The organism is Variovorax sp. PAMC26660 (assembly GCF_014302995.1).
Taxonomy (GTDB): domain Bacteria; phylum Pseudomonadota; class Gammaproteobacteria; order Burkholderiales; family Burkholderiaceae_C; genus Variovorax.
In genome coordinates this window covers 1,740,612-1,798,282 of the sequence record NZ_CP060295.1, presented here as the reverse complement: position 1 = coordinate 1,798,282, position 57,671 = coordinate 1,740,612, and the positions used below count along the sequence as shown (strand labels likewise).

41 protein-coding genes, 2 tRNA genes and 3 rRNA genes (2 of these 46 cut by a window edge) are annotated in these 57,671 nt (G+C 65.3%); 27 read left to right on the top strand and 19 right to left on the bottom strand.

Annotated features, from left to right (window positions below; all coding sequences use genetic code 11):
* The 3 genes from H7F35_RS08585 to H7F35_RS08575 form a co-directional block, all read right to left on the bottom strand.
* Positions 1-1,261, bottom strand: the 5' portion of a protein-coding gene (locus H7F35_RS08585; protein ID WP_187112487.1) for a bifunctional cytochrome P450/NADPH--P450 reductase. 1,961 nt of this gene lie to the left of the window's left edge; 1,261 of the gene's 3,222 nt are visible here — the first part of the coding sequence; it begins with the start codon at positions 1,259-1,261; the stop codon falls past the left edge of the window.
* 450 nt (positions 1,262-1,711) lie between these two features.
* Positions 1,712-2,968 carry a branched-chain amino acid ABC transporter substrate-binding protein gene (locus tag H7F35_RS08580; protein WP_187112486.1) on the bottom strand — a complete coding sequence of 419 codons (1,257 nt, stop codon included), beginning with the start codon at positions 2,966-2,968 and terminating at the stop codon, positions 1,712-1,714.
* A 26-nt stretch (positions 2,969-2,994) separates the two neighbouring features.
* On the bottom strand, positions 2,995-3,684 hold the full coding sequence (locus H7F35_RS08575; protein ID WP_187112485.1) for a TetR/AcrR family transcriptional regulator: 690 nt from the start codon (positions 3,682-3,684) through the stop codon (positions 2,995-2,997).
* A gap of 85 nt (positions 3,685-3,769) precedes the next feature.
* Here H7F35_RS08575 and H7F35_RS08570 point away from each other — a divergent pair, with 85 nt between their 5' ends.
* From H7F35_RS08570 to H7F35_RS08555, 4 genes are all read left to right on the top strand, one after another.
* Positions 3,770-5,395, top strand: a complete 1,626-nt coding sequence (locus tag H7F35_RS08570; protein WP_187112484.1) for an AMP-binding protein — start codon at positions 3,770-3,772, stop codon at positions 5,393-5,395.
* Positions 5,396-5,408: 13 nt separating this feature from the next.
* Positions 5,409-8,708: a carboxyl transferase domain-containing protein gene (locus tag H7F35_RS08565; protein ID WP_187114196.1), complete on the top strand. Its 3,300-nt coding sequence runs from the start codon at positions 5,409-5,411 to the stop codon at positions 8,706-8,708.
* A gap of 104 nt (positions 8,709-8,812) precedes the next feature.
* Positions 8,813-10,096, top strand: a complete 1,284-nt coding sequence (locus H7F35_RS08560) for a GDSL-type esterase/lipase family protein (RefSeq protein ID WP_261803570.1) — start codon at positions 8,813-8,815, stop codon at positions 10,094-10,096.
* Positions 10,097-10,241: 145 nt separating this feature from the next.
* A complete protein-coding gene (locus H7F35_RS08555) occupies positions 10,242-10,616 on the top strand; it encodes a YXWGXW repeat-containing protein (RefSeq protein ID WP_187112482.1) in 375 nt (124 codons plus the stop codon).
* Between the two features lie 6 nt (positions 10,617-10,622).
* Here H7F35_RS08555 and purU read toward each other — a convergent pair whose 3' ends face one another.
* Positions 10,623-11,498 carry a formyltetrahydrofolate deformylase gene (gene purU / locus H7F35_RS08550; protein ID WP_187112481.1) on the bottom strand — a complete coding sequence of 292 codons (876 nt, stop codon included), beginning with the start codon at positions 11,496-11,498 and terminating at the stop codon, positions 10,623-10,625.
* 79 nt (positions 11,499-11,577) lie between these two features.
* Here purU and H7F35_RS08545 point away from each other — a divergent pair, with 79 nt between their 5' ends.
* From H7F35_RS08545 to H7F35_RS08530, 4 genes are all read left to right on the top strand, one after another.
* A complete protein-coding gene (locus tag H7F35_RS08545; RefSeq protein WP_187112480.1) occupies positions 11,578-12,912 on the top strand; it encodes an aminotransferase class III-fold pyridoxal phosphate-dependent enzyme in 1,335 nt (444 codons plus the stop codon).
* A gap of 206 nt (positions 12,913-13,118) precedes the next feature.
* Positions 13,119-13,694 carry a hypothetical protein gene (locus tag H7F35_RS08540; protein ID WP_261803569.1) on the top strand — a complete coding sequence of 192 codons (576 nt, stop codon included), beginning with the start codon at positions 13,119-13,121 and terminating at the stop codon, positions 13,692-13,694.
* 14 nt (positions 13,695-13,708) lie between these two features.
* The gene (locus tag H7F35_RS08535; protein WP_187112479.1) at positions 13,709-15,097 is read left to right on the top strand and encodes a CsgG/HfaB family protein; all 1,389 of its coding nucleotides are present in this window, start codon (positions 13,709-13,711) and stop codon (positions 15,095-15,097) included.
* Positions 15,098-15,199: 102 nt separating this feature from the next.
* Positions 15,200-20,545 (top strand): beta strand repeat-containing protein, encoded by a 5,346-nt coding sequence (locus tag H7F35_RS08530; protein WP_187112478.1) that lies wholly within the window; start codon positions 15,200-15,202, stop codon positions 20,543-20,545.
* 63 nt (positions 20,546-20,608) lie between these two features.
* On the opposite strand, the gene H7F35_RS08525 is transcribed toward H7F35_RS08530, so the two are convergent.
* Positions 20,609-21,424 (bottom strand): ChaN family lipoprotein, encoded by an 816-nt coding sequence (locus H7F35_RS08525; protein WP_261803568.1) that lies wholly within the window; start codon positions 21,422-21,424, stop codon positions 20,609-20,611.
* 113 nt (positions 21,425-21,537) lie between these two features.
* Between H7F35_RS08525 and H7F35_RS08520 the strand changes: the two genes are divergently transcribed.
* On the top strand, positions 21,538-22,593 hold the full coding sequence (locus tag H7F35_RS08520) for an AbrB family transcriptional regulator (protein ID WP_187112476.1): 1,056 nt from the start codon (positions 21,538-21,540) through the stop codon (positions 22,591-22,593).
* 72 nt (positions 22,594-22,665) lie between these two features.
* Here the strand turns inward: H7F35_RS08520 and H7F35_RS08515 are convergent, their stop codons facing one another.
* Positions 22,666-22,944, bottom strand: a complete 279-nt coding sequence (locus tag H7F35_RS08515) for a DUF3567 domain-containing protein (protein ID WP_187114194.1) — start codon at positions 22,942-22,944, stop codon at positions 22,666-22,668.
* A 118-nt stretch (positions 22,945-23,062) separates the two neighbouring features.
* On the bottom strand, positions 23,063-24,250 hold the full coding sequence (locus H7F35_RS08510) for a DUF3108 domain-containing protein (protein WP_187112475.1): 1,188 nt from the start codon (positions 24,248-24,250) through the stop codon (positions 23,063-23,065).
* A gap of 133 nt (positions 24,251-24,383) precedes the next feature.
* On the opposite strand from H7F35_RS08510, the gene H7F35_RS08505 reads away from it, so the two are divergent.
* Together H7F35_RS08505 and H7F35_RS08500 are read left to right on the top strand one after the other, a co-directional pair.
* Positions 24,384-25,457, top strand: coding sequence for a fumarylacetoacetate hydrolase family protein (locus H7F35_RS08505; RefSeq protein WP_187112474.1), 1,074 nt, complete (start codon positions 24,384-24,386; stop codon positions 25,455-25,457).
* Positions 25,458-25,617: 160 nt separating this feature from the next.
* Complete coding sequence (locus H7F35_RS08500; protein WP_187112473.1) at positions 25,618-26,382, top strand: M48 family metalloprotease; 765 nt, start codon at positions 25,618-25,620, stop codon at positions 26,380-26,382.
* A gap of 8 nt (positions 26,383-26,390) precedes the next feature.
* Here H7F35_RS08500 and H7F35_RS08495 read toward each other — a convergent pair whose 3' ends face one another.
* On the bottom strand, positions 26,391-27,176 hold the full coding sequence (locus tag H7F35_RS08495; protein ID WP_187112472.1) for a helix-turn-helix transcriptional regulator: 786 nt from the start codon (positions 27,174-27,176) through the stop codon (positions 26,391-26,393).
* Positions 27,177-27,259: 83 nt separating this feature from the next.
* Between H7F35_RS08495 and H7F35_RS08490 the strand changes: the two genes are divergently transcribed.
* From H7F35_RS08490 to H7F35_RS08480, 3 genes are read left to right on the top strand one after another with little or no spacing between them, the layout of a single operon-like run.
* Positions 27,260-29,017 (top strand): FAD-dependent monooxygenase, encoded by a 1,758-nt coding sequence (locus tag H7F35_RS08490; RefSeq protein ID WP_187112471.1) that lies wholly within the window; start codon positions 27,260-27,262, stop codon positions 29,015-29,017.
* Complete coding sequence (locus tag H7F35_RS08485; protein ID WP_187112470.1) at positions 29,014-29,229, top strand: hypothetical protein; 216 nt, start codon at positions 29,014-29,016, stop codon at positions 29,227-29,229. Before H7F35_RS08490 ends, H7F35_RS08485 begins: the two co-directional genes overlap by 4 nt.
* A gap of 34 nt (positions 29,230-29,263) precedes the next feature.
* Positions 29,264-30,238 carry a Bug family tripartite tricarboxylate transporter substrate binding protein gene (locus H7F35_RS08480; RefSeq protein ID WP_187112469.1) on the top strand — a complete coding sequence of 325 codons (975 nt, stop codon included), beginning with the start codon at positions 29,264-29,266 and terminating at the stop codon, positions 30,236-30,238.
* A gap of 22 nt (positions 30,239-30,260) precedes the next feature.
* Here H7F35_RS08480 and H7F35_RS08475 read toward each other — a convergent pair whose 3' ends face one another.
* From H7F35_RS08475 to H7F35_RS08465, 3 genes are all read right to left on the bottom strand, one after another.
* A complete protein-coding gene (locus tag H7F35_RS08475) occupies positions 30,261-31,439 on the bottom strand; it encodes a toxin-antitoxin system YwqK family antitoxin (protein ID WP_187112468.1) in 1,179 nt (392 codons plus the stop codon).
* An 8-nt stretch (positions 31,440-31,447) separates the two neighbouring features.
* Positions 31,448-32,053, bottom strand: coding sequence for a MarC family protein (locus tag H7F35_RS08470; protein ID WP_187112467.1), 606 nt, complete (start codon positions 32,051-32,053; stop codon positions 31,448-31,450).
* Positions 32,054-32,135: 82 nt separating this feature from the next.
* A complete protein-coding gene (locus H7F35_RS08465; RefSeq protein ID WP_187112466.1) occupies positions 32,136-32,549 on the bottom strand; it encodes a VOC family protein in 414 nt (137 codons plus the stop codon).
* 121 nt (positions 32,550-32,670) lie between these two features.
* Here H7F35_RS08465 and H7F35_RS08460 point away from each other — a divergent pair, with 121 nt between their 5' ends.
* The 4 genes from H7F35_RS08460 (at position 32,671) to H7F35_RS35030 (ending at position 37,615) form a co-directional block, all read left to right on the top strand.
* Complete coding sequence (locus tag H7F35_RS08460) at positions 32,671-33,879, top strand: TraB/GumN family protein (RefSeq protein WP_261803567.1); 1,209 nt, start codon at positions 32,671-32,673, stop codon at positions 33,877-33,879.
* 11 nt (positions 33,880-33,890) lie between these two features.
* On the top strand, positions 33,891-34,262 hold the full coding sequence (locus tag H7F35_RS08455; RefSeq protein WP_187112465.1) for a DUF2946 family protein: 372 nt from the start codon (positions 33,891-33,893) through the stop codon (positions 34,260-34,262).
* Positions 34,263-34,345: 83 nt separating this feature from the next.
* Positions 34,346-36,667, top strand: coding sequence for a TonB-dependent receptor (locus tag H7F35_RS08450; protein ID WP_187112464.1), 2,322 nt, complete (start codon positions 34,346-34,348; stop codon positions 36,665-36,667).
* 39 nt (positions 36,668-36,706) lie between these two features.
* Positions 36,707-37,615 (top strand): copper chaperone PCu(A)C, encoded by a 909-nt coding sequence (locus tag H7F35_RS35030; protein ID WP_187112463.1) that lies wholly within the window; start codon positions 36,707-36,709, stop codon positions 37,613-37,615.
* Between the two features lie 6 nt (positions 37,616-37,621).
* Here H7F35_RS35030 and H7F35_RS08440 read toward each other — a convergent pair whose 3' ends face one another.
* Positions 37,622-39,373, bottom strand: coding sequence for a phospholipase D family protein (locus H7F35_RS08440; RefSeq protein ID WP_187112462.1), 1,752 nt, complete (start codon positions 39,371-39,373; stop codon positions 37,622-37,624).
* 91 nt (positions 39,374-39,464) lie between these two features.
* The gene (locus tag H7F35_RS08435; protein WP_187112461.1) at positions 39,465-41,366 is read right to left on the bottom strand and encodes an ATP-binding cassette domain-containing protein; all 1,902 of its coding nucleotides are present in this window, start codon (positions 41,364-41,366) and stop codon (positions 39,465-39,467) included.
* A 707-nt stretch (positions 41,367-42,073) separates the two neighbouring features.
* Between H7F35_RS08435 and H7F35_RS08430 the strand changes: the two genes are divergently transcribed.
* The 5 genes from H7F35_RS08430 to rrf all read left to right on the top strand — a co-directional run bounded on the left by H7F35_RS08430 (position 42,074) and on the right by rrf (position 47,307).
* A 16S ribosomal RNA gene (locus tag H7F35_RS08430) occupies positions 42,074-43,608 on the top strand.
* Between the two features lie 79 nt (positions 43,609-43,687).
* Positions 43,688-43,764: transfer RNA gene (locus H7F35_RS08425), tRNA-Ile, on the top strand.
* Between the two features lie 29 nt (positions 43,765-43,793).
* Positions 43,794-43,869: transfer RNA gene (locus H7F35_RS08420), tRNA-Ala, on the top strand.
* Between the two features lie 324 nt (positions 43,870-44,193).
* Positions 44,194-47,067: ribosomal RNA gene (locus tag H7F35_RS08415) — 23S ribosomal RNA — on the top strand.
* 127 nt (positions 47,068-47,194) lie between these two features.
* Positions 47,195-47,307: ribosomal RNA gene (rrf, locus tag H7F35_RS08410) — 5S ribosomal RNA — on the top strand.
* Together the 16S, 23S and 5S rRNA genes with 2 tRNA genes alongside form the textbook arrangement of a ribosomal RNA operon.
* A gap of 128 nt (positions 47,308-47,435) precedes the next feature.
* Here the strand turns inward: rrf and H7F35_RS08405 are convergent.
* The 5 genes from H7F35_RS08405 to hppD all read right to left on the bottom strand — a co-directional run bounded on the left by H7F35_RS08405 (position 47,436) and on the right by hppD (position 53,057).
* Entirely contained in the window at positions 47,436-48,371 is a 936-nt protein-coding gene (locus H7F35_RS08405) for an MBL fold metallo-hydrolase (RefSeq protein WP_187112460.1), read from the bottom strand.
* Positions 48,372-50,063 (bottom strand): AMP-binding protein, encoded by a 1,692-nt coding sequence (locus H7F35_RS08400; RefSeq protein ID WP_187112459.1) that lies wholly within the window; start codon positions 50,061-50,063, stop codon positions 48,372-48,374.
* Between the two features lie 125 nt (positions 50,064-50,188).
* Positions 50,189-51,076: a phenylalanine 4-monooxygenase gene (gene phhA / locus H7F35_RS08395; RefSeq protein WP_187112458.1), complete on the bottom strand. Its 888-nt coding sequence runs from the start codon at positions 51,074-51,076 to the stop codon at positions 50,189-50,191.
* 14 nt (positions 51,077-51,090) lie between these two features.
* Positions 51,091-51,900, bottom strand: a complete 810-nt coding sequence (locus H7F35_RS08390; RefSeq protein ID WP_187112457.1) for a transporter substrate-binding domain-containing protein — start codon at positions 51,898-51,900, stop codon at positions 51,091-51,093.
* A gap of 29 nt (positions 51,901-51,929) precedes the next feature.
* Positions 51,930-53,057 (bottom strand): 4-hydroxyphenylpyruvate dioxygenase, encoded by a 1,128-nt coding sequence (gene hppD, locus H7F35_RS08385; RefSeq protein WP_187112456.1) that lies wholly within the window; start codon positions 53,055-53,057, stop codon positions 51,930-51,932.
* 146 nt (positions 53,058-53,203) lie between these two features.
* Between hppD and H7F35_RS08380 the strand changes: the two genes are divergently transcribed.
* From H7F35_RS08380 to lnt, 4 genes are all read left to right on the top strand, one after another.
* A complete protein-coding gene (locus H7F35_RS08380) occupies positions 53,204-53,677 on the top strand; it encodes an Lrp/AsnC family transcriptional regulator (RefSeq protein WP_187112455.1) in 474 nt (157 codons plus the stop codon).
* Positions 53,678-53,786: 109 nt separating this feature from the next.
* Positions 53,787-54,515: a GNAT family N-acetyltransferase gene (locus H7F35_RS08375; protein ID WP_187112454.1), complete on the top strand. Its 729-nt coding sequence runs from the start codon at positions 53,787-53,789 to the stop codon at positions 54,513-54,515.
* An 88-nt stretch (positions 54,516-54,603) separates the two neighbouring features.
* Positions 54,604-55,482 carry an HlyC/CorC family transporter gene (locus tag H7F35_RS08370; protein ID WP_187112453.1) on the top strand — a complete coding sequence of 293 codons (879 nt, stop codon included), beginning with the start codon at positions 54,604-54,606 and terminating at the stop codon, positions 55,480-55,482.
* Positions 55,482-57,077 carry an apolipoprotein N-acyltransferase gene (gene lnt / locus H7F35_RS08365; protein WP_187112452.1) on the top strand — a complete coding sequence of 532 codons (1,596 nt, stop codon included), beginning with the start codon at positions 55,482-55,484 and terminating at the stop codon, positions 57,075-57,077. Before H7F35_RS08370 ends, lnt begins: the two co-directional genes overlap by 1 nt.
* A 21-nt stretch (positions 57,078-57,098) precedes the next feature.
* On the opposite strand, the gene H7F35_RS08360 is transcribed toward lnt, so the two are convergent.
* On the bottom strand, positions 57,099-57,671 hold the 3' end of the coding sequence (locus tag H7F35_RS08360) for an FAD-binding oxidoreductase (protein WP_187112451.1). 801 nt of this gene lie beyond the right edge of the window; 573 of the gene's 1,374 nt are visible here — the last part of the coding sequence; its start codon lies beyond the right edge, outside the window; the stop codon is at positions 57,099-57,101.

Sequence of the window (57,671 nt, the reverse complement as noted above, 5' to 3'; positions counted from 1 at the left end):
CCTCTTGCAGTGCAAATTGCCGCCCGATGCACGCGCGCTGCCCGTTGCCGAAGGGCTTGAAGGCATTCATCGGCCGCTCGCGCTCGGCTTCGCGGCTGAAGTGGTCGGGGTTGAACTCGTCGGCGTCCTCGCCCCAGATGCTCTTGTCACGGTGCAGCGCCAGTGCATGCATGATGACCATGTTCTTCTTCTTGATCGTGTACTGGCCGCCGATGGTCGTGTCTTCCTTCGCGCGCATCGCGATGGCCGGTGCCGTCGGATACAGGCGCAGCGCCTCCTTCAGCACCTGCATCACGTACTGCAGGCGATTGACCTGCGCATAGGTCGGCTTCTGCGTGGTGTCGGGGCCGAACACGCTGTCGACCTCGGCCTGCGCCTTGGCCAGGGCCTCGGGGTTCTTCAGCAGGAAGTAGGTGGCAAAAGACAGCAGGCCGCTGGTGGTTTCGTGTCCTGCGATGAGAAATTCGATGCACTCGTCGCGGATCATCTTGTCGTCGAGCTTCTCGCCGCTTTTCTTGTCCACGCCCGCGATCATGTAGCTCAGCAGGTCGGGCTTGGTGGCGATGTCGGCGCCGCTCGCGCGCCGCTCCTCGATGATGTCTTCGACCATCTTGTGCATGAAGCGGATGTCCTTGCGCTGCTGCGCCAGCTCCTTCTTCAGCATCAGCTCTTCCAATGGCAGGCCGCGGCGGTTCTGCACCGTCTCCAGCGTGCGCACCATCGCATCGACGAAGGGATGGAAGCCCTCGCGGTAGAACGAGTTGAAGCGGTAGCCGAAGCCGCACAGGCCGATGGTGTCGAGCGTGAGCGCGGTCATGTCGCGCACCACGTCCACTTCTTCGTCGAAGTTCAGGCGCTCCCACTTGGTGACCAGCTGGCTCGCGATGTCCAGCATCATCGGGTGGTAGGCCTGCATCGCGCGCTGGCTGAAGTTGGCCAAGAGGATGTTGTGCGGCTTCGACCAGGTCTCTTCATGCGTGTCGGAGGTGAAGAGCCCGTGCGATGCCGCGCGCAGCCTTCGCAGTGCGCCGCGCGTGCTCTTGTCGAAGCGTGCTTCTTCGCAGAGTTCATCGACCAGCGCGGGCGACGACACCACGATCACCGGCATGCCCGGCATGTCGAGCCAGTAGATGCCACCGAGGTCTTGCGCGATCTTCCACATGTCGAGCACGGGAGATTCGGAGCCGATCGACAGCAGGTTCCCGACGAAGGGTTTCTTTGCCGGATGCGGGATCGGGTGGAGCGAGTTTTTGCCTGCCATGGGTTTTTGTGCCTTTGGGATGGACCCGCTTCGGATGTCCGGGGTAACACTCGGAGTATCCCGATGGCACAGGGGGTGGGCAGGACGGGGTTTCCCTTAGCTCCGCTGCTGTTGCTGCTGGTTTCGTTGCTGCTGCTGTTCAGGGCGACGCTCACGCCGACACGGTGCTCTTTTTCGCGAATGTCCCCCGCTTCGCTCCTCCTTTATTTCGCGAAAAAGAGCCCCGTATCGGCGCGAGCGCTCAGAGCACTTGTTGATCGGCGATTACCAGCAGCGTGCCCATGTGCGAATGACGCCGGGTGCTCCCCGCAGCGAAATAAAGGAGGAGCGAAGCGGGGGACATTCGCGGAGGGGAGCACCTGGTGTCATTCGCACCCGCCCTGAACAGCGGCGCACAAACCGCAGCGCCCCGAACGCACCCACGAGAACTTCAGTCCTCATCAAAGAGCCTCAAGGCCGGACCATCTTGCAATCCGTGCCCTGTGCCAGTTCGTTCCCCGTATAGACCGCATCGGTGCGAAAACCGTAGTTCGTCCCTTCCCAGCCCACCTTCACGGACTTGCCATCCACCGGCGCAATGGTGTTGACCACCTGCGGCAACAGCAACTGATGGTCTTCGGCCCGCATGCGCACCGGCCCGACCACCGAATCGAAACTCAGGTCTTCGAGCGCACGCGCCACCTTCACCGTATCGGTTGAACCAGCCTTGTTGATGGCAGCCGCCAGCAGACGCGGCGTCATGTCGATGCGCGGCGCAAGAAAATCCTTGCCTGTCTTGGCCTTGTAGGCCTTGGCCAGCGCATCGACCTTCGGCGTGTCGGCCTCGCCCGGATGCCATTCGGCCACCCAGGTGAGCTGCCCCGTCTTCGCCTGCGACACCGCAGTGACCGTGCCCGGCACCGACCCCGCGCTGTGGTTGAAGTAGCGCAGGTTGTAGCCCGCGTCGCCCGCCGCCTTCAGCAGCAGCGTCATGTCCTGCCCCCAGTTGCCGGTGATGACCGAATCGGCGCCGCTCTGCCTGACGTTGGCGATGTAGGGCGCGAAGTCCTTCACGCGGCCGATGGGGTGCAGCGCCTCGCCGACGAACTGGATGTCGGGCCGCGCAAGGCCGACCATTTGCCGGCCGTAGCTCGCCCACTGCTTGCCGTGCGCATAGTCCTGGTTCAGCAGATAGACCTTCTTCACATCCGGCGTCTTCTTGATGTAGTTGGCCAGCGCCTTCATCTTCATCGCCGTGTTGGCCTCGGTCTGGAAGTGCCAGAAGCTGCAGGCCTTGCCGGTCATCTCGGGGTCGATCGAAGAGTGGTTCAGCACGATCAACTCCTTGCCCGGGTTGCGCTGGTTCCAGCGTGCCACCGACTGCACGAGCGCGGTGACCACCGACGAGCCCGAGCCGCCGGTCACGATGGCCCTGGCGCCCTGGTCGATGGCCGCCTGCAATGCGCTCTGGCTTTCCTGCGCCGACAGCTTGCTGTCGAACTGCAGCAGTTGCAGCTTGGTGCCGCCGAGTACGCCGCCCTTGGCGTTGATGTCCTCGATGGCGTACTGCGTGTGCATCAGCATCAGCTCGCCGACATTGGCAAAAGGGCCGGAGAGCGGATCGATGTAGGCGATCTTGTAGGTCTGCTGCTGGGCCTGGGCCGAGCCCGCGGTGGCCAGCAGGCAGGCAAGGGCGATCCGCGCCAATGGCGCACGATTGAACTTCATGGTTTGTCTCCGGGGATGGTTGTCGGTCAGTTCTTCGCTTGCAGCCCGATCACGCGGCCAGCGAGCTTCGTCAGCTCGGCCACCACCTCGTCGGGCGAAAGGCGCCCGCCGGGGCGATACCAGCTGTACAGGAAGCCCGGCAGGCTGCAGGCCGCAAGCGCGGTGATCTTGGTTTCGGCAAAGTCCAGGTCGCCGTCGCGCCGTGCTTCTTCGAGCAACGGGCACAGCAGCTCGTAGAAATGGTGCGCCAGCTTCTTTTGCGCGGCGATGTACTCGGGGCGGTACACCTGCGGCTCGCGGTACGCAAAGAAGGCCACCGGGTGGTGGGCAATGGTCGCGCGAATCAACCGCCCGATGCCCTCGATCACCTTCTCGCTGGCGCGGCGCGGGTCGTCGGCCGCGAAGTCGAGCGCGGTGAAGCAGTCGACCGCCGGGCGCCAGGAGAGCGTCTCGAAGATTTCCTGCTTGTCGCGGAAGTAGTAGTACACGAAGGGCTTGGTCACGCCCAGTGCGCGCACGATCTGCGCCATCGTGGTGTTCGCGTAGCCCTGCGCGGCGAAGAGCTGCGCCGCCGCCTGCAGGATGCGCTCGCGCTGCAGGTCGGTGCCCTGCGTGGCCGCGCGCTGGCGCCCCGTGCCCTGGGGCAGGTGCGGCTGTGCCGTGGCTTCGTTGTGGTCCCCAGAGGGTTTGTGCCGTGTCGCGGAAGTTATACCCATGGGTAGGATTGTTCGTGCACCATGCCGCATTGGCAAGCGCCTGCCACGTGCAGGCGGCTATCGATAACCCTGAGAAAGTGACGCCATGGAGACATTGCCCGACCGCCCCCAGCAGCCCTTGCACGAGTACCTGCGCACCCATGCGCGCGAGCGGGGCGACAGCCCCGCCTGCATCTGGTACGGCCATGCGATGAGCTGGGCCCAGCTCGACCGCGCCAGCGACGCCTTCGCGGCCCGCCTGCAGGCCCTCGACGTGAAGAAGGGCGAGCCGGTGGTGCTCTTTCTCAACAACTGCCCGCAGTACCTGGTTGCGCACTTCGGCATCCAGAAGATCGGCGCCATCGTCTGCCCCAGCGGTCCGCTCAACAAAGAGCACGAGCTGGCCTACCAGGTCAACGACCTGAAGGCGCGTGTGATCGTCGCGGCGGCGCCGCTGCTGCCGGTGGTGCGCAAGGTGCAGGCCGGCAGCGCCCTGGCGCATGTGTTCGTGGTGCACTACGCCGACCTGTTGCCCACGCCGGCCGCGATCGATCTGCCGCCTGAACTGGCCGCCGAGCAGAAGGCCGAACGCAGCGTTCCTGAAGACTGCGAAGACTTCCTTGCCGTCATGCGCGCGGACACCAAGCCGCAGCCCGTGGCCATCGACCTCGACGACGTGGCGCTCATGACCTACACATCGGGCACCACCGGATTGCCCAAGGGCGCGATGCTGAGCTACGGCAATGCGCTCTTCAAGACACGCGCCGCCGCCGACTGCAATGGCGTGGGGCCCGGCGACGTGCTGCTGTCCATCGCGCCGCTGTATCACATCGCCGGCATGCTGATGGGGGTCAACGTGCCGGTGCTCAGCGGCGCCGCCTCGGTGCTGCTGCACCGCTTCGATCCGCACGCCGTGCTGCAGGCCATCGCGGGCTACAAGGTGAGCTGGTGGTACAGCATCGCGCCGATGAACGTGGCCTGCATGCAGGTGCCCGACATCGCGAGCTTCGATCTGGGCAGCCTGAAGATGAACCCGGTGACCAGCTTCGGCATCACCTTCACCGAGCCGCTGGCCGCGCAATGGCGCTCGCACGCCGGCAACTGCACTTCTTTCGAAGCCGCCTACGGCCTGAGCGAAACCCACACCTGCGACACCTACACGCCGCACCACGCGCCGCGCTGGGGCACGCAGGGCATTCCGGTGCCGGGCGTGACCATCCGCATCGTCAATCCCGACAAGGATGGCGACACGCAGGCCGACATGCCCACCGGCGAGGTCGGCGAGATCGTGCTCATCAGCCCGGGCACCTTCAAGGGCTACTGGAACAAGCCCGAAGCCACCGCAGCCACGCTGCGCAACGGCTGGGTGCACACCGGCGACATGGGCAAGCTCGACGCAGACGGGTATCTCACCTTCATCGGTCGCTTCAAGGAAATGATCAAGGTCTCGGGCTACAGCGTGTTCCCCGAAGAGGTCGAGACCATCCTCATCAAGCATCCCGCCGTGGCACAGGCCGCGGTGATCGCGCTGCCCGACGCCGAGAAGGGCGAAGTCGTGAAGGCCTTCATCGTGCGCAAGCCCGGTGCCACGCTCGACGCTGCGGCGCTCGTGGCCTGGGCGCGCGACAACATGGCCAGCTACAAGGCGCCGCGCGCCGTGAGCTTCATCGATGCATTGCCGACCACCGGCGCCGGCAAGGTGCTGCGCCGCCTGCTCAAAGACCCAACCTGAGAGGTTCCGCTTGCTGTTCTCCAAAGTTCTGATTGCCAACCGCGGCGAGATCGCTGTGCGGCTGGTGCGCGCGTTGCGCGACCTCGGCATCGCCAGCGTGGCGGTGCACGCGCGCGACGATGCTTCTGCACTGCATGTGCAATTGGCCGACGTGGCCGTGGCGCTCGATGCGACCGGGCCTTCCGCCTACCTCGACATCGCCGCGCTGATCGCCATTGCACGGGCGCAGGGCTGCGATGCGGTGCATCCCGGCTACGGCTTCCTGAGCGAGCGCGCCGATTTCGCGCAGGCCTGCGCGGACGCGGGACTGGTCTTCATCGGCCCGACGCCCGAGCAACTCGGCTTGTTCGGCGACAAGGCCCGTGCACGCGCACTGGCCGCGCAATGCGATGTGCCGGTGATGCCCGGCAGCACGGGCGCGGTCACGCTGGCACAGGCGCAGGCCTTCTTTGCCCAGCAGCATGCGCAGGGCGCGGGCGTGATGGTGAAGGCCATCGGCGGCGGCGGTGGGCGCGGCATGCGCGCGGTGCTGAAGGCCGAGGAATTGCCCGAGGCGCATGCGCGCTGCATGTCCGAAGCCAAGGCCGCCTTCGGCATTGAGGGCGTGTATGTCGAACGCCTGATGCGCAATGCGCGGCACATCGAGGTGCAGGTGCTGGGCGATGGCCAGGCCGTCGCCAGCCTCGGCGAGCGCGAATGCACCTTGCAGCGGCGCTTCCAGAAGCTGGTGGAGATCGCGCCCAGTCCGTCGTTGCCCGAGGCCTTGCGCGCGCAGGTCACACAGGCCGCGTTGCGCATGGCAAAGACGGTGGACTATCGCAGTCTGGGCACGTTCGAGTTTCTGGTGGATGCGGAATCGTCGACGCTCCCCTTCGTCTTCATCGAGGCCAACCCGCGCCTGCAGGTGGAGCACACGGTGACCGAAGCGGTCACGGGGCTGGATCTGGTGCAACTGCAGATTGCGGTGGCGGCGGGCGAGTCATTGAATGCGTTGGGTGTGGAGGCCGATCGCACGGCGCCGCAACGGGGCTTTGCGATCCAGTGGCGCATCAACGCCGAGACGCTCGATGCACAGGGCAACGCACGGCCGTCGGGCGGAACGCTCTCCCGCTTCGACTTGCCTGCGGGGCCGGGCGTGCGTGTCGATACGCATGGCTACACGGGCCTTGCACCGTCGCCGCACTACGACACGCTGCTGGCCAAGCTCATCGTGCAATCGCCATCGCCGCGTTTCGCGGATGCCTTGCGGCGTTCGTTGCGCGCGCTGGACGAATGCCACATCGACGGGATCGCCACCAACCTGTCGCTGCTGCGTGCGATTGCGGCGCGGCCCGAGTTCGCCACGCAGGCCGTGCACACGCGTTTCGTGGAGGCGCACCTGGGCGACCTGCTCGCGGCTGCGGCCTCGCTTGAGAAGCATGCGAAGAAGAGCGTGCCCGTGGTTGCGACGGAAGGCGCTTCGGCGGTCGCTGACGACGAAGCCGACGACCTGACAGTCAAGGCCCCGATGCCCGCGAAGCTGGTGCAATTCGAAGTCGCGGTGGGCGACGTGTTGCCCGCCGGCGCACAGCTCGGCGTGCTCGAAGCCATGAAGATGGAACACCTGCTGCACGCGCCCGTGGCCGGCCGCGTGGTCGCGCTGCTGGCCGCGCCCGGCGACTACCTCGTCGAAGGCCAGTCGCTGGTACGGCTCGAAGCCGTCGATGCGCAGGCCGTCGAGGCCGAAGCGCGTGCCGAGCATGACCTCGACACGGTTCGCCCCGATCTGCAGAAAGTGATCGACCGCCACGCGCCCACGCTCGACATCAACCGCAAGGCGGCCGTCGACAAGCGCCATGCGCAGGGTGGCCGTACCGCGCGCGAGAACATTGCCGACCTGTGCGACAGCGCAGCCGACCCCGGCAACTTCATCGAATACGGCGCGCTCGCCATCGCCGCACAGACGCGCCGCCGCACGCTTGAAGATCTGATCGCGAACACCCCCGCCGACGGCATGGTTACGGGCCTTGGCAGCATCAACGCGAAGCAGTTCGGTCCCGAGGTCTCGCGCTGCGCCGTGCTGGCCTACGACTACACGGTGCTGGCCGGCACGCAGGGCATGCGCAACCACCACAAGACCGATCGCCTGCTGGCGGTGGCGCATCAGCTCAAGCTGCCCGTGGTGCTGTTCGCCGAAGGCGGCGGCGGCCGGCCGGGCGATACCGACATGCCGATCGTCGCGGGCCTCAACAACCACACCTTCAGCCAGTTCGCGGCGCTGTCGGGCAAGGTGCCGGTGGTCGGCATCGTGCATGGCCGTTGTTTCGCGGGCAACGCGGCGTTGCTGGGTTGCGCCGACGTGATCATCGCGACCAAGGGCAGCAACATCGGCATGAGCGGCCCCGCGATGATCGAGGGCGGCGGCCTGGGCACCTTCGCGCCCGAGCAGATCGGGCCGAGCAGCGTGCAGTCGCGCAACGGCGTGATCGACATCCTGGTGGACGACGAGGCCGCGGCGGTTGCCGCCGCGAAGCAGTACCTGTCGTACTTCCAGGGCGCGACCGGCGACTGGCAATGCGCCGATCCGCGCACGCTGCGCCATGTGGTGCCCGAGAACCGCCTGCGCGTGTACGACGTGCGTGCTGCGATGCGCGGCGTGGCCGACATTGGCTCGCTGCTCGAACTGCGCGCCGGTTTCGGTGCCGGCATCGTCACCGCGCTCGCGCGCATCGAGGGCAAGCCGGTCGGACTGATGGCGAACAACCCGCACCACCTGGGCGGTGCGATCGACGTGGAGGCGGCCGACAAGTCTGCGCGCTTCATGCAACTGTGCAACGCGCACGGGCTGCCGCTGGTGTCGCTGTGCGATACGCCGGGCTTCATGGTCGGCCCCGAGATCGAGGCACAGGCGCAGGTGCGCCATGTGTGCCGCATGTTCATGGTGGCATCGCACCTGCGCGTGCCTTTCTTCGCCGTGGTGCTGCGCAAGGGCTACGGCCTGGGCGCGCAGGCGATGACGGCCGGCGGTTTCGATGCGCCGGTGTTCACCGTGGCATGGCCCACCGGCGAGTTCGGTGCGATGGGACTCGAAGGCGCGGTGCGGCTGGGCTTTCGCAAGGAGCTGGCGGCAGAGCCGGAAGGCGCCGAGCGCGATGCGTTGTTCAAGAAGCTGGTCGCGCAGCAGTACGCCAACGGCGAGGCAATCCACATGGCGCAGACGCTGGAGATCGACGCGGTGATCGATCCGGCCGACACGCGTGCGTGGCTGGTGCGCGGCCTGAATTCCGCCACGCGCGCGGCGCAGCCCGTCTCGCCCTATGTAGACACCTGGTAACCATGCACTAGACCTCGTAACCGGCGGGGGCAACGCGGCTCCGTACACTGAACCGCTTTGCGCGCATGGAACTGATTTCACGTTGGCTGGCTCGCGTTCGCGGAATGACCGCGATGCATGGGGTGCTCGGGGTTTTTCTCTTGGCGCTCGCGGTTGGCGCGCAGGCGGAGCCGGTTGCAGGCAAGCCGCGCCCGCCCGTTGAAGCCCACGCCCAGTGGGTCGGCAGCTGGGCGGTGGCGCCCTATGACTTCCAGGAATTGGCGATCAATCCTGCGGCCGTCTCGGCTGTCGGCGCGGTCGGCATCCAGGCCTTTCGTGGTCAGACGCTGCGCCAGCTGGTGCGGCCCACGCTGGACGGCGAGCGCGTGCGCATCCGCTTTTCCAACGTCTTCGGCAAGACGCCGCTGCACATCGCGGCCGCGAGCGTGGGGCTTGGCACTGGCGCGAGTTCGGCTTCGCCGGCCTCGTTGCGGGAGCTGCGTTTCAATGGCCGCGGCGACCTCACCGTGGAACCCGGTACCGAGGCCTGGAGCGATGGCATCGATCTCAAGGTCGAGGCCGGGCAGGACGTGGTGGTGAGCACCTTCATGGACCAGCTCACGCCCTTCGCAACCATCAGCCTGCAAGACCTGAAGACGAGCTGGGTGGTGGTGGGCAATGGCATCCTGAAGCCCAAGCTGGAGGGCGCGATACCGATGGCGCTCAATCACATCGTGACCGGCCTGGACGTGTGGAGTCGCGAGCCGGCCCTGACCGTGGTCGCTTTCGGTGACTCGATCACGGCAGGCGGTGGCGAAGCAGGCGAGGGCGCATACCCCGACCTGCTGGCCACACGACTGCGCGACAGCCCCCGGGCGCCCAAGGCGGTGTCGGTGCTCAACGAAGGCATCGGCGGCAACCGGCTGTTGCTCGACGGCTCGGGGCCCAGCGGTCTTTCGCGCTTTGCGCGCGATGCGCTGGGGCAAAGCGGCGTGACGCACGTGATCGTGCTGCTGGGCACCAACGACATCGGCCGCAAGGCCCTCGTCAGCAAGGCGGGCCTTGTCATGCCGCCCGGCGAGATGCCGACCACCCAGCGCATCATCGCCGGGCTCGCGCAACTGATCGCGCAGGCCCGCGCCAAGGGCGTGAGGGTGCTGATCGGCACCGTGCCGCCCTTCAAGAACGGCGTCTACTGGACCAAGGACACCGATGCCATGCGCGACGAGGTCAACCGCTGGATTCGCGGGCGCAAGGACGTGGATGGCGTGATCGATTTCGACGCTGCCCTGCGCGACCCCGCGGACCCTGCAGCCATGGACCCGAAGTACGACAGCGGCGACCACTTGCATCCGGGCAAGGCGGGCCGCGCCGCGATGGCTGCGGCGGTCGATGTGCGGGGGTTCTGAGGGCAAGCGCCTGCAGCAGCGACAGATCGCGCGATCTGCTTGAAGCGCGAAACAGCTCTACACAAGATTTCGCGTGCCACTTACAGGTGCTTCACATGGCGCCGGCAGCATGAAGGCTCCTCCAACAACGCATGAGGCAACCTTCATGAAAAAACTCGCATTGGCTCTTTCCGTCGGCGCCGCGTCGCTGCTGTCGGTGGGAGCGCTGACCGTTCCCACGGCCGCGCAGGCGCAGCCCATCGTCACCATTCAGGTGGCCCCGCCTCCGCCGCGCTTCGAGCGCATGCCGCCGCCGCGGCGCGGCTTCGTGTGGGCCCCGGGGCACTACGAGTGGCGCGGCGGTCGCCATGTGTGGGTTGGCGGCGTGTGGGTGCGTGCGCGTCCGGGTTATGCCTACCGCCCGCCGGCATGGCGCCAGGACGGCGGGCGCTGGGTGTACAGCGCGGGCCGCTGGGACCGTGACGGCGACGGCGTGCCTGATCGCTACGACCGCCGCCCCAACAACCCCTACCGGAACTGACCGGAACTAGCGGAAGACGACGGTGCGGTGGCCGTTCAGCAGCACGCGGTGCTCGCTGTGCCACTTCACCGCGCGGGCCAGCACCTGGCTCTCGGTGTCGCGGCCACGGGCCGTGAGGTCTTCGACGGTGTCGGTGTGGTCGGCGCGGGCCACGTCCTGCTCGATGATCGGGCCTTCGTCGAGGTCGGCCGTCACGTAGTGGGCGGTGGCACCGATCAGCTTCACGCCGCGGTCATGCGCCTGATAGTAGGGCTTGGCGCCCTTGAAGCTGGGCAGGAACGAGTGATGGATGTTGATGGCGCGGCCGGCCAGGTTGCGGCACAGGTCGTTGCTCAGGATCTGCATGTAGCGCGCAAGCACCACCAGTTCAGCGCCTTCGGCCTCGATGATTTCCAGCTGCTTGGCCTCGACCTGTGCCTTGGTCGCGGCCGTCACCGGCAGGTGGTGGAAAGGAACGTTGTAGCTGGCCGCCAATTGGTAGAACTCGCGGTGGTTCGAGATGATGGCGCGCACGTCGATCGACAGCAGGCCGCTCTTCCAGCGGAACAGCAGGTCGTTCAGGCAGTGGCCTTCCTTGCTGACCAGGATCACGGTCTTCATCGGCTCTGCGGCGGCGTGCAACTGCAGGTTCATGCCGAAACCGGCAGCGAAGGTCTTCAGTTCCTCGCGCAGCGTGGCTTCGCTGTGCTCGCCGCAGGCGAAGCGCACCCGCATGAAGAACAGGCCGGTGCCGTGGTCGTTGTACTGGGCGGCCTCTTCGATGTTGGCGCCGCGCTCGAGCAGGAAGCCCGAGACGGCGTGCACGATGCCCGTACGGTCGGGGCACGAGAGGTTCAGGATGTAGGCGGGCGCAGTGGCCAGGAGGGGCGTTTGGGTCGTCATCAGGGGCGTAATTGTGGCAGGGGTGCCAGAATCGCGATTTCCCCCGCCCCATTACCGCAGATCACCGCAGGAGACACACATGGCCTTCCAGGACTTCAACATGGACAACCAGTGGTTGCCCTTCACCCCCAACCGCCATTTCAGGAAAGACCCGCGCGTCTTCGTGGCGGCCGACGGCATGGAGTTCACCACCCATGACGGCAAGAAGGTGATCGACGGCATCTCGTCGCTGTGGTGCGTGGGCGCGGGCCACAACCGCAAGCCGATCAACGAGGCGATCAAGAAGCAGCTCGACACGCTCGACTACGCCACCGCCTTCCAGGTCAGCAACGACAAGGCTTTCAAGGCGGCCGAGATGATCGCCGCGCTGGCCCCGGGCGACCTCAACCGGGTGCTGTTCTGCAACTCGGGCAGCGAGGCCGCAGACACCTCGATGAAAGTGGCGCTGGCCTACCACCGCGCGCGTGGCGAGGGCCATCGCAATGTGTTCATCGGCCGCGAGAAGGGCTACCACGGCGTGGGCTTCGGCGGCATGTCGGTGGGCGGCATTCCGGGCAACCGCAAGGTGTTCGGCTCGGCCTTTTTGCCGCGCGTGGACCACATGCGCTTCATTCACGACCCGGTGAACCACGCCTACATCCACAACGAGGAGCCGGTGTGGGCCGAAGACCCGCTGGTCGAACTTGAAACGGGCATCCTGCCGCTGCACGATCCGAGCAACATCGCCGCGATCATCGTGGAGCCGGTGGCCGGTTCGGCGGGCTGGTACCTGCCGCCCAAGGGCTACCTGCAGAAGCTGCGCGCCATCTGCGACAAGCACGGCATCTTGTTGATCTTCGACGAGGTCATCACCGGCTTCGGGCGCATGGGCACCAACTTCGCGTCGGACTATTACGGCGTGGTGCCCGACATGCTGAACTTCGCCAAGTGCGTGACCAACGGCGTCATTCCGCTGGGCGGCGTGATCTGCCGCGACAAGCTCTACGACGCGATGATGAAGACCGACGCGCCCGAGCACGTGGTCGAGTTCTTCCACGGCTACACCTACTCGGGCCATCCGGTGGCCTGCGCCGCGGCCATCGCCACGCTCGACCTGTTCAAGCAAGAGAACCTGTTCGCCCGCGCCGGCGAGATGGGCAAGGTGCTCGGCGATGCCTTCCACAGCGCCTTCAAGGGCCTGCCCAACGTGATCAGCATCCGCAGCCTGGGTCTGGCCGCGGCGGTGGAGCTGGCACCCATCGCGGGTCTGCCGGGCAAGCGCGCCTATGACATCTTCCTGGACTGCTTCCACAAGGGCGCGCTGGTGCGGGCTGCGGGCGACGTGCTGGTGATTGCACCGCCGTACATCGTGGAAAAGTCTCACATCGACACGCTGGTCAACACGCTGGCCGATTCGATCAAGAAGAACGCCTGAGCCGGGCGAGCGGCATGCGCGGCAGCTGACACGCTGCCGCGCCGCAGACTCTCGCAACCCACCGATTTCCGTTGCACGGACCCCGCCAGACACCGGTCATTTCTACCGGTTCGCGGGATACCGAACGCTGCATGCGATCCATAGCATCGCCTCGCGAAACGTCGCACTCATGAATTGTGCGAGTGCGTTTTCCGAGAGGAGCAGTCATGCAATGCGTATTTCCCCCCACCGGCACCGACGTGTCCGGGTGCCGCCGCCAACGTGGCGCGCTGTCGATGGCGCTCCTGCTTGCGGCCGTGTGCGCCGCGCCGCCGGCGCTGGCCAACAACGTCGGCGAAAACGCCGCATGGCAGTTCCAGTCAAGCACCGACAAGGTCAACCAGGCGGCCATCCAGGACATGATCCGCAAGCAGAAGAGCGGCTACTACGCGGCGCCGGTCTACAACACGACCATCGGTCGCCAGTACAACTGCAACGTTTCCGCCAGCTCGACCGGCAATGACGGCAACAACAGCACGGTTGCCAATTCGCCATCGAACGCGGGGGCCCGTTCGGACGCCTCGGGCAACGACAGCCGCACGGCCGTTGGCACGACCGGCGGTGCGACGGTAGGCACGTCGCAGGCCAATGCCGGCGCGGTCGGCTCGGCCGTCGTGGGCGGCACCAGCACGCAGGTGCAGGGTGCGGCCACCCAGGCACTGAACTCCAACCAGGGCAACACCGGCGCACAGACCGCCAGTGTGGGCGGCAGCTCGGCGTGCGCATTCGGCGTGCTCAATTGAACAGGGCACGCGACATGCACATCACACAAACCCTCTCGCTGGTTGCCACCGCGACCCTCGCGCTGGCCGGTTGCGTCTCCGCGCCGCAGCAACGCTTTGCGCCCAACGAAGCACCGGTCGTGCTTGGCCCCGCAGTGCGTGACAACGTGACGCCGATGGAGCCGGTGCTCGCCTGCTTTGCCGACCACATCGCGGCCACGCGGCGCGCGCCGGTCGTCATCGGCGTGGGCGACGTGAAGGACTACACCGGCAAGTACAGCATCAACGAAGGCAATGCGATCACGCAGGGCGGCGCGTTGATGGTCTATTCGGCGCTCGGCAAGCTGGGCGGCGCGGTGAGCATCGCGGAACGCTTCGACCCGGTGATCGCCGAGCGCGAACTGGCGTACGCCGACCGCCGCCAGCTCGGCGACGGCAAGACGCACCAACTGGCCGGCCCCAACGGCGGCCAGCAGGTGCCGTGGCTGCCGTACTTCGGCGGCTCGATCAACAAGTCCGACTACTTCATCGTCGGCGGCATCACCGAGCTGAACTACAACATCAACTCCGGCGGCGCCGAGTTCGCGGTGAACCAGGTGGGCGTGAAGGCGCGCACCTTCAGCCAGTCGGTGGGCGTGGACCTGCGCATCGTCGACACCAAGACGCTGATGGTGGTGCGCACCGTGAGCCTGACCAAGCAGTTCAACGGCTACGAGGTCGGCCTGAACGTGTTCCGCTTCTTCGGCAGCAAGCTGTATGACGTGGACATCGGCGCGAAGGGCCAGGAGCCGGTGCAGATGGGCGTGCGCGCCGCGCTCGAGGAAGGTGTGGTGCGGCTCATGGCCGCCGTCACGCAGGTCGACCACCGGCCTTGCATGACGATGCGCCCCGGCGGCGGCGAGCAGATCCCGTTGGTGCCCGCCGCCGACCTGCGCAAGGTCGACAACCCGGGCGATGCCACGGTGGGCGGCGCAGCGGTGACCTCGCCCGTGGTGCAGAGCGGCGTGGCCGTCAACGCCTCGGGCCAGGGCGGCGCGCGCCTGACCGGCACGGCCACGCAGGTGCCCTTCGACTTCGGCGCGACCACGCTCGGCGGCAGCACGCTCGCGCTGATCGACCAGATCGCGGGCGCTGCGAAGAAGGGCGCCACCGACATCGTGCTGGTGGCGCGCGACACCGAGAACTGGGACGCCCGCAAGCGCGATGAACTGACCGACCAGCGCATTGCCGCCGTCACTTCGGCGCTGGCCAATCGCGGCGTGGCGCCGGGGGCCATCAACGTCACGTGGCGGCCCGATGCAGCCGACACGTCGATCCATCGCGACGGCCCCGGCCTGCAGGAAATTGCCAAGCTGCGCGTCGGCAGCCCGGTGGTCAGCGGCGCGGCCGCACTCTCATCCGAAAGCGCCGGCAAAGGGGGCTGAGCCGCCGCGCATCCAGCAAGTCGAGCCCCCTGCCGAGGCTGCTGCCCCGATCTCTCTGTTTCATTCAAAACCGCTTCCAACATCTACCCGAGGAATCACACCATGAACGCACGCAAGATCCAACGCCGGGCCGCCAGCGCGCCCATGTTCAGCCTCAGCAGCATCGGCGCGGCCGTGGCAATGGCGCTGATTGCGGCCGGTGGCGCGCAGGCCGCCGAGACCCTGGTCGGCCCCACGTACAACGGCACGGCCCTCGGCGCATCGGCCCTGCCGAGCCAGAGCACCAACGCCGCGCCGATCACCGCCACGATCACCAATGCGGTCGTGGGCACGGTCGCCAACGGCTCGCCCAGCTCTCCGAATCCGGGGAGCCAGGCCACCAACGGCAACCTGATCGGCGCCACTGCCACGGGCAACACCTACACGAACACCATCGCCAATCACTTCGGCGGGGATGCCTCGCTGAGCATCGGCGTCAACACCGGCGCGATCAACAGCAGCGTCATCAGCAGCAAGATGGCCGTCGAGTCCAACGTCCTGCAAAGCGGCAGCCTGGTCAACACCGACAACACGATTTCGGCGACGACGACGCTCAACGGCGGCACCTCCACGGTGTCGGGCACGGCCCCGGCGGGGCCGGCCGCGCCGCAGGCGGGCACGGCGGTGCTGACCTATCCCGCCGGCGCCCAGCTCTTCGATGCCAAGGGCAATGTCGTCGTGACCAACGTGCAGGCGGCCACGGGCCCCAGCTCCAGCGCGAACGTGACAGGCAACGTGGTCGACCTGGCCCTGACCACCCCCGGTGTCGTGACGGTCGATTCGACGCTCGCGCGCAACTCGGTCTCGGCCGTCTTCAAGGGCAACAGCGCGTCGAACACGGCCTCGATCGTGGCCGGCGGCGCACCCACGTTCGCGGGCTCGGCGCTGGTGTCGAACCTGCAGGTGAACGGCAACGGCATCCTGGCGGCCACGCAGAGCGCGAACAACACGAACACGGTGGTGCTGGGCGGTGTCGGTGGCTTGCCGGGCGGCCCCAACCAGTTGCAGGGCAAGCTCTCGGTTCTGGACAACACCATCTCCAGCGCGGCCACCGGCAATGAAGCACTCGGCGCCACGGCAGGCGTCGCGGGCAACCGCATCCTGATCGACGGCGTGTCGGTGGTCGGCTCCGTCACGCCCGCCTCGGCGACCAACAACAGCACGCATGTCGGCGTGGGCGTGACCACCAATGTCAGCAGCGACCTGGCCATCGTCAACAGCCAGGGCAACCTCGGCGTGGGCTTCCTCGGGAGCGGCGTCATCGCGGCGACAACGGGCGCCCAGGTGGTTGCGGCTGCGCAGTCGATCAACGGCGGCACCCTCACGCTGGCGCGCAACAACATCACGGCGGATGCGGTCGGCAACACGGCCTTCAGCGCCATTGCCACAGGCGCGAGTGGTGGCTCGTTCGCGGGCACCGTTGCACTGTCGAACCAGCAATCGAACTCGGGGACGCCGGTGGCCGGCATGGTCGGGTCTTCGAGCATCCAGGCCGCGACGGGCGACGCAACGGGCCGCACCGTCGGCAGCACGGTCTCGGTGGCCAACAACCGCTCGTCCGCCACCGGCCAGGGCAACCAGATCACCCAGAGCGTGGCGCTCGGCGTGGGCGGCGTGGGCAGCGCGGCGCTTGGCAACGGCAACGTCACGCTGACGGGCGGCACCAGCTCGGACGGCCGCGTGTCGGCCGGCGGCGCCGCCACGCTCACCAACCTGCAGGGCAACTACGGCAGCCCGGTGGGCGGCAGCAACATCAGTCCGACGGTCGTGCTGCAGGCCAACAGCGGCGGCGTGGACATCGCGAACAACATGCTGTCGGTGACCGGCAACCAGCAGGAAGCGGTGGGCATCGGCAGCGGCGCGACCAACTCGCTGTCGCTGTCCGGCAATGCGGTAGGCACCGGCGCGGGCATCGCCAGCGTGCAGATGAACGACGGCACCTCGCCGGTGGGCGCGGGGGTTTCCAACGCGCAGGCCCGGCTGGTCGCGAGCGGCAATGTGTCGGGCGGCTCGCTGGCGCTCACCGACAACCTGCAGCGCTCCATTGCCTACGGCAACGCGGTGGCGAACGGGCTGAGCGTCACGACGGGCAACGTCGCCGTTGCTCCCGGCGCCACGCCGGCTTCCTCGATCACCACCAACATCGCGAACAACCTGCCGTTCGACAACAACGCGGCTGCGCAGCCCACGGTTCGCGCGGCCTACGGCGTGCTGAACGACCAGTCGGTGCAGGCGACCGTCAATGCCGCCACCACCGGCGCCAACACGATGGCCGTGACCGTCGGCGGCAACGTCACGGGTGCGCGCATCTCGAATGACAGCAACACAGTGGTCTCGGCGAGCTATGCCAACGATGCCGCCAACGGCATCAAGCTGGATGTGAACAACGTGACCAACACCTTCCCGCTGACGGGCGCGTCGGTGGCCAACGTGACCAACGTGCAGACGGTGGCCGGCGCGAACACGATCATCTCCGCGCTCGTCGGCGGCGGCGCCGTGGAGCGGACCGTGATCAACGGCTCCGTCTCCGGTGCCGGTTCGTCGGTCTCGACTTCGGACAACCAGACCGAGGCGCTGGCTTTCGGCAGCCGCGCGACCGGCAACACCGTGGCCGTGAAGGGCAACAACATCAACACCGCCGGCCTCCTGAGCGTGACCGGCGCGTCGCTCAACGGCGCGGGCGTGCTCGGCGTGACCGCTGCCTTCAGCGTGCAGAACGCACAGGCCGGCCAGGGAACGGTGTTGGCCACCCGCAGCGGCGGGCCGGAGGTGCTGACGCAGATCGTCGGCAACCTGGCCAACACCAGCGTGGACGCCAGCCGCAACACGGTCGCGGCCACGGCCACGAGCAACAGCGCGGTCAACGGCGTGGGCATCGACGCGAACGGCATCACGACCTCCAGCGCGGTGCAGAACATGCAAGTGACGTCGGCGGCAGTGAAGTCATCGATCGGCCAGGAGAGCCCAGCGCTCAACGACAAGAGCGGCGTGCAGGTCGGCGTTGGCGGCGCCAGCATCGTGGGCGCACAGATCTCGGTCGACAAGAACATTGCCAGCGGCTCGGCCACCGGCAATGCCGCCACCAACAGCATCGACGTGAAGGGCAACACGATCGCCACGGGCAGCCTGCTGCCGGCCATCGCGACGAACCTCGGTGCAACGGCCAGCGCCAACGGGGACCACGCCATCTCGAACATCCAACTGGTGAACGGCACGGCGCCCGTGTCTTCCAAGGTGGCCGCGGCCTATGGCATCGACACGGCGCCCGGCGCGGTGATCACCGGCTCGAAGCTGAGCGTCTCGGGCAACACGCAAAGCGCCGAAGCCGTCGCCAATACGGGCACCAACAGCATCGCGCTGGGCGCAGGCGCCATTTCCGCGCGCTCCGCGATCCAGTCGACGCAGGCGAGCGGGGCTGCGGTCGAGGCGCGCTCGATCAGCCAGGCTTTTGCGCCCGGCGCTGTCGGGAGTTCTTCGGTGCGCCTCTCGGACAACAGCAACAGCGCGCTCGCTGTGGTCAACGACGTCGCCAACAAGGTGACCGTGGCCGCGGGCAGCACCAGCAGCCTCGGCCTTCCCGCCCTGGCGACGCAGGGCACGCTGCCGGGCAACACGGCGGCAGCGGGCGACCAGGTGATCGCCAACCGCCAGTCGGCCGCGACCTCGGTCAGCAGCCGCGCCGATCTTTCGCTCTACAACGAAGACGCCACCGTGGTGCCGAACTCGGGCCTGCTCAACAGCACGTTCACGGTCTCGGGCAACGGCAATGTGTCCGAAGCCACGGCCAACCGCGCGAGCAATGCGATGTCGACCACCGGCAGCACGACGCAGGCGGCAAGAACCGCAGTGCTGAATGTGCAGGACAGCGGAGCCGCCGTGAAAGCGGAGGCGAACACCACCGCCAAGCTGACGCTGACCGGCCCCAACGCGCTCAACGCCAGCACGGTCACGCTGAGCAACAACAGCACCGGCGCCTCGGCCATGGGCAGCGCGGCGACCAACAGCCTGGAGGTCAAGGGCAACACCATCGCGGGCGGCGCGCTGCCCGCGGTGGCGCAGACCGGCGCGGGCTCGACCCTTGCGCTGCTGACGGCGGACCACGTGCTCGGTAACGTGCAAGTGGGCACGGGGGCCGTGTCGGCCGTCGTGACGGGCAGCATCGGCGTCGACTCGGCACCGCTGTCGACGGTGGCGGGCTCGACGCTCACCGTGTCCGACAACCGCCAGAGCGCGAAGGCCGTGGCCAACACGGCGCTCAACAGCGTGAGCATCACGGGCACGAACGTGGCGGCGCGCTCGGCACTGCAATCGACGCAATCGGGGCTGGCACCGGTCACGGCATCGTCGACGCTCGAAGTGTTCGCGCCAGCGGCGTCTTCCGGATCGACGGTCCGCCTTTCGGGCAACAGCAACAGCGCGCTCGGCGTGATCAACGACGTGGCCAACACGCTGACCGTGGCCGGGGGCAACGTGCAGCCTGCGGGCTCGACGGGTGCCGTGTCGCTCGTCGAGACCGGCAGCGCCGACAACGTGACGGCCACCGGCGACCATGTGCTGTCGAACCGCCAGACGGCCGGGGCCACGGTCAGCAGCACCGCCACCACTTCGCTGTACAACGAAGACCGCCTGGTGCCGAACACCGCGGGGCTGGTCGGCGGCTCGTTCACGGTCTCGGGCAACAGCACCATTGCCGAAGCATCGGCCAACCGTGCGACCAACACGGCCTCGGTGACGGGCGATGCGGCGCAGGGCGCCAGCGCCGGCATCGTCAACGTGCAGGGCAGCACGGCTGTCGTGACTGCCACGGCCGTCACGACAGCAGCCGTGACACTCGCAGGCGCCGTGCCGCTCAACGGCGGCAGCGTCTCGCTGAACGGCAACACCACCGCCGCGCTGGCACGCGGCAACGCGGCCACCAATGTGCTGGATTCGGGTGCGGGCAGCGGCTACGGCGCTGCCACACCGACCGGCTCGGCCGCCTTGGTGGGGACGCCGCTTGCGCTCAATGTCGGGGCCAGCGCGGCCATCCTGAACAGCCAGAACAATGCGGGCGCCGTCACGGCGTCGAGCACGGGCGTGAGCTATCAGGTGGCGCTCAATGGCACGCTGGGCGGCGCGGGCACCTCGAACGGCACGGTGGGGGTGACGGGCAACACGCTGGCTGCGCAGGCCTACGGCAACAGCGCCACCAACCGTGTGACTCAGGTGGCGCTGAACACCGGCACGCCGAGCGCGGCGGTCGGCAACTACCAGGTCAACACCGGCGCGGTCACGGCCACGGTGACCAGCGTGAACTTCGGCATCAACACGCTGGGCGCCGTGGGCAGCAGCGCGATGCGCACGACGGGCAACCAGATCACGGCGTCGGCGACGGGCAACTCGGCGGTGTCGTCGATCGCGACGCGCTGAAACCGCGTCGTCACCAGGCTGCAAAAGCCGCGGGCCTTCGGGCTCGCGGCTTTTTTTCGAGGCTTACTGCGCGCTGGCCTTGGCGGGCCGACGCAGCTCGGCGCAGTAGTCTTTTTCGGGCAGTGGCGGCGTCTGCCAGGTGCTGTCGTATTCACCCACCACCACGTTGGCAAGGGACGGCGCGGCCAGCATGCGCACGGTGACGACCTTGACGTCGTCCGGCAGGTGCTGCGGCACGCCCAGCGTGCGCACCACGTGGCCGGCACCCGCGATCAGCAGCACCGTCTTGCCCGGCTGCCGGGCCTTGACGACCGCCTGCGCCATCGCGCGGTCGCGGCCGACCTGGATGCGCGTCATCGGGACGATCTGCGATTCGGGGAGCATCTGGCAATGGCCTTCGCGCACGGCGTCCTGCTGCGCGGCGTAGGCCTTGGTGTTGAGCTGCGCGTCGAGCGAGACGTCGGCCATCGCATCCTTCATGTGCGCACGCTGCAGATTGGCGCCGACCACGGGCACGCCGGCACGCACGGCGGCCATCACGGCGGGGCCGTAGCTGGCCCAGGGCCAGGCCTTGTCGTTCCAGTCGAGGGCGGCCTGCACCTGGGCCTCGCTCGCGCTGGCCGCGACATGGGCGGTGCTGCGGCCTTCCTCGGCCATCTCCAGCGCCAGCGCGGCGAGCTGGCCGCGCTCGGCCAGCGCCTGCACGGCTTCGCGCTCGATCGCGTGGTGCTCGGGGGCATCGTGCTGCTCGCCCAGCAAGAGGGCGTCGGCCGGCAGCAGGGCCGTGATGCGGCGTGCGACGGGCACATCGGTGCCGGGCGTTGCGGTCGAGCCGGAGGAAAGCGCCGCGCAGCCCGCGAAGGCGGTGGCGGCAAGCATCGGAAACAGGAGTCGGGTGGCCCGCAGGGGCCAGTGTCGAAGGAAAAGCATCGCGCCATACTATGCCCCCGGCATCTCCCCGCCCTGCAGTCCATTCCCGCTTTTTCCTGTCCGTGCCCTTCCGTTTTTCACTTCGCGTGCTGGCCACGTTGCTGCTGGCGCTTGCGGTCGCGGGCGTCTGCCTTGCGCTGCACACGCCGCTGCCCTGGATGATCGGCCCGTTGCTCGCGGTGTCGCTGGCTTCGATCGCGGGCGCGCCGACGGCGAGTTCCACGCCGCTGCGCAATGCGGGGCAGTGGACCATCGGCACAGCCTTGGGGCTCTACTTCACGCCGCATGTGGTCTCGCTGGTGGCGAGCGTGTGGTGGGCGATTGCGCTGGCCATTGCCTGGGCGCTGCTGCTGGGCTGGGGCTTCGGGCGCTGGCTGCATGGGCTGCACGCCGCACGCATGCCGCATGTGCCGGCGAAATCCATGAGAGCCACTACTTACTTTGCAGGCGCGATTGGCGGCGCATCGGAGATGACGCTGCTGGCCGAATCGGCCGGCGCGCGCACCGACCTCGTGGCTGCCGCGCACAGCCTGCGGCTGGTGGTGGTGACGGTCACGATCCCGTTCGCGATGCAGTGGAGCGGGCTGCAGGGGCTGGAAATCAACCCGCCGGGCCCGCGTGAAGTCAACACGGGCGGGCTCTTGCTGCTCGCGCTGGCCACGGGTGTCGGCGGGCTGGTGATGCGCGCGCTCAAGCGCACCAACCCGTGGTTCATCGGGCCGCTGCTGGTGGCGATGGGCTTCACCATCGCGGGGCAGTCGCTGTCGGCGGTGCCCACGTGGATGTCGAACATGGCGCAGTTGGTGATTGCGGTGAGCCTGGGCGTGCGCTTCAGCCGGGAGTTCATTCACACGGCGCCGCGCTGGCTGGGCTCGGTCGCGTTGGGCACCTTCGGCATGCTGCTGCTGTGCGGCGGGGTGGCGTGGCTGCTGGCCTGGGCGACGGGGCTGCATCCGGCCACGATGCTCCTGAGCACCTCGCCGGGCGGCATCGCCGAGATGTCGATCACGGCCAAGGTGCTGCAGCTCGGGGTGCCGGTGGTGACGGCCTTTCAGGTGTGCCGGCTGGTGGCGGTGCTGCTGCTGGTGGGGCCGATGTTCCGGTGGATCTACCGGTAAAGGCGACGGCCATCACCCAATGAAAAAGCGCCCCGTGGGGCGCTTTGTTGTCTGTGCGAGTGGCCGGGCCGCTCAGTGCACCAGCACCGGCGTGTGGGCCAGCTCGGCATAGCCTTCGAGCGTGTCCTCGACTTCTTCCTGCGTGGGCGTGTTGAGCTGCCAGGCGGTGATCTGCTGCTGGAACAGTTCGGCCCAGGAGCCGTCGAGGTAGACCTCCTTGCCCGAGCGCTTGTCCACGATCTCGAAGCCGTGGCGTTCGAGGACCGGCACATTGGGCATTGCGCGCTCGTCGCCTTCATTTGGCTGCACGTGCACGACGACGAAGGACTCCGAGTCGTAAAGCATGTTCATGGCGGGCCCTGTGAGGATGTCGATGGCGTTCATGGGGGTTAGATAGCAATCAACGCGCCAGTTTCAAGAACAGTTGTCGTATGGCCTCTTCCCGGAACTGGTTTATGAGCTTTTTGCCTCAATTCGCCGGCGCCTCGGGTAGGGATTTGCGCAATTGAGCGTCAGCGAAGTTGCCGTTGGGCTCGGTCTGCTTGATCCGGACCGGCAGGTAGCCATACGCCGGCGCCAGCCAAAGCTCGAGCTTGCTGTCGAACTCCTGCCGGGGGCTGCGCGTGAGCTTGCGCGCCGTGTATTCCCCGGCGGGCAGGCTCAGTTTTTCTTCTTCGCCGACCACGAAGACCCAGATGCCGGCATCGCGCGGCCCTACGGTCTGCACCGAAATCTTGCTGCCCGTGGGGTAGCGGCCCGGGTCGCCGGCCAGCAGGCCGCCGAGCTGCATCATCACGCTGAGCCGGTCTTGCGCGCCCGCCAGCAGCGGCACGGGGGGCGCGTTGTTGCTGAAGATCACCTGCGCCTGGTCACGCACGAAATGCGAGGCCACCTCGGCCTTGCGGCTCTCGGAGTAGCGCTCGGGCTCGATGCCCGAGGGGCCGATCCGGCCGGTGCTGTGCTGGCTGCGGATGGTGCTGAACAGCAGCTTGAGCGTCAGCCGCGCGTCGTAGCGGCTGCCGTCCTGCAGCCAGACCAGCTCGCCGAACACGCCCTGCATTGGCGAGGCGCCGTCCTGGCCGGTGGCGGTGAAATCGAGCGTGACCGAGCCCGGAATGCGCAGCGACTGGGTGCCGACGATGTTGCCGGACGTCGGGTTGGACGCACCGGCCGTGGCCCCTGGCGCGCTGTCCCCGGTGCCGCCCGCAGCTGCTGCGCCGGCCGGAGCGCTGGCAGCGGCTTCCGGCGGTTTTGCTCCTGAATCGGTAGCGGCCTGCGCAGTCAGGTCGGGCGTTTCCGGGGTGGGAGTCGCGGAAGCATCCGGTTCCGGCGCGACAGTCTCGGGTGTCGGTTTCGGCCGGGGCACCGAGGGCGCGCGCGGCCGCCTGGGCTTCACCGCCGCCGGTGGCCGGGCCTCGACCGGCGCGGTCGCGGCCGGCGCCGCGGGCTTGTCCGACGCCGGCGGCGCGATCACGATCGTGCGCGTGATGAACTTGTTCGCCAGCGGCGAGGGCTCCGGCCCCATGGCCGTCGGCGCCAGCCCGAGCACCAGCACATGGACCAGCGCCACCGCCAGCGTCAGCCCGGCCAGCACCCGCCAGGACGGACGACCGGGCAGGCGAAGGGACAGCGAAGAGGGGGCGGCAAGCGTCGACATCAGTGTGTGGAGTGGGGGCCAGGTGCCGAGGTTCACGAAGACCATCTCGGTACACTGCCGCCCGTTCAACCAGTTTAAGTGGGAGCGGCACCGCGACCTGTCTTCGCGGCGCTTCCGCATCACGCACCGCACCATGAAACTCGCCACCCTGAAGGACGGCTCGCGCGACGGCCAGCTCGTCGTTGTCTCGCGCGACCTCACGCTCGCCCACTACGCCACCGGCATCGCGAGCCGCATGCAGCAGGTGCTGGACGACTGGGGCTTCATGAGCCCGCAGTTGCAGGACCTGTACGACGCCGTCAACACCGGCCGCGCGCGCCACTCCTTTCCCTTCGATCCCTCGCTGTGCATGGCGCCGCTGCCGCGCGCCTACCAGTGGGCGGATGGCTCGGCCTACCTGAACCACGTCGAGCTGGTGCGCAAGGCGCGCAACGCCGAAGTGCCCGAGAGCTTTTATTCCGACCCGCTGATGTACCAGGGCGGCAGCGACGACTTCCTCGGTCCGACCGACGACGTGATCGTGCCCAGCGAAGCCATGGGCATCGACTTCGAGGCCGAGATCGCCGTCATCACCGGCGACGTGAAGATGGGCGCCACGCCCGACCAGGCCCTGGACGGCATCCGCCTCGTGATGCTGGCCAACGACGTGAGCCTGCGCAACCTGATCCCGGCCGAGCTGGCCAAGGGCTTCGGCTTCTTCCAGAGCAAGCCCGCCACTGCCTTCAGCCCCGTGGCCGTCACGCTCGACGAAATCGGCGAGGCCTGGCAGGACGGCCGCGTGCACCTGGCGCTGCAAAGCAGCTGGAACGGCCGCAAGGTCGGCATGTGCGACGCCGGCCCGGAGATGACCTTCCACTTCGGCCAGCTCATCGCCCACATCGCCAAGACGCGCAACGTGCGCGCCGGCAGCATCGTCGGCAGCGGCACCGTGAGCAACAAGGGCGTCGAGAAGAAAGACGGCCAGATGGACTGGCCCAAGGGCTATTCGTGCATCGCCGAGAAGCGCTGCATCGAGACCATCCAGGGTGGCGCACCCGTCACCGATTTCATGAAGTTCGGCGACACCATCCGCATCGAGATGAAGGGCCTGGACGGGCGCTCGCTGTTCGGTGCGATCGACCAGGAAATCGTGTCGACGAACGGGCGGCCGAAGGAGGCGCCGGTATCGCTGGTGAAGCCGCAGGCGGAAGAAGCCGCCGAAGACTGAGGCACTGCGGCAACGCCGCATGCCTGCGCTCGCCACGGGCGCCCTCCCTGCCGTGGCTATGATCGCGCCGCTGCCTTCGCGCCTCTGTGTCGCGTCGGGCAGCGCGTCCGGCGGCTGCGTTCCGCGGCCGCCTCATACCAAGAAAAAAGGGAGTTTTCCAATGCGTTATTTGCCTATTGCCGCGGCTGTGCTCGCGGTCGTCACCCTCGTCGGTTGCGAAACCTTGAAGAACGCCGACACCGGCGGGCTCACCCAGGCGGGCGGTTCGGCCTTGAAGGCCGTGTCGCTGACCGATGCGGAAGTCACCGCGATGTCCGACCAGTCCTGCGCCGCCCTGGACCAGAAGAACCAGATCGCGCCCGCCAACAGCCGCTACACCACGCGCCTGAACCAGGTCATCAAGCAGATGCCCACCAGCGTGGGCGGCAAGACGGCCAACTACAAGGTCTACATGACCAAGGACGTGAATGCCTGGGCCATGGCCAATGGCTGCATCCGCGTCTACAGCGGTCTCATGGACCTGATGAATGACGATGAACTGCGCGGCGTGATCGGCCACGAGATCGGTCACGTGGCGCTGGGCCACTCCAAGTCGCGCATGCAGACCGTCTACGCCGCCTCGGCCGTGCGTGGACTGGCCGGCGCCGCTGGCGGCGTCGCTGCCCAGTTGTCGAAGTCGCAGGCAGGCGACCTGGGCGAGAAGTTCGTCAACGCGCAGTTCTCGCAAGCGAACGAAAGCGCGGCCGACAACTATTCCTTCGACCTGCTCACCGAGCGCAAGCTCGAGCGCAAGGGACTGGTCAGCGCCTTCGACAAGCTGGCGAAGCTCAGCGGTGGCGCTACCGGCAGCTCGATCATGAGTTCGCATCCGCCCTCGGCCGATCGCTCGGCGCGCATGCAAAAGCGTCTGGACGCAGCCAAGTAAGCAAGGCGCTACGCGTCTGTCATCGCTCGCAGCAGCAGCTCCTTCTGCGAGCGGATGCCGAGCCGGCGGAAGGCCCGGTACTGGTGCGTGCGAACGGTGGTCAGTTCGACGCCGATCTCGCGCGCCGCTTCCTTGGCGGTCTTGCCCGCCATCAGGTGCGCGATGACTTCGCGCTCGCGCAGGCTCAAGGTCAAGAGGCGCGAGGCGAAGGCAGGCGCCACCGCTTCCCGTGCGACCACCGCGCTGCGGCCGTGCGCCATCGTGGCGTCGGCCAGCAGCGTGGCGTGCATCTCGATCACCGCAAAGTCGCCATCGCCGAACTCGGGCTGCGCCAGGCTGCGATAGAAGCTCACCGCCACGCGCTGGCCGGTGGGCGTCAGCAGCAGCACCGAGGCGCGTTCGCGGATGCCGACATCGCCATAGCAGGCGGCGCGGTAGGCCGGGTCGGCCACTTCGTCGGCACGCTGATGGCCCAGCCACAACTGCGCGCGACGCGGCAGCTTGCGGGCCGCCAGCCAGGTCATGTTGGGGTCGAGCAGGTCGAAGCGCTGCGCCACATAGCGTTCGGCGGTGCGCTCGGCCGTGCTGCCGTAGCTGCTGGCGGCCGACACCGCCTCGATGCGGCCGGTGGCGTCGACCACGAACACGGTGCAGAAGGTCACGGGCATCACGCGGTGCATGGCCGCGAGGTAGCTCGTGGCCAGGTGCGGCGTGCCGATGCCGGCCAGCACATCGCCGACAACCGCAGCGGATAACGCGGCGTCGGTGTTGGGGTGGATGCGCCAGCGTCTCATGCGTCAAAAGGAAAGATCAGGGTAAATACCTCGTACGAAGTTATGACAGTGAGGGCCGTGGCGCATCGGGACAATCCCGTTGCATGACGAACCCCACCGTTGCCGCCGTCGCCGATGCCGCGAGCGGCCCCGTGCCGCCGCCGCTGCACGCCACCGAACTGCCGCCTTCGGTCGGCGCCTTCCACTACACGCGCTACAAGCCCTGGACGCCGCCGCTCGAAGAAGGCGGCATCGAGCCCGGCCGCCATCCGGTCGTGATCGCCGGCGGCGGGCCAGTGGGCATGGCGCTCGCGCTGGGGCTGGCCAACCACGGCGTGCGCTGCGTGATCCTCGAAGCCGACGACACGGTGTGCGTGGGCAGCCGCGCCGCCTGCATTTCGCGCCGCAGCCTCGAAATCATGGCGCGGCTCGGCGTGCTGCCGGCCTTCAGGGCCAAGGGCCTGCCGTGGACCGGCGGGCGCAGCTTCTACAAGACAGCCGAGGTGTTCCGCTTCGAGATGCCGCACGACGCACAGCAAAAACTGCCGCCGATGATCAACCTGGAGCAGTACTACGCCGAGCACTACCTGCTGGAAGAAATCTTCCGCCGCAACGAGGCGACGCCGGGGCTCATCGACATCCGCTGGGGCACCGAGCTGACCGGCCTTGTGCAAGGCGATGACGGCGTGACGCTGGCCGTGCGCAATGCCGAAGGCAGCTACAGCCTGCACGGCCAGTGGCTTGCGGCCTGCGACGGCGGCCAGAGCTTCGTGCGCAAGGCGCTGGGGCTCACGCTCGAAGGCACGGGCTACGAAGGCCGCTACGTGATCATCGACATCGAGCTGCACAGCGACCATCCGACCGAGCGCCGTGCGTGGTTCGACCCGCCGTGGAACCCGGGCTCCACCGTGCTGATGCACCGCCAGCCCGACGACATCTGGCGCATCGACTACCAGTTGCGCCCCGGCCAGAGCACCGAAGAAGCGCTGCAGCCGTCCGCCGTGGCCGAGTTCGTGCAGCGCCATCTCGACGCCATCGGCGAAGGCCATCTGCCGTGGAAGACAGTGTGGACCTCGGTGTACCGCGCCGGCGCGATGACGCTGGCCAGCTACCGCCACGGCCGCGTCGTGTTCGCGGGCAATGCGGCGCATGCGATGCCGATCTTCGGCGTGCGCGGGCTCAACTCGGGCTTCGACGATGCGGACAACCTTGCGTGGAAGCTGGCGCTGGTGGCGCGCGGTGTGTCGGATGCGGCGTTGCTCGATTCGTACTCGCAGGAGCGCATCGCGGCCTTCCATGTGAATGCCGAGAACGCGATGCGCAGCACCGAGTTCATGTCGCCGCCGTCGCGCGGCTTCGACCTGCTGCGCGAGGCGGCGCTGTCGCTGTCCGAGGCGCACCGCGGTATCGCGCAACTGATCAATCCGCGCCAGACGCAGGCGGTGCGCTATGCGGAATCTGCCCTGTCGAGTGAAGGCGATGCGTTGCCGGCCGGGCCGCTGCCGGGCGAGGTGATGGCGGATCAGCCACTGGCGCAAGGCCATCTCACCGACTGGATCGCGCCGGTCTTCACGCTGCTGGTGCTGCGGTCTGATGTGGTCTCGCTGCCCGCCGCCGACATCGAACGGGCGCAGCAGGGCGCGTTGCCGTTTGCGGTTCGCAGCATCGCGAGCCTGGGCGTCGACGGTGCCGATGCGCAGGCGTCCGCTGCCGTCTTCGCTGCGCTCGGCGCCAGCGATGGCGCGGTGTACCTGTTGCGCCCCGACGGCCACGTGGCCGCGCGTTGGCATCGCCTGCCGGCAGGTGCCTTGCAACTGGCGCTGGCACGCGCCGCCGCCGCTTCACAGGAGTTTTCTGCATGACGCCCCCCACATCGCTCAACCCCGACGCCCGCGACCGCCTGTACGCCGAGTGCGCACGCGCCATCAGCGAAGCGGGCGCCGAGCGCGAATCGCTGTTCCTCGCGCGGCTCGCGCTGCTGCTGTTCGAGCAGGTCGGCGACGAGGCGCGCTGCCGCGATGTGCTGGCCGACGCACTGCGCGCGCTGCCCGTACCATCGCTGTCCGCTTCCTGATTTTTTCGAATTACAAACGACTGGAGACTGATCCATGGATCGCCGCACCCTTCTGGCCACGCTCGCTTCCGGCGCCGCAGTGGCCGCCACGCCCTTCGCCCATGCGCAGGACTACCCCGCACAGCTCATCAAGTGGGTCGTGCCGTATCCCGCGGGCGGTGGTACCGACGTGATTGCGCGTGTGCTGGCCGAATCCATGCGCCAGACGCTGGGCCAGCAGATCGTGGTCGACAACCGCCCCGGCGCTTCGACCAACATCGGCGCCGACATCGTGGCCAAGAGCAAGCCAGACGGCTACACGATTCTCTCGGCCGACAACGCGGTGCTGGCCTTCAATGAGCACCTGTTCAGCAAGCTGCCGTTCAACCCCGAAAAGGACTTCACCTACATCGGTGCCATCGGCAAGTTCCCGCTCGCGCTGGTGGTGCATCCGGAGTTCCCGGCGAAGAACTTCAAGGAGTTCCTGGCCTACGTGAAGGCCAACCCGGGCAAGGTCAACTACGCCTCGCCGGGCAACGGTTCGCCGCACCATCTGGCGATGGAAATGTTCAAGGTCCGCACGGGTACCTTCATCACCCACATTCCGTACCGCGGCGCGGCGCCCGCCATGGCCGATGTGATGGGCGGGCAGGTGCCCTGCATGTTCCTGGACCTGGCTTCGGGCCTGTCGATCATGCAGAGCAACAAGGTGCGCGTGCTGGCCATCGGTTCGGGTGCGCGCAGCAAGCTGCTGCCCAACGTACCGACGCTGGCCGAAGTGGGCGTGCCCAACACCGAGGTGTTCGCGTTCCAGGGCATCCTCGGCCCGGCCGGGCTGTCGCCCACTGTGGTGAACAAGCTCAATGGCGATTTGAACAAGGCCTTCAGCACGCCGACCGTGCAAAAACGCTTCGAGGACTTCGGCATGGAAGCGATGCCCGGCACGCCGGCGCAATTCGCGGCGCTGTCGCGCGCCGAGTCGAGGCGCTGGGGCCCGATCATCAAGCAGGCCGGCATCAAGCTGGACTGATGCTCCCGGCGAGGCGTTCGCCTTACCGGGTGAACGCCTTTCTGGAGCCGTCCTCGAAGACTTCGTCGTCGCGCTGCAGCTCGCCGTTTTCGTCCCAGGCGCGCTCGCGTGTCACGCGGCCCTTGGCGTCGAAGCTGGACTCGGCCAGCAACTGGCCTTTTTCGCTGAAGCGCTGATGCGTGCCGGTGGGCACCTGCCGGCCGCGACTGGCAACCTGGTAGCTGCCCTGCGCGGCGCGCTGGCCGTTGTCGTGGAACTCCGTGACTTCCACCGTGCGCGTGTCGCCGCTGCCGCTGTACACCGCCTTGCTGCTCGGCTGGCCGTTCAGGTAGTAGCTGTCGTCGACCACCGGCTCGCCCGAAGTGTTCCAGCGCTGGTCGCGCACCAGCGTGCCTTTTTCGGAGAAGGCCTGCTCGCGCTGGCGGATCGTGGTGCGCTCGACCACCAGGTACACCGTCTCGCGGCGCTTGATGCCCTCCGACGAATAGTTCTGCTCGGTGCGCTGGGTGCCGACGGTTTCGTCGAGCAGCGCGGTCTTTCCGTTGTCGTAGAAATTCTGCGTGCGCACCCGCTTGCCTGCCAGGTACGACAGCCGCGAGCGCAGCGTGCCGCGCGTGTCGAACAGCTCGACCTGCGACGGGTTGCCGGTGAAGCCGCACAGCTTGGCGTCGTCGACCACGGGCGCCAGCGCCGGCGCGTCGGCACAGCGCAGGGCCGACATCTGTCCGCGTTCGGTGAATTCGACCGACGCACGTTCGCTGCCTGTGTCCGGGTAGAAGATCGCGCGCCGCAGCTGGCCGCTGGGGTAGAAGCTGCGAGCGAGTCCGCGCTCCTGGCCGTCGTCGTAAGTGGCGTCGCGCAGGACGCGGCCGGTGGGCGAGAACTCGCGGGCGCGGCCCTGCATGTTGCCCTTGGCGTTGAGCGTGTGCTCCTTGGCGAGCTTGCCCTTGTCGTACAGGCGCACCAGGCCCATGGACACGCCGTTCTGCACCTGCTCTTCGCGCTGCAGCTCGCCGCTTGCGCGGTCCTTGCAGCGCAGCAGGCCGGTCTTGCCGGCGAGGCTGGCGCCGTTGTTGGGGTTGATGCTGCGGCCGTTGAGGTCGCAGTCCTGCTGCGCATGAACCGCCGTGGCACCGAGCAGGGGAACGAGCGCGGCCAAGCCGATCCGGAGCAGGCGCGGAAGAGCGGCAAAGACAGGCATGGCGCGAACTACCTTCCCATTTCAGCGGCCAGCAGCTTGACGCCGCGGATCATCATCTCGACCGAGACGGCCACCAGGATCAGGCCCATCAACCGCTCGAAGGCCTGCACCAGCCGTTCGCCCACCAGCCGCTGGATGCGTTCGGCCAGCACCAGCACCACGGCGCACACCGCCATGGTGACGCTGAGCGCCGCCACCCATTCAAGGCGCCGCTCGGGCGCCTGCGACACCAGCAGCATCACCGTGGCCAGTGCCGAAGGGCCGGCCAGCGCGGGCACGGCCAGTGGCACGATCAGCGGTTCTTCGGCCGGCATGGCCGTGGGCGCGGGGCCGTGTTCGGGCGGGAAGATCATGCGCAGCGCGATCAGGAACATCACGACGCCGCCCGCGATCTGCAGCGACAGGCCCGACAGGCCCATCACCCGCAGGAAGCTGTCGCCCACGAACATGAAGCCCAGCAGCAGTGCGAAGGCGATCAGCACTTCGCGCACGATCACCCGGGTGCGGCGCTCGGGCGCCACGCCCTTCAGTGCATTGGCAAAGATCGGGATGTTGCCCAGCGGATCGGTGATCAGCAGCAACAGAACCGTGGCCGATGCGAAGGTGTAGCTCATGCGGGTCCCCACGCTCGGCACTTCGTGTCCTCGCTGCCCCCCGAGGGGGCCGCGAGCCTGCTTGGGGCGGCCCGGCGCTGGCTCACTTGTCGTAAAGCGTATCGAGCGACCGGAAGCCCTTGACCTCGATCGGGTTGCCGAAGGGGTCGCTGAAGAACATCGTCCACTGCTCGCCGGGTTGGCCCTCGAAGCGCACCTGGGGCTTCAGCACGAAATCGGTGTCGGCGGCTTCGAGGCGCTGGGCCAGCGCCTTCCAGTCGGGCAGGGCCAGCGCGAGGCCGAAATGCGGCATCGGCACCATCACGTCGCCGACGCGGCCGGTGCGTGTGGTGGCGAAGGGCTCGCCCAGGTGAAGGGAGATCTGGTGGCCGAAAAAGTCGAAATCGACCCAGGTGTCGGTGCTGCGGCCTTCGGCGCAACCCAGGACGTCGCCATAGAAACGACGGGCACCGTCGAGATCGCGAACGTGGAAGGCAAGATGGAAGATGCTCTGCATGGTTTCGGATTATGGGCAGCGGTGCTGTGAGAATGCCGGACTTTCTTTCATCGTGGAGCAAGCCTTGCGGATACTCCGAAGCCTCGTCGCGCGGATGCGCGGCATCGATTTCGCGGCGCCGATGCGCCTCGTTCAAAACCTTCCGCGCCTGCCACGCCAGATCCTGGCCGGCGCCTGCTGCGTCTTTACTTTCGCGGCGCATGCCGCCTGCCCGCCCTCGGCCATCGCCAGCCTCGAAAAGCCCGGTGTCGCCCTGCGCAACGGCATCGACCGCGGGATGCTGTGGCGCATCGAAAAAGACGGCCGTACCTCCTGGTTGTACGGAACCATCCATATCGGGCGTGGCGACTGGGTGCGCCCCGGCCCGACCATCCAGAAGGCGCTGACGCAGAGCGACACGCTCGCGCTGGAGCTGGACTCGCGCGACGAGGCCACGGCCAAGACCATGTCCCAGCCGGCCGATCCGGCGCTGGTGGCACGCGTGCTCAGCGGCGAGCGTGCGCGCAGGCTGGAACGTCAGAACAGCGAGGCCTGCGTGCCGCCGGGCGCATTGTCGAAACTGTCGCCGATCCTGCAGGTGACGGCGCTGGCCGGGCTGGTGGCGCGTGCCGACGGGCTGTACCCGGAATTCGGCGTCGACGAAACGCTGGCGGTGTCCGCACGCAACAGCAACAAGCCGATCGTCGCGCTCGAAAGTGCGGCCGAGCAGCTGAAGGTGCTGACCGGCGAGTCCGAAGCCGAAGAGGCCGAGCAGGTCGACGCGGCGCTCGACGAACTCGAATCGGGCAAGCTGCGCGGACAGATGAAGGAACTGGCCGATGTCTGGGCGCGCAGCGACGCGGCCAAGCTCGCCCGCTACGCCGACTGGTGCGACTGCCTGAACACGCCGGCCGAGCAACGCCTGGTGAAGCGCCTGCTGGACGACCGCAACCCCGGATTGGCCGACGGCATCGAGCGGCTGCACGGGGGTGGCAAGAGCGTGTTCGCCGCCGTCGGTGCGCTGCACATGATCGGCCCGCAGGGGCTGCCCACGCTGATGGCGGCGCGCGGCTTCACCGTGACACCGGTGCTGACCGACGCGCAGGCGCAGACGGCGCAGCCGATGCCGGCGCTCGCGGCGCCGTCGCCGGGTCCGAGGGCCACGCGCGGCGGCAAGGCCGTCAAGGGCCAGCGCGGCCAGAAGGGCGCGCCGGCTGCCAAGGGCGCCAAAGGCGGCAAATCGGTGAAGGGCGTGCCGACCCAGAAAGCTCAGAAGGGCGCTTCGAAGGCGTCGGCCAAGGCCGCGCCGCGCGGCGGCGCCCCGGCCGCCAAGGCCAAAGTGCGCAGATAATCGCGACCGCCATGCACGCGCTGCGCCACCCCACCCGCCTCCTCGGCCAGATCGGCCGCTGGGTGCTGTTGTGGTTCGTGCTGTCGCTGGGCGTGGCGGTGGCGTCGCCATTGGTGCACCCGCAGGCCATGGAGCTGGTGTGCGCCGGCGCGGGTTCCATCAAGGTGGTGGTGCACACCGAAGACGGCGCGCAGGAAATGGGCGCCTCGCACATGGACTGCCCGCTGTGCGTGCTGACCGGCGCACCGCCGCCGGTCGTGGCCGTGGCCACTTTCGATCTTCCCTTGCCGCTGGGCCGTGTGGTCCAGCCGATTCCCGCCGCGCGCCTTGCTGCGGCCACCGCTGCGCCGCTGCCGGCGCGCGGGCCCCCGACCTTCTCCTGAAGCTATCAAAACCGTAGCCGCATGCGACCCACCGACGGGCGTTTGCGGCCCGTCTGGCTTGAAGTTCGTGGAGCAGGTTTCCCGTGAAAAAACATTCCCGCGCCTTGGCGATCGCCTTGGCATTTCCCCTGGGCGCGCCCGCGTTGGCGCAGCAGCAGGCCGCCGATGCGCCTGAAGGCGGTGGCAGCGGCCGCGCCCTGAGCACCGTCACCGTGAGCGGTGGCCGGCCGACTTCGCTGCCGGCGCAGATCCCGACCACCATCGAAGGCGTCACGCACGAGCAGATCGTGGAGACCGTCAACGCCACCGACAGCGAGGACGCGCTCAAGTACCTGCCCAGCCTGGTCGTGCGCAAGCGCTACATCGGCGACTTCAACCATGCGGTGCTCGCCACCCGTGCCTCGGGCACGGGCAACAGCGCGCGCTCGATGGTCTATGCCGACGGCATCATGCTGTCGAACCCGCTGGGCAACGGCGCCACCTACGCGCCGCGCTGGGGCATGGTGTCGCCGGAAGAAATCGAGCGGGTCGACGTGCTTTACGGGCCGTTCTCGGCCGCGTACCCGGGCAACTCGGTGGGCGCGGTGGTCGACTATGTGACGCGCATGCCCACGCAGTTCGAGGCGCACGTCAAGCTCAGCGGCTTCGCGTCGAACTTCGATCTTTACAACAGCCATTCGTCGCCGGCCGGCCAGCAGCTCGACCTGTCGCTGGGCAGCCGCAGCGGCGACTGGTCGTGGTGGCTCAGCGCCTCGCGCACCCAGAGCAAGGGGCAGGCGCTGGTGTTCGGCAACCGCCTCGTGAGCGCCGGCACGGTTGGCAGTGCCGGCACGCCGGTGACGGGCGCGGTGCTCGGGCTGAATCCGTCGAACCAGCCGTGGTGGCTGGTGGGCGGCGCCACCCTCTACGACACCACACAGGAGCAGGCCAAGCTCAAGGTGGCCTATGACTTCTCGCCGACCGTGCGCGCCACCTACACGCTGGGCGCCTGGAACAACACCACGCACGGCAGCGTCGACACCTACCTGCGCAACGCCTTCGGTCAGCCGGTGTACGGCGGGCTGGTGAACATCGGCGGGCGCAGCTACAACCTCGACACGCCCAGCGCCGCGCTGGCGCCGACCGAGACCGCGCTCACGCACTACATGCACGGCCTCTCGGTGAAGAGCCACACGGGCGGCGTGTTCGACTGGGAAGTGGCCGCGAGCCTGTTCGACTATGCAAGCGACACCTCGCGCACGCCGACCTCGCCGTTGCCCGCCGCCTTCAACGGCGGGCCGGGCCGCACCACCGACATGGGCGGCTCGGGCTGGAACACCTTCAAGGCGGCCGGCACCTGGCGGCCCACCGGTTCGGCGGAAGGCGTGGGCGCGCACGTGGTCGACTTCGGCTTCCAGCAGGACACGGCGCGGCTGCGCACCAGCGTCGGCAACACGCTCGACTGGATCGGCGGCCCGGCGGTGTCGCCGTTCTCGGCCTTCAACGGCAACACGCGGCTGCAGTCGCTCTATGTGCAGGACACCTGGCGCTTTGCCTCCGACTGGAAGACCACGCTGGGCCTGCGCCACGAGCGCTGGGAAGCCGACGGCGGCCAGCTCGGCAACGCGACCTCGCTGCTGAACTTCGCGACGCGCAAGAACAGCTACGACTCGCCGAAGGCGGCCATCGCCTGGCAGGCCACGCCGGCCTGGCTCTTCAAGGCCTCGACCGGCCGCGCAGTGCGCATGCCGACGGTGAGCGAGCTATACCAGGGGTCGATCAGCGGCAACCAGATCGTCAACACCAACCCGAACCTGCGCCCGGAGCGCTCGTGGACCACCGAGCTGAGCGCCGAGCGCGACCTCAAGGGCTGGGGGCTCGACGGCGTGCTGCGCACCACGCTGTTCTTCGAGAACACGAAGGACGCGCTCTACACCCAGGCGCTGACCAACCTGGTGAGCACGGTGCAGAACGTTGACGCGATCCGCACGCGCGGGCTCGAAGTGGCGCTGAATGCGGTCGACGTCGGCATCCAGGGGCTTGACCTGAGCGGCAGCCTCACGCTCGCCAACTCGAAGATCACCGCCAACAGCGGCTTTCCGGCGAGCGTCGGCCAGCAGCAGCCGCGCGTGCCCAAGGTGCGCGCCGCGCTGCTCGCCACCTACCGGCCCGATGCCCACTGGAGCTACACCGTCGGCGCGCGCTACAGCGGCAAGCAATACGGCACGCTCGACAACAGCGACCCCAACGGCGCCGCGTACATGGGCTTCTCGAAGTTCTTCGTGGTCGACGCGCGCATACGCTACCGGATCGATCGGCAGTGGAGCGCGGCCGTGGGCATCGACAACCTGAACAACAACAAGTACTGGGCCTTCCACCCGTACCCGCAACGCACCTACGTGGCCGAACTCAAGTTCGACCTCTGACTTTTTCCTTCATTCATCCGATTCTTCAAGGAGCCTCCCATGACCTCTTCGCGCATCGCTCTCAAAACCGTAGCGGCATACGCAATGCTGACGGGCGTTACGGCCGTATTTGCCCATGTCACGCTGCCGCCGGGCGGCGCTACGGTCGGCAGCGACTACAACGCCGCCTTCCGCGTCGGCCACGCCTGCGAAGGCGCCAAGGCCACCACCGGGCTGGCCGTGCGCCTGCCCAAGGGCTTCGTGCTGAGCGACGCCCAGGAACGCAAGGGCTGGAAGCTTGACGTGCAAAAGGGCAAGGGCGACGGCGAAGTGCGCTGGACCGCCGAGACGGCGCAGAACGCACTGCCCGGCAGCGAGCGCGCCGAGTTCGTGCTGCGCGGCAAGGTGCCGGGCACGCCGGGCCCGCTGTGGTTCAAGGTGCTGCAGACCTGCGACGTGGGCAGTGTCGACTGGGCCGAGGTGCCGGCCTCCGGCAGCTCGACCGCCGGCCTGAAGAGCCCGGCCGCCAAGGTCGAGGTGGTGGCGCAGGGCGTGGCCACGGTCGACGTGCGCGACGGCTGGGTGCGCCAGTCGGTGCCCGGCCAGAGCGGCACCGGCGCCTTCATGAAGCTGACCGCGCCCACCGGCACGAAGCTGGTCAGCATCTCGACACCGGCGGCCGGCGTGGCCGAGGTGCATGAGATGAAGATGGAAGGCGACACCATGAAGATGCGCGAGCTGACCGGCGGGCTCGACCTGCCCGCGGGCCAGACCGTCGAGCTCAAGCCCGGCGGCTATCACGTGATGATGATGGACCTGAAGGGCGCGCTGGCGAAGGGCGCGACCGTGCCGATGACGCTGAAGTTCGAGGACGCGAAGGGCGTGAAGACCGCGCTGGACGTGACGCTGCCGGTGGGCACGCCCGAAGGCGCCGATGCGGCCGGCTCGGCGCATCAGCACAAGCACTGAGCGCGGTCAAAGCAACTGGTCTGGCGCCAGCGGGCCGAAGAGCTTGAGCATCAACCGCAGGCCGGCACCGGTGTCCGGCTCGGTGGTCGTGTCCTGCAGGCCGCTGCCTTCGGGCGCACGCCAGATCAGCGAGCCCTTCACCAGCTCGACGTGCCAGGCCCGCTCGCGCAGGCCGCGCTCGATCTGCTCCGACGCCAGCTTGGAAAGTTCGTCGCTGCGGATCAGCAGCGCGATCTCGGTGTTCTGCAGTTGCGAGCGCAAATCGAGGTTCATCGAGCCGACCACCAGCAGCCGGCCGTCGAGCACCAGCACCTTGGAATGCAGCATCGCGCGCGATTCGCCCGTGGCGTTGCTGCCGCCGCCGCTGGAGCCGCCGAAGACGGTGCCGAAGCTGGCCTGCTCGCTGCGCAGTTCGTAGAGTTCGAGGCCCATCTTCAGCAACTCCTCGCGGTGGCGCGCGTAGCCGACATGGGCGGCCGGCGCGTCGTTCGAGGCCAGCGAGTTGGTCAGCACCCGGATGCGCACGCCCTTGGCGCGGGCGGCGGCGAAGGCCTGGGTCATGTCCCGGCCCGGCACGAAGTAGGGCGAGATGATCAACAGGTCGCTGCGCGCCTGGCCGATGAGTTGCAGCAGGCCTTCGACCACGGTGTCGCCGTTGGCAGCAAGGGTCGATGCGGTTGTCAGCGCCGCCGCCCCGCGTGATGCGCTGGCCTTGTCCTCTGGACGGCTGACGACGAGGCCGGGGGCCTTTGCTGCTTCGGGGCCCGAGTCGGCCGCGATCTTGCCGGGCTTGTCGGCCAGCATCACGGCGGGCGCCCAGACGAATCGGGCGGTGCGCAGGTCGAGCGCCTTTTCGTCCCATGCGCGCGAACGTTGTGCCGCGGTGGGCGGCATGTCTGGCGATGGCTCGCCACCCGGTTGCGCGGTCGTTCCTTCGGAGGCCTGCAGCCGTGCGGCTTCGTCGGCCAGTTCCTGGTCGGCCTTCTTCGCGCGCTCGCGGATTTCCTGCAGTTCCTCGCGCGTGACCAGCGACTGCACCGGGTAGGCGCGCTCGTTGTTCCAGTAGCTGTCGAAGCTGCGCGAGAGGTCTTGGACGATCGGGCCGGCCGCCAGCACGTCCACGTCGATGAAGTTGCCGGTGGTGGCGTTGCCGAAGTAGGCATCGCCCAGGTTGCGGCCGCCCGCGACCCCGAGCACGTTGTCGGCCAGGAACAGCTTGTTGTGCATGCGCTGCTGGATGCGCGAGGCATCGCCGATCGAATTGAAGAGGCGGCTGAAGGTGGAGTCGCGCGATCCCGCCAGCGGATTGAACAGCCGCATCTCGATGTTCGGGATAAAGGCCAGGCCGAGCACCAGCGCGTCGCGGCCAGTGCTGTGGAAGTCGTCGAGCAGCACGCGCACGCGCACGCCGCGCTCGGCCGCGGTCCGCAGGCTGCGCACCAGCCGGCCGGTGCTGGCGTCGGCGTGGATGGCGTAGTACTGCAGGTCGAGCGTCTTCTGGGCGTTCTCGATCAGCGCGAGCCGGCTGCCGTAGGCGGCTTGCGGGCCGCCGAGCAGCAGGAAGCCGGATTCGTAGCGCGCCTTGTCGGCTTGCCGGCGCTCCTGGACCAGCGTGGCCAGGGCGGTGCCGTCGGGCGAGGCCAGCGCGGTGGTCACCGGGCGGTCGACGTTCTGCGGCAATTGCGCGCACGCGCCCAGGACGGCGATGGCAAGAAGAGCAGCGGTACGACGCAAGAACGCGTGAAGTGAGGAGGGCATGCAGCTTTCCCGGGGCTTGGAGGGATGAGCCGCATGTATAGCCTAGTCGGCGCCCGCCGCGCGTCGGACGGGCGGACGACCGGGGGGGGCGTTAACGCGCGGTGCTCAGTTCTTCCTGCCGTTCGAGGGCGGCGAGCAGCTCGTCGTCGATCTTGGCGTGGCGTTCGGCCAGTTCGGTGGCGCGCGAGGCGTCACTGGCGTAGATGGCGCCGCCGTCGAGCGCGAGCATTTCGGCGATGCGCTTCTGCTCGGTTTCGAGGGCCTCGATCTGGGCGGGGAGGGCATCCACTTCGCGCTGCTCCTTGTATGAGAGCTTCTTGCGGGGCGTGGTCGCACGGGCGGCGGGTTCGGCGCTTGCCGCTGCGGGCGCGGGGGCCGGTGCTGCGGCCGGCGCGGCGGCCTGGCGCTGTTCGGCGATCTCGCGGGCGCGCTTGGACTGGATCAGCCAGTCCTGCACGCTGCCTTCGTACTCGCGCCAGTGGCCGTTGCCCTCGAAGGCGATGGTGCTGGTGACGACGTTGTCGAGGAAGGTCCGGTCGTGGCTCACGAGGAACACGGTGCCGTCGTAGTCCTGCAGCAGGCTTTCGAGCAGTTCCAGCGTGTCGATGTCCAGGTCGTTGGTGGGTTCGTCCAGCACCAGCACGTTGGCGGGGCGGGCGAACAGGCGGGCCAGCAGCAGTCGGTTGCGTTCACCGCCGCTGAGAGAGCGCACAGGAGAGTTGGCGCGCGCGGGGGAGAACAGGAAGTCGGACAGGTAGCTCTTGACGTGCTTGCGCTGGCTGCCGATCTCGATCCACTCGCTGCCGGGGCTGATGAAGTCTTCCAGCGTGGCGTCGAGGTCGAGCTTGTCGCGCATCTGGTCGAAATACGCCACCTGCAGGTTGGTGCCGCGGCGGATCTTGCCGCTGTCGGGTTCGAGCTCGCCCAGGATCAACTTGAGCAGCGTGGTCTTGCCCGCGCCATTGGGGCCGAGCAGGCCGATCTTGTCGCCGCGCAGGATGGTGCCGCTGAAGTTGCGGATGACGGTCTTCTCGCCGAAGGACTTGGTGGCCTCGGTGAGTTCGGCCACGATCTTGCCGCTGGACTGGCCGGAAGCCACGTCCATGTTGACGCTGCCTTGCACCTCGCGGCGGGAGACGCGGCTGGCGCGCAGCTCTTGCAGGCGCGTGATGCGACTCTGGCTGCGGGTGCGGCGGGCTTCGACGCCCTTGCGGATCCAGATTTCTTCCTGGGCGAGCAGCTTGTCGGCCTTGGCGCTGATGACGGCTTCCTGGGCGAGCTGCTCTTCCTTCTGTAATAAGTACTGCTCGAAATTGCCGGGGTAGGAATTCAGCTTGCCCCGGTCCAGCTCCACGATGCGGGTGGCGACGCGGTTCAGGAAGCTGCGGTCATGGGTGATGGTGACGACGCTGCCCTTGAAGTCGATCAGCAGCTGTTCGAGCCACTCGATGGAGTCCAGGTCCAGGTGATTGGTGGGTTCGTCCAATAGAAGGACGTCCGGCGCAGCCACGAGGGCCTGGGCCAGGGCGACGCGTTTGCGGGTGCCGCCAGAGAGAGAGCCGACACGGGCGTTGCGGTCGAGGTGGAGGCGATGCAGCGTTTCTTCTACGCGCTGCTCCCAGTTCCAGGCGTCGAAGGCTTCGATCTGGGACTGGAGGGCGTCGAGGTCCAGGCCATCCGCACCAGACAGATAGAGATCACGGATGGCGATGACCGGGCCCAGGCCCTGGCTGGCTGCGGTGAAGACGTCCGCATCCATATCAAGCACCGGCTCCTGGGCCACATAGGCCACCCGGAGGTTCTGCTGCAGTTGGAGGGTGCCATCGTCTGTCTTTTCCAGCCCGCCCAGTATCTTGAGCATGGACGACTTGCCAGCGCCATTGCGGCCGATCAGGCCGATGCGTTCCGATTCAAGGAGAGAGAAGTCCGCATGGTCGAGCAGCGGGACGTGACCGAACGCGAGTTGTGCGTCGAGGAGTGTGATGAGTGCCATGTGGCACGGATTATCGGAGGGGGCACAAGACAGAGATAAGCAAGGGGAAGGCGTGTGCTTCTATATAAGGAGGTCTTGAAGACGATTCTGTTGAGAGGAGTCTTGCGTGGCCCGAAAACTGGCATATACTCGTGGGCTCAGCTGATATCGCCGCAAGGTGTTTCTGGTGGTTCAAGTCTCTTCGGAGCGAGCTGTCAGGCGGTTGAGAAAAGAGTCTGCGAAAGTTGACGCTGCTTGAAAAAACAGTGCATAATCGAAGGCTCCGCTGAAACAGCTTCAGCGTCTCGCGATGAAGATTGCGGGATGCTAAAAGAAGATGAAGAAAGCGAAAATAGTTTGATAAGACTTTAAAAGTCGTGTTAGACTAGAAGGCTCCGCTGAAACAGCTTCAGCGTCTCGCAGCGAAGGTTGCGGGGTGCTAAAAAGAAGATGCTGAAAGCGAAAAAAGTTTGACGGTACTTAAAAAACCGTGATAGACTACAAGGCTTCGCTGATCACAGCAAGCAAGACGAAGAAGACGAAAGTTTGCTTCGGGTTCGTTAAAAATTTACAGCCGATAAGCGTGGGCGTTTGAAGGTAATTGCGTAAGTTCTTCGGAACAAGTCGCAAGACTTAAAAACGCTCATGAGAATAGAAGTGAAGTTCACTTTAATTTCTTTTTTTATGAGTTTTGCTTGACCGCGAGGTCAGGCGCAAAAATCAAGATCGAACTATAGAGTTTGATCCTGGCTCAGATTGAACGCTGGCGGCATGCCTTACACATGCAAGTCGAACGGCAGCGCGGGAGCAATCCTGGCGGCGAGTGGCGAACGGGTGAGTAATACATCGGAACGTGCCCAATCGTGGGGGATAACGCAGCGAAAGCTGTGCTAATACCGCATAAGATCTACGGATGAAAGCAGGGGATCGCAAGACCTTGCGCGAATGGAGCGGCCGATGGCAGATTAGGTAGTTGGTGAGGTAAAGGCTCACCAAGCCTTCGATCTGTAGCTGGTCTGAGAGGACGACCAGCCACACTGGGACTGAGACACGGCCCAGACTCCTGCGGGAGGCAGCAGTGGGGAATTTTGGACAATGGGCGAAAGCCTGATCCAGCCATGCCGCGTGCAGGATGAAGGCCTTCGGGTTGTAAACTGCTTTTGTACGGAACGAAACGGTCTTTTCTAATAAAGAAGGCTAATGACGGTACCGTAAGAATAAGCACCGGCTAACTACGTGCCAGCAGCCGCGGTAATACGTAGGGTGCAAGCGTTAATCGGAATTACTGGGCGTAAAGCGTGCGCAGGCGGTTATATAAGACAGTTGTGAAATCCCCGGGCTCAACCTGGGAACTGCATCTGTGACTGTATAGCTAGAGTACGGTAGAGGGGGATGGAATTCCGCGTGTAGCAGTGAAATGCGTAGATATGCGGAGGAACACCGATGGCGAAGGCAATCCCCTGGACCTGTACTGACGCTCATGCACGAAAGCGTGGGGAGCAAACAGGATTAGATACCCTGGTAGTCCACGCCCTAAACGATGTCAACTGGTTGTTGGGTCTTCACTGACTCAGTAACGAAGCTAACGCGTGAAGTTGACCGCCTGGGGAGTACGGCCGCAAGGTTGAAACTCAAAGGAATTGACGGGGACCCGCACAAGCGGTGGATGATGTGGTTTAATTCGATGCAACGCGAAAAACCTTACCCACCTTTGACATGTACGGAATTCGCCAGAGATGGCTTAGTGCTCGAAAGAGAACCGTAACACAGGTGCTGCATGGCTGTCGTCAGCTCGTGTCGTGAGATGTTGGGTTAAGTCCCGCAACGAGCGCAACCCTTGTCATTAGTTGCTACATTTAGTTGGGCACTCTAATGAGACTGCCGGTGACAAACCGGAGGAAGGTGGGGATGACGTCAAGTCCTCATGGCCCTTATAGGTGGGGCTACACACGTCATACAATGGCTGGTACAAAGGGTTGCCAACCCGCGAGGGGGAGCTAATCCCATAAAACCAGTCGTAGTCCGGATCGCAGTCTGCAACTCGACTGCGTGAAGTCGGAATCGCTAGTAATCGTGGATCAGAATGTCACGGTGAATACGTTCCCGGGTCTTGTACACACCGCCCGTCACACCATGGGAGCGGGTTCTGCCAGAAGTAGTTAGCTTAACCGCAAGGAGGGCGATTACCACGGCAGGGTTCGTGACTGGGGTGAAGTCGTAACAAGGTAGCCGTATCGGAAGGTGCGGCTGGATCACCTCCTTTCTGGAAACAAGCAATTTAATTTAAACGCCCACACTTATCGGTTGTTGGAAGAAGTCGAAATCTTCATTGATTCTCGATTGGGTCTGTAGCTCAGCTGGTTAGAGCACCGTCTTGATAAGGCGGGGGTCGTTGGTTCGAGCCCAACTAGACCCACCAAATCTTCTGATTTCTCGTGTGAGAGTTTTGGGGGATTAGCTCAGCTGGGAGAGCACCTGCTTTGCAAGCAGGGGGTCGTCGGTTCGATCCCGTCATCCTCCACCAATAATTCGATACTTATACTCAACACCAAAGCAGCTTCCTGCGAAAGCAAGAGGCTTCTTTGTTGTTGATCAGGATCTCTTGATCAATCGGCTGTTCTTTAAAAATTCATAGAGTTAAATCAGCGTTGCTGATGGAAACTGCACATTCGTAAAGGTTTAGTGCAGACCGTGCCATCAGCAACATAGAATTTTTGATTGCGTCAAAAGAAACTTCAATTTCGAGTCAAATCGAATTTTGAATGTAACGGCATAACGCGTCAGGTGAAAGACCTGACATATTCCTTGAAATGATTTTGTAGTTTCGCAAGAAACGTCAAAGTTATAGGGTCAAGTGAATAAGAGCACGTGGTGGATGCCTTGGCAATGATAGGCGACGAAGGACGTGATAGCCTGCGATAAGCTTCGGGGAGCTGGCAAATTAGCTTTGATCCGGAGATTTCCGAATGGGGAAACCCACCGAAAGGTATCGCATAGTGAATACATAGCTATGCGAGGCGAACCGGGTGAACTGAAACATCTCAGTAGCTCGAGGAAAAGACATCAACCGAGATTCCGAAAGTAGTGGCGAGCGAAATCGGAAAAGCCTGTTAGTGATAGCACAAGACATAACGGAACAGCTTGGAAAGGCTGGCCATAGCGGGTGATAGCCCCGTACGTGAAATGACCTGTGTGGTACTAAGTTAACGACAAGTAGGGCGGGACACGAGAAATCCTGTCTGAACATGGGGGGACCATCCTCCAAGGCTAAATACTCATCATTGACCGATAGTGAACTAGTACCGTGAGGGAAAGGCGAAAAGAACCCCGGGAGGGGAGTGAAATAGATCCTGAAACCGCGTGCTTACAAAAAGTAGGAGCCTCGTAAGGGGTGACTGCGTACCTTTTGTATAATGGGTCAGCGACTTACATTCAGTGGCAAGGTTAACCGAATAGGGAAGCCGTAGAGAAATCGAGTCCGAATAGGGCGATCAGTCGCTGGGTGTAGACCCGAAACCAAGTGATCTATCCATGGCCAGGATGAAGGTGCCGTAACAGGTACTGGAGGTCCGAACCGACTAGTGTTGCAAAACTAGCGGATGAGCTGTGGATAGGGGTGAAAGGCTAAACAAACTTGGAAATAGCTGGTTCTCTCCGAAAACTATTTAGGTAGTGCCTCAAGTATTACCATCGGGGGTAGAGCACTGTTTTGGCTAGGGGGTCATGGCGACTTACCAAACCAAGGCAAACTCCGAATACCGATGAGTACAGCTTGGGAGACAGAGCACCGGGTGCTAACGTCCGGACTCAAGAGGGAAACAACCCAGACCGCCAGCTAAGGTCCCTAAAATTGGCTAAGTGGGAAACGAAGTGGGAAGGCTAAAACAGTCAGGATGTTGGCTTAGAAGCAGCCATCATTTAAAGAAAGCGTAATAGCTCACTGATCGAGTCGTCCTGCGCGGAAGATGTAACGGGGCTAAGCCAGTTACCGAAGCTGCGGATTTGCAATTTATTGCAAGTGGTAGGAGAGCGTTCTGTAAGCCTGTGAAGGTGCGTTGTAAAGCGTGCTGGAGGTATCAGAAGTGCGAATGCTGACATGAGTAGCGTTAAAGGGGGTGAAAAGCCCCCTCGCCGTAAGCGCAAGGTTTTCTACGCAACGTTCATCGGCGTAGAGTGAGTCGGCCCCTAAGGCGAGGCAGAGATGCGTAGCTGATGGGAAACAGGTCAATATTCCTGTACCGTTATATAGTGCGATGTGGGGACGGATCTTAATAGGTCATCCAGTTATTGGATTATTCTGGTTTAGTTGGATGTAGGCGTGCACTAGGCAAATCCGGTGCACATATACCGAGGCCAACGATCGAGCGGACTTGTCCGTGAAGTGACTGAACGAGGTTCCAGGAAAAGCCACTAAGCTTCAGCTATATACGACCGTACCGCAAACCGACACTGGTGCGCGAGATGAGTATTCTAAGGCGCTTGAGAGAACTCAGGAGAAGGAACTCGGCAAATTGACACCGTAACTTCGGAAGAAGGTGTGCCCTATTAGTGTGTAGTGAACAACGAAGCATGAATGGGTTGCAAAAAATCGGTGGCTGCGACTGTTTATTAAAAACACAGCACTCTGCAAACACGAAAGTGGACGTATAGGGTGTGACGCCTGCCCGGTGCTGGAAGATTAAATGATGGGGTGCAAGCTCTTGATTGAAGTCCCAGTAAACGGCGGCCGTAACTATAACGGTCCTAAGGTAGCGAAATTCCTTGTCGGGTAAGTTCCGACCTGCACGAATGGCGTAACGATGGCCACACTGTCTCCTCCTGAGACTCAGCGAAGTTGAAATGTTTGTGATGATGCAATCTCCCCGCGGAAAGACGGAAAGACCCCATGAACCTTTACTGTAGCTTTGTATTGGACTTTGAACAGATCTGTGTAGGATAGGTGGGAGGCTTTGAAGCAGGGTCGCTAGATCTTGTGGAGCCAACGTTGAAATACCACCCTGGTGTGTTTGAGGTTCTAACCTAGGTCCATTATCTGGATCGGGGACAGTGCATGGTAGGCAGTTTGACTGGGGCGGTCTCCTCCCAAAGCGTAACGGAGGAGTTCGAAGGTACGCTAGTTACGGTCGGACATCGTGACGATAGTGCAATGGCATAAGCGTGCTTAACTGCGAGACTGACAAGTCGAGCAGATGCGAAAGCAGGACATAGTGATCCGGTGGTTCTGTATGGAAGGGCCATCGCTCAACGGATAAAAGGTACTCTGGGGATAACAGGCTGATACCGCCCAAGAGTTCATATCGACGGCGGTGTTTGGCACCTCGATGTCGGCTCATCTCATCCTGGGGCTGTAGCCGGTCCCAAGGGTATGGCTGTTCGCCATTTAAAGAGGTACGTGAGCTGGGTTTAAAACGTCGTGAGACAGTTTGGTCCCTATCTTCCGTGGGCGCTGCAGATTTGAGGAAGCCTGCTCCTAGTACGAGAGGACCGGAGTGGACACACCTCTGGTGTATCGGTTGTCACGCCAGTGGCATTGCCGAGTAGCTAAGTGTGGAAGAGATAACCGCTGAAAGCATCTAAGCGGGAAACTCGTTTCAAGATGAGATCTGCCGGGGCCTTGAGCCCCCTAAAGAGTCGTTCAAGACCAGGACGTTGATAGGTCAGGTGTGGAAGCGCAGTAATGCGTTAAGCTAACTGATACTAATTGCTCGTGAGGCTTGACCCTATAACTTTGATCAATCTGATCAAGGTGTTATGCCAAGTTGACGCATTCAAAATAATTCGCCAAAAGCTGATCCAAACTCTATGAATTCGTTTGATTGATCGTGTGATCAATCAAACAACCCTTTATGCCTGATGACCATAGCGACGTGGTACCACTCCTTCCCATCCCGAACAGGACAGTGAAACGCGTCAGCGCCGATGATAGTGCGGGTTCCCGTGTGAAAGTAGGTCATCGTCAGGCTCTTACAGCCCAGAAATCCCCAGTCAGCAATGACTGGGGATTTTTGCATTGGGGAAAACAAAAACAAAAGCGCCTCATCCAAAGATCCAGCGCTTTTAACGGCCAAAACACCCCAAAGACCCGGAAACTCAGAGATTGCGGAGAACCAATCCGGCCAGGGCCGCAGATCCGCCGGCAAGCAACTCGCCAAGAATGTCGTTGGTCAATTGATCCAACTCGACATCTTCAAAGAAGCGTAAGCGAATGACCTCAAGATATGGCGTACTTCGCAGCCAAGTAGCCCAATCCTCGGTAGTGATGGATTGCACCTCCAGCAGCTTGAACTTCATCAGCACCTTGATGGCGTGACGCGCATGCTTCACTGGATCGCGTTGCAGACCATCCAGGCAGCGCCGCGCGATGGACAAGGCCTTGCCGACATCGTCAAAAACAGCGCCATGCCCCGGAATCACCTGCTTCGGCTTCAACGCCTCGATCAAATCGAAGGTCGCAGCCATCTCCCCGAACGACGGCTCACCAGCCAGCTCGGGAAATGCGATGCCAAAACCGCTCTCCCACAGCGCATCCGCTGAAATCAACGTGCGTGACGCCGCATCGAACAAGATGATCGAATGAGGATCATGGCCAGGCGCGGCATGCACCTGCCAGGGCCTGTCCCCGAGCATGTGTTCCGTCCCCGGCTGCAGCAGTCCGGTGAATCGAAATCGAGGACAACTTTGGCCTGTCGCAAGAAAGCTGAGACCCTGCTCATCCCAACTTTCCACCAATGCGGCTTCGCCAGGCGGAATGCTTGTTTGAACGAATGGGTACTGCTGTTGTAGCGCCGCATTGCCACCGCAGTGATCGCTGTGAAGATGCGTATTCAGAATGCGATCGAGTGGCCGCACCCCGAGTGTTGAATCGACCAGCGCCAATGTCTGATCGGCGTGCGTGACATAGCCTGTGTCGACGATCGCTGTTTCGTCGATGCCAACAAACAGGATGTTGTTGGAGGACAGCCACCCCCGTTCGAACACAACGACATTCGCCGGCAGCCCGGCGCTCGCCGAGGTGTGCTGACTCATTCAGGCGCCCGTGTTGGAGCGAAGCTCGCGCCGCAGGATCTTCCCCACATTGGTCTTCGGCAGCGAATCCCGAAACTCGATGTGCTTGGGGCGTTTGTAGCCGGTGAGCTGCGCATGGCAATACTGGAGCACGGCTTCTTCCGTCAGCGCCGGGTCCTTGCGGACCACGAAAACCTTGATGGCTTCGCCTTGCTTCTCATCGGCCACGCCGATAGCCGCGCACTCGACAACCCCCGGGCACAGCGAAATCACGTTCTCCAACTCGTTCGGAAACACGTTGAAGCCGCTTACAAGAATCATGTCTTTCTTGCGGTCGACGATGCGGCTGTAGCCGTCCTCTTGCATCACGGCGATGTCGCCGGTGCGCATGAAACCGTCGGGGGTGAACGCCGCCGCGGTCTCTGCAGGCTGGTTGTAGTAGCCCGTCATCACGTTGGGCCCCTTGATGCAAAGCTCGCCACGTTCGCCAAGAGGTAGCGAATTTCCGTCATCGTCCTTGATTGCGATCTCAATGCTCGGCAACGGCAATCCGATGGTGCCGGTGAACTCTGTGTTCGACACCGGGTTGTTGGTCCCGATCGCGCAGGTTTCGCTCATTCCCCAGCCTTCGATCATCGGGCAGCCGGTGGCCTCGAACCATCTGCGCGCCGTGCCTTCCGACGCAGCCATGCCGCCCGCCTGCGAAACGAAGAGCGTCGAGAAATCAATCGACTTGAAATCCGGATGCATCAGCAGCGCATTGAAGAGCGTGTTCACCGCTGGCAGCATATGGAACGGACGCTTCTTCAGCACCGCGATGAACTTGTTGAAGTCGCGCGGATTCGGGATCAGCGTCATGTGCGAGCCCTGGCGGATCACCAGCAGGCACAGCGTCAGCGCGAAGATGTGATACAGCGGCAGTGCCGCGATGCTGTTGACCTTGGCCAGGTCTCCGGCGCGCGCCAGCGCCGGCGTGAACCAGGCTTCGGCCTGCAGGGTCGCTGCCACGATGTTGCGATGCGTCAGCACCGCGCCCTTCGACAAGCCGGTCGTGCCACCCGTGTACTGCAGGAACGCGACCGAATCGAGCGTGCTCTGATCGGGCCCCAGCGTACGACCGCGCCCTTCGGCAATGACTTGCGTGAATGGGGTGACCGTGCGGCCATCGGTAAGCGGCAGCTTGTAGGGCGGCACGATCTTCGCCAGATGCCGCACAGCCAATGTGATCCACGCACCGTACAAACCGCCCAGCAGGTCGCCCATCGAAGTCATGACCACATGCTTCACAGGCGTGCGCTCGATGACCTGCTCGAGCGTTGCCGCGAAGTTTTCAAGGATGACGATGGCCGTCGCTCCGGAGTCCTTGAGCTGATGCTCCAGCTCGCGCGCGGTGTAGAGCGGGTTGACGTTCACGCAGGTGTAGCCCGCACGCAGCACGCCGCACATGGTGACCGCGAACTGGGGAATGTTGGGCAGCATGATCGCCACGCGTGCGCCGGGCTCAAGCCCTAGCGACTGCAGCCAGGCGCCCATTGCCTTCGACAGTGCATCGAGCTCGCCGTAAGACATCCAGCGTTCCATGCATACCGAGAAAGGGCGGTCTTTGTAGCGGCCGAAGGCCTCCTCGAACATGTGGGGCAAGGACCGGTACTGCTCGGGATGAATCTCGTGCGGTACGCCGGCCGGATAGTTCTGTCGCGCGGATGTCTGCATGCAAGCTCCTTTGGCGCGGATTGTGGAAGGCATAGTGCCTTCGCCGCCAGCGGGCTTGTCCTAGGGGCAGGCGTGCGGTGTCGCGCGCGCGATAGCCGCGCGGCGATTGGCTGCGGGTGAAAGACTCAGGCTTTGCCGGACTCGCCCGCCAGCAACACCCCGGCCTCGATGTCGCTCACCACCTTCAGCGATTCGTACAACGGGGCGAAATCGGGTGCCGTGAGATGGAAGAGCTGCGCAAAGCTGTCGATCACGAAGTAGTTGCTTTGGTAGGTGTCGATCTTGTAGCGCGTGCGCATGGCGCGCAGCAGATCCAGCGGCAGCCGGCGTGGCTCGTCGCTGAGCACGGCATGCTTCAGTTCGCCCACTGAGCTCAGGATGCCGGCGCCATAGGCGCGCAGGCCGTCCGGTTGGCGAATCAAACCGAATTCCACCGTGTACCAGTACAGCCGCGACAGCTTCTCGCCCGCGTCCAGCTCGTGCGCCTTGATGCCGCCGGCGCCATAGCGCTGCACATAGTCGGCAAAGGTCGGGTCGAACAGCATCGGCACGTGGCCGAACAGGTCGTGGAACACATCAGGCTCGACGATGTAGTCGAACTCTTCCGGCTTGCGGATCCAGTCCGTCACCGGAAACTTGCGATTCGCGAGCAGCGTAAAAAACGGCAGTTCCGGAATCAGCCCTGGCACCGCCACGATCTCCCAGCCCGTTGCGCGGTGCAGCCGGTCGTTGATCTCGTCGAAGCGCGGGATGCGGTCCTTCACGCCCAGCGACGGTAGTGCCTTGATGAAGGCGTCGCAGGCCAGCCCCGGCAACTGCGCGGCCTGGCGTTCGTAGAGCCGCCTGTAGGTGTCGTGGTCGGCCGCCGTGTAGCTGGCCCAGTCCTGCGGGCAGGTGTAGTCGCCCAGCACCGTGCCGCCGCGTGAGTAATCGCCGCGGGGCGGGCGGTCCGAGGCGCCGTACACAGCAGGGGTGACGGCAGAGGTGACAACAGCGGCGGCAGGGGTGTCCATGAGTGTTTCTTGGGTTATTTGAGCCAGCGGTCCATCACGCGCTGGAAGTCGCCGCCGGCTTGCTGCAGGTGCAGCCATTGGTCGACATACGACTTGAAGGCCACGTCGTCGCGCGGCAGCATCCAGGCCATTTCGCCGTACTGCAGCGGCTTGTCGGGATTGATCGCGCACAGGCCCGGCTTGAGCTTTTGCTGCGTGATGGCCTCGGCCGCTTCGGTCACGAACACGTCGGCTCGATTGGCAAGGATCTCGTCGAAGATCGTCACGTTCTCGCCGTGCAGCGTCAGCTTGGCCTGCTTGAAATTGGTACGCGCAAAGCGCTCGTTGCTGCCGCCCGGGTTGAAGATCACGCGGGTCGACGGCTTGTCGATGGCGGCCACGCTCTGGTACTTGGCCACGTCGGCGCAGCGCGCAATCGGCGTCTTGCCGTTGACCATGTAGGGGGCGCTGAAGAAGGCGCGTTTTTGCCGGTCGGTGGTGACCGACACGCCACCCACCGCGATGTCGCACTTGCCGGCGGCAAGGTCGGGCAGCAGGTTGGCCCAGGTGGTCTTGATCCATTCCGGCTTCGCGCCAAGGCTGGCGCTGAAGCCCGTCATGAGGTCGACGTCGATGCCCTCGAAAGAGGCATCCGTCTTCTGGAAGCTGAAGGGCTTGTAGTCGCCCGGCGTGCAGATGCGCAGCACGGCGGCCTTCTGCACCGCGTCCAGGTGCGAGCCGGACACCGGCGTTGCCGCCGGTGTCGATGGCGGCATGGCGCAACCCGAAAGAACGGCGGCAGCCGCCGCGATGAAGGTCAGACCGATCGAAGACGTGCTGCGCATGCCGGGCTCCTGAAGCAGTGAAGAGGCCCTTATTTTGCGGCGCTCAACACGCCACGGCGCATCTGGTCGAGCTCGATGCTCTCGAACAGCGCCTTGAAGTTGCCGTTGCCGAAGCCGTCGTCGCCCTTGCGCTGGATGAACTCGAAGAAGATCGGGCCGAGCTGGTTCTCGCTGAAGATCTGCAGCAGAAGCGCGTCCTTCTTGCCGTCGATCAGGATCTTGCGCTTTTGCAATTCGGCAACGCTCTCGCCGTGCTCTGGAATGCGCTTGTCGACCAGTTCGTAATACGTGTCGATGGTGTCGAGCAGCGTCACGCCCTTGGCGCGCAGTGCGTCGACGGTGGCGTACAGATCGTCCGAGCCCATGGCGATGTGCTGAATGCCTTCGCCCTTGTACATGTCCAGGTACTCCTGGATCTGGCCGGCCTGTTCCTTGCCCTCTTCGTTGATCGGGATGCGGATCTTGCCGCAGGGGCTGGTCATGGCCTTGCTCTTCACGCCCGTCACCTGGCCTTCGATGTCGAAGTACTTGATCTCGCGGAAGCTGAAGAGCTTTTCGTAGAAACCGGCCCAGACGTTCATCCGGCCGCGGTAGACGTTGTGCGTCAGGTGGTCGATGTAGGTCAGGCCGTTGCCGAACGGCGAAAGTGCCTGCTCCGGTGCAATGCCAGGCAAGGCCTCGAAATCGACGTCGTAGAAGCCGATGTTGCCGATGTCGCCGGGCTTCGCGCCGTTCTTGCCGGGCCAGCGGTCCACCAGGTAGATCAGGCTGTCGCCAATGCCCTTGATGGCGGGAATGTTCAGCTCTCCAGGGCCGGCCTTGTCGGCAAAGCCCCATGCGCCGAGTGCCGTGGCGCGTTCGTAGGCCTGCTTGGCATCCTGCACGCGGAAGGCGATGGCGCACACGCTCGGGCCGTGCTCGCGTGCGAATTTCTGCGCGAAGGAGTCAGGCTCTGCATTCAGGATGAAGTTGATCGTGCCCTGGCGGTACAGCAACACGTTCTTGTGGCGGTGCTTGGCCACGGCCGTGAAGCCCATGCGCTCGAACACCTTGCCCATGGCGACCGGGTCCGGTGCCGCGTATTCAATGAATTCGAAGCCATCGGTGCCCATGGGGTTCTCCCAGGGCGTGAAGGCGGGTGCGTCGGCTTGGCTCATGTGCGGTCTCCGAAAAGGTGGGGAATTTCAATGAATAAGGCGCGAAATCGGCCAGTGCTGCAATGTAGGTTGGATGGCTCTCAAGTTTTCAGCGTCTTTGGGCGTTAAGAGTGGCTCTTGCGCAATAAAACTGCAAAAATAGCGAAATGGAAGCACTGGACAAGATTGATAGGCTCATTCTGCGCACGCTGCAAGCAGACGGGCGCGCCACCTACGATCAGCTCGCCGAGCAGGTCAGCCTGTCGCCCAGTGCCGTGCTGCGGCGGGTCAAGCGGCTCGAAGAGAGCCGGGTGATCGACCGCTACGTCGCCCTGGTCCAGCCCGAATCCATCGGCCTGGGGCTGACCGCGTACCTCAACGTGAGGCTCGAAAAGCACACCGAGAGCCACAAGCGCAACCCGATGGATTTGTTCCGCGCCAGCGTGCAGACATGGCCCGAGGTGGTCGAATGCGCCGCGCTCACTGGCGACATGGACTACCTGCTGCGTGTCGTAGTGGCCGACATGGCCCACTACAGCCGCTTCATCATGGACACCCTGCTCAAGCACCCCAGCGTGCAGGACTGCAAGACCAGCTTCGTGCTGGACCGTGTCAAGGCCACAACAGCTGTGCCTGTTTAGCCACAACGCGGTTGCATGGGCGCCACGGGCTCTGGTATTGGGTCACGAATGTGTCCTGTAAGTGTCCCTGCTGGCTTGTTGATTAAGGGAAAACCCTTACATTTGAGCCATGCTTACCGCCAAGACCCTTCTCAAAGCGTCTCTCGGCCTTGGCTCTTTCCTGAAAGCGCCAATGGTTGAGACCCAGCCACGCGCTACGCCTGCGCCCCAGCCCGTCATGGTGCCGATCCGCTCGATCGGCCCGCGCGAACGAGAGCGCATCGCGGCCCACCTGCTGGCGCTTACGCCGCACGATCGCTACCTGCGCTTCGGCTACGCGGCCGCCGACGAGCAAGTCCAGCGCTACGTCGACGGCCTCGACTTCGACCGCGACGAGCTGTTTGGCATCTACAACCGCCGCCTCGACCTGATTGCAATGGCGCACCTGGCCTTTGCGCCCGGCGACCAGCACAGCGACTGCGCCGAGTTCGGCGTTTCCGTCTCGGCGCACGCCCGTGGCCGTGGCTATGGCGCCCGCCTGTTCGAGCGCGCCGTGGTGGTCGCCCGCAACGAAGGCGTGGGCATGCTCTTCATTCATGCGCTGAGCGAAAACGCCGCCATGCTCAAGATCGCCCGCAACGCCGGCGCGACCGTGGTGCGCAGTGGCTCGGAAGCCGAAGCCCATCTGCAGTTGCCCAGCGCCACCTTCGACAGCCGCATGAGCGAGATCGCCCTGGAGCATTACGCCGCGGTCGACTTCCATCTCAAGAGCCGCGCCAAGCAGTTCTGGGCCTTCCTTGCGAGCGTGCAGGAAGTGCGCAGCGGCATCCGCGAAGCCCGCAACAAGTCGTCGCCCTGAGAGGCCGGACGGCCTATGCCGGCCGCGTGGTGGAGCCTGTCACACGCAATCCGGTATCCTTGCCCTTCCTCAACTCCGCCCTCCCGCAGTGGCCGACCCTCACCCTGAACGCGCACCCGTAGAACGGGAAGACAAGCGCGGCTTTCTCCAGAAGCTAGCCGAATTCATCCACCCCGGTCCTGACTCGCGCGACGAGCTGATCGAAACCTTGGCGGACGCCGAGGACAACGAGGTGATCGGCGCCGAGTCGCGCGTGATGCTCGAAGGCGTGCTGCGCATGGCCGACATGACGGCCGGCGACGTGATGGTCGCGGCGCCGCGCATGGACGCCATCAACATCGACGCGCCCTTCGATGCGCTGCTTCACCTCATCATCGACACCGCGCACTCGCGCTTCCCGGTGTATGAGGGCGAAAAAGAAAACATCATCGGCATCCTGCTGGCGAAGGACCTGCTCAAGCTGCAGCGCGCGCCGGGCCTGAACATCCGGGCGCTGCTGCGGCCCGCGACCTTCGTGCCCGAGAGCAAGGGCCTGAACGACCTGCTGCGCGAGTTCCGCGGCAACCGCAATCACCTGGCCATCGTCATCGACGAGTTCGGCCGCGTGGCCGGCCTCATCACCATCGAGGACGTGCTCGAACAGATCGTCGGCGAGATCGAGGACGAATTCGACATTGCCGAAGACGAGGGCGACATCTTCGGCCTGGCCGACCACACCTACCGCGTCTCGGGCGACACCCCCATCGAGCGCGTGGCTGAAGCCTTCGGCATCACCTTCGACGAAGAGCAGCTCAGCGAAGACTTCGACACCATCGGCGGCCTGGTCGCGCACGAGATGGGCCACGTGCCCAAGCGCGGCGAGCACCATGCGATGGGCGGCTTCGACTTCGTGGTGCTGCACACCAAGGGCGGCGCGGTGCGCTGGTTCAAGGTGTCGCCGGCCCGTGGCGGCGACGCGGCCGATTGATGCCGCTGCCTGCAGCGGCGACGCAACGCGTTTCGCCTTTCTCCCCCGTCAATCTGTTCCGCCTGCTGGGCTTCGGCATCGCCGGCGTGGCACAGGCTGTTTCCATGGCCTCTCCCATGGGCGGCAAGCCCCTGTGGTGGCTGCAACTGCTGTCGCTGGGTGCACTGGTCTGGCTGCTCGACAGCCTGCGCGTCCAAGGCGCGGGTTGGCGCCGCGCCGGGCTGCATGGCTGGCTCTTCTCGACCGCCTGGCTCGCCGGCAGCTTCTGGTGGCTCTTCATCTCGCTGCACACCTACGGCGGGCTGCCCGCACCGCTGGCGGTCATCGCGGTGCTGGCGCTGGCCGCGGCGCTCGGGCTTTACTACGCGGCTGCAAGTGCATGGTTCGTCGTGCGCGGGCCGAAGGGTCGGGTGGCGGGCGCGCTGGTCTTCGCGGCGCTCTGGACGCTGGCCGAACTCGTGCGCGGGAGCTGGTTCACCGGTTTTCCCTGGGGTGCCGGCGGCTACGCGCATGTCGAAGGCCCGCTGGCCGCGCTCGCGCCGTGGGTCGGTGTCTATGGCGTCGGCGCCGCGGCCGCACTGGTCGTTGCTCTGGTCGCGCTGCATCGGCCGATCCGTGGTCTTGAAATCGCGCCGGCGCTGGTGTTGATCGCGCTGGTGTTCGTCGCGCCGCACCTGATCGCGCCGCTTCGCGCCGATGTGCAAGCCGCCAAGGGCTCGGCCGGCAACCTGCAGATCGCGCTCCTGCAAGGCAACATCCCGCAGGACGAGAAATTCGTTCCGGGTGGCGGCATCGAAACCGCGTTGCACTGGTACGGCGAACAACTGCGCGATGCCAAAGCCTCGCTCGTGGTGACGCCTGAAACCGCCTTGCCCCTGCTGCCGCAGCAGTTGCCGGTCGGTTACCTGGAAGCGATTCAGGCCCGCTACAGCCAGGGCACGCAGGCCGCTATCGTCGGCCTGCCCATGAACGGATCGGGCGGCCAGGGCACGTACAGCAACTCGGTGCTCGGCTTCCAGCCCGGTGCATCGCAGGTCTATCAGTACAGCAAGCACCACCTGGTGCCTTTCGGCGAATTCATCCCCACGGGCTTTCGCTGGTTCATCCAGATGATGAACATCCCGCTCGGCGACTTCGAGCGCGGCGGCCTCGCGCAGGCGCCTTTCCTCTGGAAGGGCCAGCGCATCGCGCCGAACATCTGCTACGAAGATTTGTTCGGCGACGAGATCGGCGCGAACTTCCGCGACGAGGCGACCGCACCGACCATCCTGCTCAACGTGAGCAACATCGCGTGGTTCGGCGACTCGGTCGCCATCGACGAGCACCTGTCCATCTCGCGCATGCGCGCGCTCGAATTCGCCCGGCCGATGGTGCGCTCCACCAACACCGGCGCTACCGTCGTGATCGACGCCGAAGGCCGCGTGACGCACGAACTGCCGCGCCTCACACGCGGCGTGCTCGAAGCGAGCGTCGAAGGCCGCCGCGGCCTCACGCCCTATGCGCGCTGGGTGGCACCCTTCGGCCTGTGGCCGTTGTGGATCGGGGCACTCGCCATCGTGGCGGCCGCATTCCTGCTGCGCCGCCGCCAAGGCTGAAGCCGCGCGCGGCGGCTGTCGTCAGGCGATGGCCGCCGCGGCCTTCACAGGCCAGTCGCGCAACTTTCCCGGGTTCAGCAGCCCCAGCGGATCGAAGCGCCTCTTTACCTCGATGACCTCCGGCGGCAGTGGCCCGCCGGCCTTGCCGTCCTCGACGATGTTCACGTGCGGGTTGTTGATGTGCACCTGGTGCGCGCGATGGATGTCGATGATTTCCGCGAGCCGCTCTTCCGTGCTGAAGCGCACCAACTGAAGCCCGCTGCAGGTCATCAGGCCCGCCACGTTGCGGATGAACTCGATGTGCATCATCACCTCGCCGCCCAGCAACGCTTCCATCTCGATGATCTGTTCCACATGCTTGCCGGGGATGAAGCCGCTCTGCAGGTAGGTCAACGAAGGGTCGATCTTCAGCGCATGCAACGTCGTGTGGTTCCAGGTGAACTCCATCAGCGTGCGGTTGCTCTTCTGCACCTCTGCCGCGGTCTTGCGGTAGCCCACCGTGCCGCCATGCGCCTCGACCAACTGCAGCAGAGCCGGCTCGCACGATTCGGCCACCAGCGACAGCACCGTGTGGCAGCCCTTGGGCAGGTGCGC

Bases quoted from the DNA above. Each gene is read 5' to 3' on its own strand.
- H7F35_RS08580 (WP_187112486.1), bottom strand. From the start codon at position 2,968: ATGAAGTTCAATCGTGCGCCATTGGCGCGGATCGCCCTTGCCTGCCTG.
- H7F35_RS08575 (WP_187112485.1), bottom strand. From the start codon at position 3,684: ATGGGTATAACTTCCGCGACACGGCACAAACCCTCTGGGGACCACAAC.
- H7F35_RS08570 (WP_187112484.1), top strand. From the start codon at position 3,770: ATGGAGACATTGCCCGACCGCCCCCAGCAGCCCTTGCACGAGTACCTG.
- H7F35_RS08560 (WP_261803570.1), top strand. From the start codon at position 8,813: ATGACCGCGATGCATGGGGTGCTCGGGGTTTTTCTCTTGGCGCTCGCG.
- H7F35_RS08555 (WP_187112482.1), top strand. From the start codon at position 10,242: ATGAAAAAACTCGCATTGGCTCTTTCCGTCGGCGCCGCGTCGCTGCTG.
- purU (WP_187112481.1), bottom strand. From the start codon at position 11,498: ATGACGACCCAAACGCCCCTCCTGGCCACTGCGCCCGCCTACATCCTG.
- H7F35_RS08545 (WP_187112480.1), top strand. From the start codon at position 11,578: ATGGCCTTCCAGGACTTCAACATGGACAACCAGTGGTTGCCCTTCACC.
- H7F35_RS08540 (WP_261803569.1), top strand. From the start codon at position 13,119: ATGCAATGCGTATTTCCCCCCACCGGCACCGACGTGTCCGGGTGCCGC.
- H7F35_RS08535 (WP_187112479.1), top strand. From the start codon at position 13,709: ATGCACATCACACAAACCCTCTCGCTGGTTGCCACCGCGACCCTCGCG.
- H7F35_RS08530 (WP_187112478.1), top strand. From the start codon at position 15,200: ATGAACGCACGCAAGATCCAACGCCGGGCCGCCAGCGCGCCCATGTTC.
- H7F35_RS08525 (WP_261803568.1), bottom strand. From the start codon at position 21,424: ATGCTTGCCGCCACCGCCTTCGCGGGCTGCGCGGCGCTTTCCTCCGGC.
- H7F35_RS08515 (WP_187114194.1), bottom strand. From the start codon at position 22,944: ATGAACATGCTTTACGACTCGGAGTCCTTCGTCGTCGTGCACGTGCAG.
- H7F35_RS08510 (WP_187112475.1), bottom strand. From the start codon at position 24,250: ATGTCGACGCTTGCCGCCCCCTCTTCGCTGTCCCTTCGCCTGCCCGGT.
- H7F35_RS08505 (WP_187112474.1), top strand. From the start codon at position 24,384: ATGAAACTCGCCACCCTGAAGGACGGCTCGCGCGACGGCCAGCTCGTC.
- H7F35_RS08500 (WP_187112473.1), top strand. From the start codon at position 25,618: ATGCGTTATTTGCCTATTGCCGCGGCTGTGCTCGCGGTCGTCACCCTC.
- H7F35_RS08495 (WP_187112472.1), bottom strand. From the start codon at position 27,176: ATGAGACGCTGGCGCATCCACCCCAACACCGACGCCGCGTTATCCGCT.
- H7F35_RS08490 (WP_187112471.1), top strand. From the start codon at position 27,260: ATGACGAACCCCACCGTTGCCGCCGTCGCCGATGCCGCGAGCGGCCCC.
- H7F35_RS08485 (WP_187112470.1), top strand. From the start codon at position 29,014: ATGACGCCCCCCACATCGCTCAACCCCGACGCCCGCGACCGCCTGTAC.
- H7F35_RS08480 (WP_187112469.1), top strand. From the start codon at position 29,264: ATGGATCGCCGCACCCTTCTGGCCACGCTCGCTTCCGGCGCCGCAGTG.
- H7F35_RS08475 (WP_187112468.1), bottom strand. From the start codon at position 31,439: ATGCCTGTCTTTGCCGCTCTTCCGCGCCTGCTCCGGATCGGCTTGGCC.
- H7F35_RS08470 (WP_187112467.1), bottom strand. From the start codon at position 32,053: ATGAGCTACACCTTCGCATCGGCCACGGTTCTGTTGCTGCTGATCACC.
- H7F35_RS08465 (WP_187112466.1), bottom strand. From the start codon at position 32,549: ATGCAGAGCATCTTCCATCTTGCCTTCCACGTTCGCGATCTCGACGGT.
- H7F35_RS08460 (WP_261803567.1), top strand. From the start codon at position 32,671: ATGCGCCTCGTTCAAAACCTTCCGCGCCTGCCACGCCAGATCCTGGCC.
- H7F35_RS08455 (WP_187112465.1), top strand. From the start codon at position 33,891: ATGCACGCGCTGCGCCACCCCACCCGCCTCCTCGGCCAGATCGGCCGC.
- H7F35_RS35030 (WP_187112463.1), top strand. From the start codon at position 36,707: ATGACCTCTTCGCGCATCGCTCTCAAAACCGTAGCGGCATACGCAATG.
- H7F35_RS08440 (WP_187112462.1), bottom strand. From the start codon at position 39,373: ATGCCCTCCTCACTTCACGCGTTCTTGCGTCGTACCGCTGCTCTTCTT.
- H7F35_RS08435 (WP_187112461.1), bottom strand. From the start codon at position 41,366: ATGGCACTCATCACACTCCTCGACGCACAACTCGCGTTCGGTCACGTC.
- H7F35_RS08405 (WP_187112460.1), bottom strand. From the start codon at position 48,371: ATGAGTCAGCACACCTCGGCGAGCGCCGGGCTGCCGGCGAATGTCGTT.
- H7F35_RS08400 (WP_187112459.1), bottom strand. From the start codon at position 50,063: ATGCAGACATCCGCGCGACAGAACTATCCGGCCGGCGTACCGCACGAG.
- phhA (WP_187112458.1), bottom strand. From the start codon at position 51,076: ATGGACACCCCTGCCGCCGCTGTTGTCACCTCTGCCGTCACCCCTGCT.
- H7F35_RS08390 (WP_187112457.1), bottom strand. From the start codon at position 51,900: ATGCGCAGCACGTCTTCGATCGGTCTGACCTTCATCGCGGCGGCTGCC.
- hppD (WP_187112456.1), bottom strand. From the start codon at position 53,057: ATGAGCCAAGCCGACGCACCCGCCTTCACGCCCTGGGAGAACCCCATG.
- H7F35_RS08380 (WP_187112455.1), top strand. From the start codon at position 53,204: ATGGAAGCACTGGACAAGATTGATAGGCTCATTCTGCGCACGCTGCAA.
- H7F35_RS08375 (WP_187112454.1), top strand. From the start codon at position 53,787: ATGCTTACCGCCAAGACCCTTCTCAAAGCGTCTCTCGGCCTTGGCTCT.
- lnt (WP_187112452.1), top strand. From the start codon at position 55,482: ATGCCGCTGCCTGCAGCGGCGACGCAACGCGTTTCGCCTTTCTCCCCC.